Genomic DNA, 56,504 nt, shown 5'->3' with positions numbered 1-56,504 from the left:
GCCACCGGTTGGATACCTCACCCGGTTGCGTTTGGCGCTGGCCTGGGATGCCCTGCAGAACACCAATTCTCCATTGGGGCAGATAGCCCGTGAGGTCGGGTATTCCTCCTCTTTTGCCCTGAGCGCTGCCATTCGTCGGGTCTATTCGGCAAGTCCCTCTGAAATTCGGATGCTCCGTAGGAACGGTTGAACCCTCCGCCGGCTCAACCGTTCCTCACGCTGCGCAACGTCAAGGTACGCCACTTGGCGGCGTGAACCACGGGCCAACGAACGTGGAGTTCCTTCCCGGTCGGACGGGTCTCACTTTAGGTAATAGGCCAGCGGCCGTAAAAGTTTTCGGGCCGGTAGCCAACTTCGTCTCAGAGCTTTCCTTGCCCTGGACTTGCGTGCTTCAGGGCGCGGACCCGCGTAGCACCAGAGCCCTAGACGTGGACGGGGCTTTGATACTTCCCCGACGCTAAAGTGTCCGTCGAGCTGACTAGCGTAGCTGTTGTTCGAACACGTATTCGAATAAGATTGAGTTAGTAGGGTTGAAGGAGTTGCACGTGGGCATTTTTACCGAGTCGATCCAGGTTTCCTGCGCCCCAAGCGGGGTGCCTTTGCGGGTTTCCTGGCAGGGTTGCGAGTATCGGCTGGTCGCCGAGCCGCAACGGTGGTTCGAACGCCGCAAATGGTGGGACGAAAACCTGCGCATACCCCGCGGAATTGGCGCTGGACTAGCGGATTACGAGATCTGGCGGCTGGAGATCACCCAAGCTGCGGGCCGCGGCCCCACGCGGAGCATTGACGTCAGTTTTGATCCGCAATCCACGCGCTGGCGGCTGATCCGGGTGAATCAGGAGTTGCCGATCAGCGCCTGACCGGGCATAAATGCACATCTTTCGAAACTTTGTTCTAATGGTATTCCTACGCTGTTTCGAAGGATCCGCCCATGAGCTTCACCCACCTGAACGTCACCTCCTCCTATAGCGCGCACTATGGCGTCTCCAGCCCGCCCCAGCTGGCGGCCGCCGCCCGCGCGCAGGGAGCCGAGGCGCTGGCGCTCACCGACCGAGACGGGCTCTTCGGCGCGGTCAAGCATGTCGGAGCCTGCCTCGCCGAGGGGCTGCGCCCGATCCTCGGAGTGAACCTCGCGGTACTTGACAGCCAGGGAAAACCCGACGGACGCATTATCCTGCTCGCCCGCGGAAACACCCAAGGACGCGGATACGCCGCACTGTGCCGCGCGGTCTCCGCGGCGCACCAGAACCCGCGCGGAATCATCGGGCTGAGCCAAGCCGACCTGGCGCAGCGGCTGGCCGGCGGGCAACTGATGCTGCTGCTCGGTGCCGAATCCGACGTGTCGCGGGCCATCGAGCGCGGCAAGTACTCTCAGGCCCGAGCGCTGATGGCCCACTGGAAGAAGCTGGCCGGCGGGCAGCTGCGCGCAGAAATCACCACCCACCTCTCCGCACCCGGCAAGCGCTACAGCCTGGGCTTCGCCAGCAAGCTGCTGCGCTTCGCCGCGGAGCTTGGCATCGCCCCGGTGCTCAGCAACGCGGTGCGCTATGCCGACGCCGACGGGGCGGTCACCGCCGACATCCTCGACTCGGCCCGGGTGCTGGGCAGGCTCAGCGCGCTGGAAGAGCTGCAGCCCACCGGGCAGGGATGGCTGAAAACCCCGGCCCAGATGCATCAGCTAGCCCAAGACCTCTCCCGGGTGACCGAACGTGCCTGGGCCTATAGGCTCCTGCGCAATACCGAGCAGCTCGCTAACTGGGCGGCGCTGGATGCGCATACGGATCTTGGCTGGAAGCGGCCGGTGATCCCCGAAGCGACAATCATCGGCTTGCACCGTCCGGCCCAGCAGGAACTGACCGAACGAGTCTTCGCCGCCGCGCCGCGTCTGCTGCCGAACACCAAGCGCAGCGAGATCGAAAAGCAGCTGGGCCTGGAGCTGGGGGTGATCGAAAGGCTGGACTTCGCCGGCTACTTCCTCACCGTCGCCGAAACCGTCAACCTGATCACCGGCATGGGCGTGCGGGTGGCTGCCCGCGGCTCCGGCGCCTCCTCCCTGGTCAACTACCTGCTGGGAATCAGCCAGGTCAACCCGCTGCAGCACGACCTGGTCTTCGAACGCTTCCTCTCCGATACCCGCACCACCTTGCCGGATATCGACATCGACGTGGAATCCGCGCGCCGCCACGAGATCTATCACAAGATCTTCGACACCTATGGGGAGGAGCGCGTGAGCCTGATGAGCATGCAGAACGCCTACCGGGCACGCGGCGCCGTACGCGACGCCGGAGCCGCCCTCGGCCTGGAGCAGGAACAGGTCGACGAGATCGCCAAGCAGCTCTGGCGCTTCTCCGCCTCCTCCTTCCGCGAGGCGCTGGAGGAAAAGCCGGAACTCGCCCCCTTGGCCAAGCGCATCACCTCCGACGGGCAACTGGACATCCTCATCGACGCGACCGAACGCCTGGACCGGCTGCCGCGGCATATCTCCATGCACCCCTGCGGGGTGATCCTCTCCGACGCGAGCCTGCTGGACCGCACCCCGGTCCAGCCCTCCGGGATGGGGCTGCCCATGAGCCAGTACGACAAGCACGATATGGACCTGATGGGGCTGATCAAGCTCGACGTGCTCGGAGTGCGCATGCAATCGGCGATCGCCTACACGCTGGAGGAGATCAAGCGCCTGCATCCCTCGAAGCAGGCGGTCGCCCGCGCCGGGGGACACCGGCAGCCGGAGTACATCGAAGCGGACGGGCAGATCGACTTCGCCCGCGTTCCGCTCGATGACCCGATCACCTACGAGCTGATCCGCTCCACCCACACCCTGGGCTGCTTCCAAATCGAATCCCCGGGCCAACGCGAACTGATCGGCAAGCTCGCCCCCACCGAATTCAACGACCTCATCATCGACATCTCGCTCTTCCGCCCCGGACCCATGCAATCGAATATGGTCAAGCCCTACCTGGAGCACCGCCACGGTTTCGCTCCCGAGCAGTTCCTGCACCCGGATCTGAAGCCCGCGCTCGCCGAAACCCATGGGGTCACCGTCTTCCACGAACAGGTGCTGCGCATGCTCCATGTGATGACCGGCTGCACCCTGGGGATGGCAGACGTCTACCGCCGGCATCTGGGCAACCCGGCCCAGGAACCCGCGGTCGAAAAATTCTTCCGCACCAGCGCTGCGCAAAAGGGCTACGCGCCGGAGATCATCGACAAGGTCTGGAAGGTGCTCGCAGGCTTCGGCTCCTTCGGCTTCTGCAAGGCCCACGGGGCGGCCTTCGCCGTACCCACCTACCATTCGGCCTGGCTGAAGGCGCACCACCCCGAGGCGTTCCTCGCCGGCATCTGGGAGCACGACCCGGGCATGTACCCCAAACGCCTGCTGGTCTCCGAGGCACGCCGGATGAACATTCCCATCCTCCCGCTGGACGTCAACCGCTCCACCGGCCATTACCGAGTCGAACGCGTCTTCGAACATGCCGTGCACGGCACCCCGATCGTCCCGCGCGCCGCCGGAACCATCCGCCCCGGCCAATACGGCATCCGCCTGGCCTTCCGCGACATCCACCAGCTGAGCGAACGCGAGGTCACCCGGCTGGTCGCCGGGCAACCCTATGACAGCCTCGCGGACGTCCGCCAACGCGCCGGCCTGTCCCGGCGCAGCTACCAGAACCTCGCGGCGCTCGGCGTCTTCGATTCGCTCCTTGCCGACACCAGCAGGGCGGACACCATCGCCCACACCCAGTCCATGGCGCACGCCAGCATCCCGGTCAAATACCGGCCCGGCCCCGGACAGCTCGCCCTGCCGCTGGGCGCCATTGAGCACATCAAGGCCACCGGCAAGCAGCTGAGCACCGAAGAGGTAGTGCGCACCGAACTGGACCTGCTGCACCTGGACGTGAGCGAACACCTGATCACCTCCTACCGCACACGCCTGGCCCACCTGCCCATCACCCAGGCGGTGGAACTGCTGCACCTGCGCAACGGCGCCGAAGTGCTGGTCGCCGGGGTGCGCATCGCCACGCAGACCCCGCCGATGCGCGGAGGCAAGCGGGTGGTGTTCATATCCGTGGATGACGGGACCGGCTGCGTGGACGCCACCTTCTTCGATGACACCCAGCAGCGCACCGGCCCGCTGCTCTTCTCCACGCGCATGCTGCTGATCCACGGCATCACCCGGCGCACCGGCCCGCGTGGCATCTCCCTGCAGGCGCTGAACGCCTGGGACCTGCACGCCCCGGACACGCTGCCGGGCGCCGGGTACCTTGACTCGGCGGCCCGCCCGCAACCCAGCTACCGGCCCAAACTCGGCCAAGGCGCCACCGGAGGGCAGAGCGTAGGCGAACTGGCCAAGCGCATGAACGCCGAGGGGCTGGACCAGCGCGGGGCTTAGGATCATTGCATGAGCACCAGTCCAGACAACCGGCCGCGGCGCCTGCGAACGGAAATTCCCAAACCGCTGGATCCGGCCCTGGTGGCAAGCCTGAGCGCGGCGGACCTCGGGCTGCGCCGCGGAGCCGTTGCCCTGGCTGCGCCGTCGCCGCGCTGGACCGAGGTCTTCGCCGGTGTGGCGAACGTCTTGAACGCGACCCGACCCGCAGGTATCGGGGCCATCGAGCATATCGGCTCGACCGCCGTTCCCGGGCTCGCCGCCAAGCCGATCCTCGACCTCGCCATCGGGTTCGAGGCGGAGGCAGATCTGGACCGCATTCATCCGTGGTTGCTGAGCCTGGGCTTTCTCTGCCTCGGTGAAAAGGACGCCTGCCGCCCGGATTTGATGTATGGATTCGAAATCGAACCGGGAATCCGGCTGGTCAACGCCCACGTCATCGAGCACGGGGCGGCGGAGTGGAGTAGCTACCTGGCCTTTCGGAACTACCTGCGAACGCACGCAACCGAACGCGAAGCCTATGGCGCGCTCAAGCGGCGCGTGGCGTTGCAGAACCCCGGGGACCGCATCGGCTACCTCGCCGGCAAAGCGGAGTTCATCCATGCGCGGCGCTCGCACTGAAGAAGACTGGCCACCAAGCAAGCCGCAGCCGCTATACCGACGTCACATGCCCGTCTGCACCAATGACGAACGACGGATTATGCACAAAATCCCAGCGGAACCCGTCCGGATCGGCTACGCAGGCACTCATCCCGCCCCACGGCTGCACCGTCGGCTCGGACACCGAGCTGGCCCCGGCATCCAGCGCTCGCCGGTAGTGATGTTCGACCTCGGTATCGGAGCGCACATTGTGGCCCAGGGACACCGGGGGAGCCTTCTCGCCGTGGCCGATGTTGCCGTATTCGCTGGGCATCTGCGAGACATCCCACAGCGCGAGCATCAGTCCGTGTCCGGCGCGGACGAACGCGATCTCCGGGTGGGCCGGCTGGACCAGCTCGAACCCCAGTCCCTCGGTATAGAACCTTGTTGAAGCACCGACATCGCGCACGCCGAGGGTGATTGCGCTGATGGTCGGTGGGGCCGACTTGTTCATGGCTCAAGCCTAGGACTCGCGTCCGGCTTTCGGAAGAGTTGGGAACCTCTCCACCAAGCCCTTGTGGCTTCGATGCCCATGTCCGTGCGTGACTTCAGAGTTGCGATAGTGCATCGCGAATCGGCCTTCACACTATAGGAGCCTGAGTCGCAAAGTCACCACTTGGAGAACGGCATGAACCGTGGCTTATTGGTGCTGTGGATAAACGAGTTCATTGCGCTATTTTGGTCGTACGATACGCGTATGGACGAATTTGCCAGCTCCCTGCCAAATTGGGCCAAGCTCCTAGTAGTCATAGCTCCAGCGGCCACACTAGTGATCGCAGCGCTCGTGGCAGTAGCTGCCTTCGGGACCTTGTGGCTACGGCTACGCGTCGATCACTCGGACCAATGGTGGAAACGGGTCGAGTATGCAGTGAACCTTGCAAATAAACGGGATGCCCCGCTGGCCGGGGAAGCCCATGCGCTACTTCAGTTGCAAGTGGCACCAGAATCTCCCGGGGTGGCAGGTGGGCCAGGGGAGGTGATTGTTCATTGGGTCAAAGCCCGAGGGTTCTGGAAGGTTCCGTCCAAGGAGAAGAAATATGTTCGACGGTTGATGGAAAGATTCCTGGACCTCGAAATGGAGATCCACATCGAGGATTCGCCCGATGAAAATACAGGCCCGCCGAGTACAATCAGTTCAACTGACAGTATGAATTTTGTGGAAGGGGACGAGACCAGATGAAGGTACCGGCCAACGACGCACGACGATTTCGGGTCAGGGGCTCAAGAAGCGAACGTGCCGAGGCAATGGCTGAGAATGAGGCATCGCTGGTTCCCGTCGGCGAGGGCCTCTATGTCCTCAAAAATGCACAGGGCAAGGTATTGAGTCGTCCGCTTCCGGAAAACCGCTTCCATATCCTCGCTGATCGCGCACGCGATATTGCAACTCTGAATGAATCCCTGGGCGATGGAAACAATGAGCGAACCGCTGCCTTACTCAACTACAAAGTGGTGTCTTCCGGCAAAGCCAGTTAGCAGCGGAGGCTCCAGCGGCACAAGCCGCGACGGATCGCATATCGCTTCGGCTAAGTGCCAGCTCTTCGCTGTCTACCGAGGGCGCCTGCTGGAAAGCGAATGAGTTAATAAGCCCATGCTTTCCTGAATCCGCTAGCCCGAGAACTATGCTGTGGTGCATTTGAATATTGTTCGCGCCGAGAAGACGGCTATTGACCACCGGCGCACCTCGCCCATATGCGGGTTTGAACACCGTTGCCTCCTCCTGGGATCCCAGAGCGTGCTGGCGCGGGACCGCTTTACATCGCCGTACCCGAATTTTCCCGGCTCTCAACGGAACGGCCGGGCGGCGTGGGATAAATTGCGCGAGCTTCTCTACAGGTAATTCCACTGCTCGGTCGGCGGCAGCGGGCGATGGGTGGTGTGCGGCTGCTGGCCGTAGGGATCGGGGAAACGTCCATGGTGTGTGCGGGCCAGTGCTTTGCCGCCACGCGATGCACCGGTGCGGTGGGACCCGTCGCCGGCGTTGGCGTCCGCCGGCGCCTCGGCGCTGCGCTCCTGCTTATCCGGGGTGGTTGCCAGTTGGACTTCATTCCACTGCCCGGTGCCGGGGATGCCGCGAATCAGCGGGGAGCACCACGCGCCCAGTGCGGCGAGCATCACCAGCGAGCCGAAGAAGATCAGCGTGGGTCCCATGCCCAGCCACTGGATGCCGATACCGGCGCACAATGGCGCCAGCGGCAGGGCCGAGAGTGCCATGAAGGTCACCAGCGCGCTGGCCCGTCCGGCCATCTCTGCCGGGATCACCGCCATGAAGTACCCTCCGGATCCGGCATTCAGCGCCGGCACGCTGAGGAAGGACAGCGCCAGCATCGCTCCCATCCACCACAGGCTGGAGCCGAACCCCAGGAGCAGGCTGCCCAGCCCCAGCGTTGTGAGGCAGAAGCAGGTCAAGGGGCCGGTGCGGAAACGGTCGATCAGCCCGGTGGCTAGCAGCGAGCCGAGCAGCATGCCCACGCCCATGCACGTGGCGACCAGCCCAATCACCCACGGAGCCTCGCCGCGCTGCTGCAAGCCATAAATCAGCGTGGTGGCAACGCCGTTGGTGCCCAGGTTGACCACGACGATCAATAAGAGCAGGGTCCGCAGCTGGGGCCGGGCGAAGCACCAGCGCATCCCCGGCAGCACTCCGCCGGCGATGCGCTCGGCGGGCTGCTTCGAGGCACCGGGCCTGCTGCGGGCGCTGCGCAGCGGGGCGGCGAGCATCCGCCCGGCCACCGCCGAGATGAGCTGCAGGACGCTGACCAGAAGCAAGGTGAGGCCCGCGCCGAAGCTCAGGAGCATCCCGGCCAGCGGCGCCGAGGCCAGGGCCAGCGTCGCATCGCGGCCCTGGTTTGCCGCCATTGCGCGGCCTAATTGCCCGGGGTGCACCGCATCCTTCAACGCGGCGTTGCTGGCGCTCGAGAAGTATCCCGAGCGCAGCTCCATCAGCACATGAGCCACGCAGAGGAGCGATGCTCCGAGAGTTCCGGTCCAGGCCGCCACCGCTAACGCCCCGGAGAGCGCCGCGCCGGTCAATCCGCCGAGCACGATCATCCGCGTCCGCTCGGCCCGGTCCGCCATCGCTCCGCCGGCCATGGTCAGGCTCGTGCGGGCGAGCAGCCCCAGCGCCGCCAATGCGCCGGCTTGGGCGGGGGAGCCGGTGGCCGCGAGCAGCAGCAGGGGGAGGGCGAATTGGTAGATGCCGCCGGCCAGCAGGGCCGAGGTGTCCGCGGCCCACCAGCGCCGGTAGGCAGGTTGGGAGGAAAGCCGGGGAAGCCGAGTGGCCTCGGGTGCAACGGCGGGTAGATCCGGAGCTGGGGTGAGCGTCATGAATCAACCATAAGTCCGCAAATAATATTGCGCAATAGAACTTGCGCAATTTAAATTGGGGAATTGCTATGCTGTGCTCATGAGCCACAACGAGCCGCCGGTCACATTCACTACACCCATGCTCAAAGCCATCGCCAACCCCCTGCGGCGGCAGATTCTCGACACGCTTTCTGCCATGGAAACTGCTCGTGCGGCAGATCTGGCGCTCACCCTGGGGATTCCGGCAAATAAGGTCAGCTTCCACCTGCGCGAGCTGGCCAAAGCCGAGATGATCGTCGAAGTCCCCGAGCTGGCTCGCGACAAGCGGGATCGCGTGTGGAAGCCCGCGGCGCGCGGGTACACCACCGGCGAGGTAGGGGAGCGGCCGGAAGATCAAACCGGAACCGCCATGGATGCATATCTGGGGCAGGTCATCCACGATGAGCAGCGGCGCCTCCAGGCTGCCTTGCGCCATGCCGAACAGCACTATCGGGGGCAGGGACCCGGGCCGGTCAAGGCGCAGATGCAAACGAGCAATCTCATGCTCACCCAGGATGAAATGCAAGAGCTCATCCACCGGATGGAAGAGGTGGTCCCGGCCTTCCGCGAGGATTTGAAGAGCGGCAAGATCGCCAGCTCCCAGCCGGTGGAATCACGCCAGGTGTGGCATGTCATGAGCCTGTTCACCGAGGAGTCCTTGTTGAATGAGTCATATGGCGAGGATCAAACGCCGTAAAACCTGTAGTGAAAGCACGCTATGTCGGCGACCTGAACTAAACTGGATGATGGCTGGCTGTGGCCAAGGTATGCCACAAGCTATGAAGCCATCACAGATTGAAAGGCAGAACCCGATCTCATGAGCGAGCAGCGCACTCTCACCATCGATGGCGAGCAGGTCCAGGTGGACGCGGGAACAACCGGTTTGCAGTTCTACGCCAAGGATAAAGACGTGGTTGTCATGCACGTCGACGGCGTATTGCGCGACCTGGCCCGCGAGCTTGAAGCAGGCACCACCGTCACCCGTGTCACCATCAGCGATCCGGAAGGGTTGGAGGTGCTGCGCCACTCGACCGCTCACGTCATGGCCCAGGCCGTGCAGCAGCTGCGCCCGGACTCCAAGCTCGGCATCGGCCCCTACATCACCGACGGCTTCTACTTCGACTTCGATGTCGAAGAGCCGTTCACCCCAGAAGATTTGAAGCAGCTGGAAAAGATGATGCAGAAGATCATCAACCAGAACCAGCTCTTCGCCCGCCGCGAGGTCACCCCGGATGAGGCCAAGGCCGAAATGGCCGACGAGCCCTACAAGTGCGAGCTGCTGGCCAAGGCGGACTCCGATGATACCTCCGGTGAGGGCGTCAACGTCGAGGTCGGCGCCGGCGAAACCACCATCTATGACAATGTCGACCGCAAGAGCGGGGAGACCGTCTGGAAGGACCTGTGCCGCGGCCCGCACCTGCCGAACACCAAGCTGATCAAGAACGCCTTCGCGCTGACCCGTTCGGCCGCCGCCTACTGGCTGGGCAGCGAGAAGAACAAGCAGCTGCAGCGCATCTACGGCACCGCCTGGCCAACCAAGGAAGACCTCAAGGCCTACCAGGAGCGCCTGGCCGAGGCCGAACGCCGCGACCACCGCAAGCTCGGCGCGGAACTTGACCTGTTTTCCTTCCCGGACGAGCTGGGTTCGGGTCTGCCGGTGTTCCATCCCAAGGGCGGCATCATCAAGCGCGAGATGGAAGACTACGTGCGCGATCGCCACGTCGAAGAGGGCTTCCAGTACGTGGGCACCCCGCACATTTCCAAGGATGGGCTCTTCCACACCTCCGGGCACCTGCCGTACTACGCGGACACCATGTTCCCGGCGCTGCACATCGATGAGGAGCGCGACGAGGACGGCAACATCACCAAGCAGGGCCAGGAATACCGGCTGAAGGCAATGAACTGCCCGATGCACAACCTGATCTTCCGTGGCCGTGGCCGCTCCTACCGCGAGCTGCCGCTGCGCCTCTTCGAATTCGGGCATGTGTACCGCTACGAGAAGTCCGGCGTGGTCCACGGACTGACCCGTGTGCGCGGCTTCTCCCAGGATGACAGCCACTCCTATGTCACCAAGGAGCAGGCACCGGCCGAGGTTGAGCACCTGCTGAACTTCATGCTCTCGCTGCTGCGCGACTTCGGTATGGACGACTTCTACCTAGAGCTATCCACCCGCGATCCGGAATCCGATAAGTTCATCGGCACCGCAGAGCAGTGGGAGGAAGCCACCGAGGTGCTAGAGCGCGTGGCCACCGAATCCGGCGTCGAGCTCGTCGCCGATCCGGGCGGCGCGGCCTTCTACGGCCCGAAGATCTCGGTGCAGGCCAAGGACGCCATCGGCCGCACCTGGCAGATGGGCACCGTGCAGTACGACTTCAACCAGCCGGCCCGCTTCGGCCTGGAGTACCAGGCGGCCGACGGTTCCCGTCAGGAGCCGGTGATGATCCACGCGGCGAAGTTCGGTTCCATCGAACGCTTCCTGGGTGTGCTCACCGAGCACTACGCCGGTGCCTTCCCGGCCTGGCTCTCCCCGGTCCAGGTTCGTGCCATTCCGGTGGCCGAGGCATTCAACGACTACCTCGGCGAGGTTGTTGCGAAGCTGAAGGCCCAGGGCGTGCGCGTGGAGCTTGATGACTCCTCGGATCGCTTCCCGAAGAAGATCCGCAACGCTTCCAAGGACAAGATCCCGTTTGTGCTCATCGCCGGTGGAGAGGATGCCGACGCGAATGCGGTCTCCTTCCGCTTCCGCGATGGCAGCCAGGAGAATCAGGTTCCGGTCGATGACGCGGTAGCCCGCATCGTCGAGGCCATCAAGAGCCGCGACAACAGCAACTAGTACGGGCAAGGGAGTCCATGGGTATGCAACACCACGCAGATCGGTCCGTCACCGACGATTTTGAACTCGCCGGCGTGCCGGATTCGTTCCAGCGCCTGTGGACTCCCTACCGCATGGCCTACATCAAGGGCGGGCAGGACCAGGTCAAGGACGAGGCCAGCTGCCCGTTCTGCGCCGGTCCGAAGCGCACCGATGAAGAAGCGCTGATCGTGCACCGCGGGAAAACCTGCTACGTGATCCTGAACCTGTTCCCGTACAACCCGGGGCACCTGCTGGTCTGCCCCTACCGCCACGTGCCGAACTATACGGACATCACGCTGGCGGAGACCGCGGAGATGGCGGCCCTGGCCCAGCAGTCGATGCGCGTGCTGCGCCAGGTCTCCAACCCAGCCGGCTTCAACCTGGGCATGAACCAGGGCGAAGCCGGAGGCGCGGGGATCGCCGCGCACCTGCACCAGCACATCGTGCCGCGCTGGAGCGGGGACGGAAATTTCTTCCCGATCATCGCGCAGACCAAGGCCATCCCGCAGACCCTCTCCGAGGTCCGCGAGGCCATTGCCGGCGCATGGGAAAGTGAAAATCCAGCCTAGGATTCGCCACTGCTTGAGCCGGGGCGGCAAGAACGTTGAATCGTTCTTGCCGCCCCGAGTCTTTTAATGCCGTTCTGCCCCGCCTTATCTGGTGATTTGCTGGATCAAATCCGCAGCTACGTAGCTAGACTGAGGCTGTCCGCTCAAGATCCACCCGCAGCGCCGGAGGCAATCCATGAACCCTAGTGCCGGCGCTGCGTCCCAGCCGCTGCCAAGTGCCGCAGAGCCACGCGAAATGCCGGAGGCGTCCTGCGGGCCAAGAATGGTCAAGCACGAAGTGGCAAACCTCGCGGCCCTGTCCTGGGGCGATAACGCCGGATCCGCCAAGCATCGTGGCGACTTCCCGCCCGGGTGCGCGCCATGACACCGACCGGAACCCTTGAGGAGCTGCGTGCCTGGATCATCGGCGGGACAGAGCATGAAATGCGTTTCGCGGTCCAAGGCGCCGCGCGGTATTCCATCGGCACCCTGATCGAGTTGCTCGAAGAGCTGCAATTTGACTACGACGAGGCGTGCGACAAGTTCCTGCGCGGCTGGCTGGAAACACTCAGCCCGCTGGAGCGCCTAGCGGCCGCGGTGCGCACCCGGCACTTCTACCAGCTGGGTCTGTGCGCGATCCCGCAGGCGGCGGATCGCGCACTGCTGCAGGTACTGGACTCAGTGGAGCCAGCCGTCGAGGAGCTGGCCGAAAACTTCGAATCGACCCATCGCCGCGCCAGCGATCCGGATCCCTCTTTCACCAAGCGCTACACCTCGCGCCTTCTGGCCTACGCAGGGCAACTGCGTTCGGTGGCAGCGGATATTGGCAACGATGCGCCGCTGCTGCGACATATCTCCGCTGAGGTGGCGCGCCTGGAGCGGGCAAATCCTGAAGGGAGCGGACAGCCGGAAAAATACCGGGTTGCGGACGCCCTGGACGCCGAGCCTAAAGTCCCATTCAAAAAACGTGTTGACTAGTGCTTAAACGTGGAATCTCAATGTTACGCACTAACCGATAATTAGGGGATGAATCTACCTGTAGTCGTTTGTGACGCAACACGGGAGGTAATAAAGCAAAGCGCTCCTACGATTACTGGCATAGCACCATTGTGCAATCACGTGTTCGAAAGGAATTTCCCGAAAATGTCATCAGCAGATCAGCGTCGCGATACCGTCGTCGGCTCCCAGCGCGTCAAGCGCGGCATGGCCGAAATGCTTAAGGGCGGCGTCATCATGGACGTTGTCACCCCGGAACAAGCACGCATCGCCGAAGATGCCGGTGCGGTGGCAGTGATGGCACTTGAACGCGTTCCTGCCGACATTCGCGCCCAGGGCGGCGTCTCGCGGATGAGCGACCCGGACATGATCGACTCGATCATCGCCGAGGTCTCCATCCCGGTGATGGCCAAGGCCCGCATCGGCCACTTCGTCGAGGCGCAGATCCTGCAGTCCCTCGGCGTGGACTACATCGATGAGTCCGAGGTCCTTTCCCCGGCGGACTTCGAGCACCACATCGACAAGTGGCCATTCACCGTGCCGTTCGTCTGCGGCGCCACCAACTTGGGCGAGGCCCTGCGCCGCATCAACGAGGGTGCGGCAATGATCCGTTCCAAGGGCGAAGCAGGCACCGGCGACGTTTCGAACGCCACCGGGCACATGCGCAAGATCCGCGCCGAAATCGCCAAGCTGGCGGCCCTGCCCGAGGACGAGCTCTACGTGGCGGCCAAGGAACTGCAGGCCCCGTACGAATTGGTCAAGGAAATCGCGCACACCGGCAAGCTTCCCGTGGTGCTGTTCACCGCCGGTGGCATCGCCACCCCGGCCGACGCTGCGATGATGATGCAGCTGGGCGCCGACGGCGTATTCGTCGGCTCGGGCATCTTCAAGTCAGGCAACCCGGAGCAGCGCGCCGCTGCCGTCGTGAAGGCCACCACCTTCTACGACAACCCGGATGAGCTGGCCAAGATCTCCCGCGGTCTGGGCGAAGCGATGGTCGGCATCAACGTCAACGAGCTGCCAGAGCCGCACCGCCTCTCCGAGCGCGGCTGGTAATAGCTGCCAACTGACACTCTCCGGGGTCACGCTGCCTGTAATTGGTGGCGTGGCCCCGGTTCGTTATGCCCGTCGCTGCAGGGAGATGCGTCGATCAACGGATAATTGCGGTTGGCAGATGGTGAACTTCCGACGAGCACGAGACGCAATATGAATCTGCACTGGAGGCGGGCACAGCTTGGCACGACCCGCCCGCACAGTGGCGAGTCCACGTAGTTCATTCGAAAAAAGGGGCTACTTCGTTTCATTCGGGTGGCTCGTGTCAACCTGTTCCAGGAAGACCGTGCGCTCGTGGACATAGAACCAGATGCGGGCCGCGCCCTTCGCTGTCCGCTTATGTTGCCACCGCTCGTGCGACGTCTCCCCGCGGGAGATCATGCCGAGCTCGTCCTTGAGCCCATAGTTCAACCGCCAAGGCATTTTCGTCACGCGAGTGGTCGAGCGCGAGGACTAACCCGACGTTGCGCTGGCCCGGTGCGTTCTGCGGATTCCCGTAGTGCCCAATGAGTCGATCAATCTGTTCCTCGACGGATAGCCACGGCTTCATGTACACCGCCATGGGCCTGCCAACAAAGAAAATCAGCCCGCGCCTTGCGGCAACGGGCTGATCATGATGACTAGAAGTCTAGCGCAATGAGCTTGAGCACCTGCCTCTTCTGGAGGCGAATGCGCCGTTGCCAATGCGAACGACGATCAGTTCTTGCCAGTCGACAGCCGGCAACCGCCGAGGGTTTTCGGCCTTCGCGAAGAGTTCCGTGCAGGCGCCGGTGCCGAGCTTGCAGTAGCTCCGAAAAATGGCAGACTGAGCCCATGACACAGATCATTTTCGACGCGGCCGTCACCCTGAATGGCTTCTTGGCCGATGAGAACCACAGCCTGCAATGGCTCTTCGACGTGCCCGGTGCCGGCGAACCCGATCCGGGACTGCTGCCGCAGAACGTGGGCGTGCACGTGGAGGGCGCCAACACCTACCTATGGGTGCTGGAACACGAAAATCTGCTGGCCGAACCGGCCAAGTGGCAAAAGCTCTACGGGGACAAGCCCACCTACGTCTTCACCCATCGGCAGCTGCCGATCCCCGAGGGGGCGAACGTGAAACTAGTCAGCGGCTCGGCCTCCGAGCAGCTGCCGGAGCTCCGCCGCGCGGCGGGCGAAGCTGATATCTGGGTGCTCGGCGGAGGGGAACTGCTCGGCCAGTTCCTCGATATCGATGCGCTCGATCGACTCGCGCTGACCATTGCTCCGGCGACGGTGGCCGGGGGAGCGGCCCTGCTGCCGCGCAGCATCGGCAGCGAGCGGCTGGAGCTGGCCGAGGCGCGCCAGGCTGGCCCCTTTGCCCGGCTGGTCTACCGGGTCAAAACCCTGGCCTAGGGCAAACAGGAGTTAAACGGCTGTGGCGGGACCCGGTGAAAACCGGTGTCCCGCCACAGCCGCAAGCCGCAATCTAGTTCCAGGAACGCAGAATCATATGCCTTCCGCGGCCGAGCAGACGCAACCCATTGGAGCTGAAGAATTCGGCACTGCCCGGGGTGCACGCGGCCAGCAGCTCCTGGGTTTTTTCCTCATCGGGCGGATCCAGCGGGTTGATCAGCGAACGCGACAGCCCGTGCAAGAGCGCGGTCCCCACGCCCTGGCGCCGATAGCCGGTGCCCACCGCCAGGGAATGCACCATCAGCTGCCCGCCCAGACCCTGCTGCACGAATCCGCGTCCGACGATATCCCCCTCCTCGGTGCGCGCCACCGCGTGCTCCACGCGGCGCAGCGCCGGGTGGCCGCTGGAGAGCTGTGTGGAGGTCTCGCGCCACAGATTCGTCACCTTCAGCTCGGCGGCATCCGGGCCGGTGGCCTCGGGAACGTTGTTGCCCAAACGGATTTTTCCCTCCCAGCGATTCATCGGGATCGCCAGCCGTCCGGCATGCCAAGCGATCTGCGCGCTGTCGGTGAAGCCGGCTTCCTTCAGCCCCTTGGCATCGGACCCGGAGTTCACCCAGGCCTCCACCCGTTGGGCACCCAGCCGCATTCCCTCGGCCAGCGCCGGACGCAGGCCCGCGGGCTCGGCCTGCTCGGGGAAGAGCAGCACCAGGCGCTTGCGCACCGGCTGCCAGGCCCAAGAACAGCCGTGGGTGGTAAAGATCTTGCCGCCGGTGGCTACCGCGAGGGCCTGCTGCCAATGGCTGAGAGCTTCCTGCGCGGAGGCAATTGTCGTCATTATTCTGCGTTCACCAATCCTCGACGGCGCAACAGCGGTTCGACCCGTGCGCTGCGGCCGCGGAACATTTCGTAAGACTCAAGTGGATCGCGCGTATTTCCACGCGCGAGCAATTCCTCACGGAACCGCATTCCATTTTCGCGCATTAAGCCCCCGTTTTCCTCGAACCACTGCACAGTGTCGGCATCCAGTACTTCGGACCAGATGTAGGAGTAGTACCCGGCCGAGTAGCCGTTGGCGAATATATGCTGGAAATACGCGGTCCGATAGCGTGGCGGGATCAGTTCTGGGGTGAACCCGAAGTTGGTTAATGTCTCACGCTCGAATTCTTCCGGGTCGGTGATGCGCGTGCCGGGCTCCAAGGTATGCCAGGCCCAGTCGAGCACGCTGGCCGCCAGGTATTCGGTGGTCGCGAACCCCTGGCCCCACAGCTCGGCCGCGCGGATCTTCTCAATCAGCTCATCCGCCAGCGCCTCGCCGCTCTCATGGTGCCGCGCATAGCCGCCGACTACCTCGGGATGCAGCACCCACATCTCGTTGACCTGCGAGGGGAATTCGACGAAGTCCCGCGGCACCGAGGTCCCCGAGAGCGTCGCATACTTCCCGTCGGAAAGCAGACCGTGCAGGGCATGGCCGAACTCGTGGAAGAGCGTATTGGTCTCATCCAGGGTCAGCAGGATCGGCTGCCCGGGCCCCGGGGCCGGGATATTGAGCGTATTGGTGACGATAGGGCGTTCGTGAAGATCCGCGGCGGCGTCGCGGATCGAGGTCATCCAGGCCCCGCCCTTCTTCGTTTCGCGTGCCAAGAAGTCTCCGCTGTACAGGCCCAGCGGGCTCCCGTCGGCATCGAATACCTCCCACACCCGCACCTGCGGATGGTAGGTCGGCAAATCGAAGCGTTCGCTGAAGCTGAGCCCATAGAGTTTTCCGGCGGTGGCGAACACGCCCTGGTGCAGCACCGAGTCCAGCTCGAAGTAGGGGCGCAGGGCCGCCGAATCCACCGCATAGCGCTCGCGCAACACCTGATTGGAATAGTAGGACCAGTCCCAGGCGTTCAGCTGACCGCCGGCCAATTCGCGCAGCGTTTCCGCTTCTGCATCCGCGTTCCGCACCGCGGCCAGGGTCAGCTCCTTCAGGCGCGTGGCCACCGCCTGCGTGGAGGGTGCCGTCGCGTCGGCCAGCACGGTTTCGGCATGGTTGGCATAGCCAAGCAGTGCCGCCCGATCGGCCCGCAGCGCGGCCATCTCCGCGGCCAGTGGCAGCGTTGAATTTTCGCTCAAGCCGCGGCTGAGCGACGCTTCGAATACCTTGCGCCGGGACTCCGACCGAGCCAAGGATGCCAGCACTGGCTGCCCGGTGGGGGAAACCAGCGGCAAGAGGCATCCGGACTCGTGCCCGGCGGCTGCGGCCGCGGCGCGGGCGGAGTCCAGCTGGGCCGGTTCCAGGCCTTCAAGCTCTTGGGCATCGGCAAAGTAGACCGCGTGGGCGTTCTGGTTTTCCAGCGCCTTGCTGGAGAACTCGGTGGACAGTTGGGAAAGCCGCGCATTCAGCGACTTGAGCTCTTCCTTGGCTTGCGCGTCCAATCGGGCGCCAGCAAGCTCGAAAGATTTGAGCGTCTCTCCGGCCAGCCGGGCATCTTCGCCCTGCAGTGTTTCCAGGTCTACACCGCGCAGCCGCGCATAGAGATCCGGGTTCAGCTGGATCTCGTCGCGCTGTGCGGTCAGGATGCCGTTGAGTTCGGACTGGATCTCGCGCAGCTCTTCGGTGCCGTGCGCCGAAAGCACGCTGAAATAGGCCATGAGCGTGCGGCGCAGCAACTGCCCGCTGCGTTCCAGCGCGAGGAAGGTGTTCTCGAAGCTCGCCGGGGCAGAGTCGGCCACGATGGCCGCTATCTGTCCAAGGTGCTCCTCGGCACCGGCATGGGCGGCCTGCAGGTAATCTTCGGCAGTGATATTCGCGAAATCTGGCCACTGGTAGGGCAGCTGGCTGGGGTTCAGAAGCGGGTTTGGCATAGTGCCAGATAACCACAGGACACGTGATTTAGCTTGCATTAACACGGTCGCCCAGCCGCTAGGCTGGAGCCCATGAAGCAACGCGCGCTCCCGGTGTTCCTCGCATTCCTCCTGCTCACGAGCTGTTCTGCGAACACCTCCGGTGAGCCGACGCCGACGGCCAACGCACCGCAAAGCAAGCCAGCGCCCGTCCCAAGCACCCCCAGCCCTCCTCCCGAACCGCAGGAGCTCTCGCTGATGGCCACCGGGGATGTGCTGCTGCACCCGCAGCTGCTTGCCGAGGCGGAAACGGGCGATGGCCATGATTTCGCTCCGCTGCTGGCCGGGCTGGAGCCCTATGTGCAGGACGCGGACGTAGCCTTGTGCAACCTGGAGACGCCGATCGGCACCGCGCCGTACTCCGGCTACCCGATGTTCAGCGTCCCGGCGCAGATCGTCACGGACCTGGCCAAGCTCGGCTACGACGGCTGCACCACCGCCACCAACCACACCGTGGACAAGGGCACCGCCGGGGTCAACCGCACCCTGGACACCCTGGAGCAACAGGACCTGTTCGCCACCGGCTCCTACCGCACCGCCAAGGAGGCCGCGGAGCCGCCGATCATGACGGTGGATGGGGTGAAGTTCGGGATCATCGCCAGCACCTATTCGCTGAACGGGATGCGCGCGGACGCCGACTGGCAAGTGGATACCGGGGTGGGCGCGGCCAAACTCATCCAGCGGGCCAAGCAAGCGGCCAAAGATGGGGCCGAAATCGTTGTCGCCGCGATCCACGACGGCGCCGAATACAGCAGCAAACCCACCGAGGCGCAACGCCGGCTCGGGCGCGCCCTGGCCGAATCCGGCGCCTTCGACTTCATCTACATGCACCACACCCATTCGGTGCTGCCCATCGAGAAGCACGCCGGGACGTGGATCGTCTACGGCCTGGGCAACTCGGTGGCCAAGCATGCCACCCCCACGATCCTGAACCGCGAGGGGATCAGCATCAAGGCCACCTTCACCCGCGACCCGAAGGAGGACTGGGGGCTCAGTGAGCTGGCCTGGGTCCCGCATCAATTGAGCGAGTCCCCGGTGCGCTGGTGCCAGGTCGCCACCGCCGATGACTGCCTGCCGGCCGCCGACGCCAAGGCTTCGCTTGCGCGCACCACACAAACCGTGAACGCCTTTGATGCATTCGACGACGGACTGGTGCCATGGGAAGTCGACTAGCCAGTTGCCCCGCGCCCAGATCTACGGTGGCCTCCAAGGCCGTGGGCCTTGGAGGCGCCCAGGTCATCGCAACAGCTGTCCGAGGCGTACTGCGGTTACTCTTGCAATTTTTTGGCAGCCTCAACTTATAGGATCAAATCATGGCCGAAGACCGCATCGCGAAATTGGAAGAAGAAATCTCGGAACTGCGAGATCTGCTGACTTCTCTCACGCTCAGCGTGCAGTACCGGGAAGATATGGCATTCGAGGCCGCGCTTGCCTATAACCAAGTCGCCGGGCAAACACGAGCCGCCTTGATTCTGGTGTTGGGCTCCATCCAGAGTCGCGCGCTAGGAGAAGCACCGCGGCAGGTCAGCCAGCCATCGATGCTGGAGCCGTTCCCTGTTCTCGCCGAAGCCCAGGAGCCCGGGAGCATTGACTTGGCCGAAGCGATCCGGCTGGTTGCCCGGCTCGTCGGAAACCAGGAGCAGGCCTTCAACGTGTTCAAAGCGCATCAGGCCAGCGGCTTCGGAGCCGAGGCGTACAGGCGCCTGGGCTTGGGACTGCGCTGATTGAAGGCGATGGGCCAACCCTGCTTATCCAGGAGTCCCTGGGTCGCAATCCGCAGTCGAAGACCGTCTTTTAATGAAGTCCACCGCCTTTTGATGCGGGACTAGTGCCCGAAGCTGTCCGAGTCCATCTTCGGGCCGTCCCCGGAATCCAGCGCATCAATCGCGCGCATTTGCGCATCCGTCAGCTCGAAATCGAAGATGTCCAGATTCTCCGCCTGCCGCCGCGGATCCGCCGACTTCGGCGCGGCCCCGCGACCGGACTGCACATGCCAGCGCAAGGTGATCTGCGCCGGGGTTTTCCCGTAGTGCGCCGCCGGGGCGCTAATCGCCTCGGCCTGCAGGAATGCACCCATCCGGCCCAGCGGGGTATAGGCCACCGTGCGCACCCCGTGCGCGTCATTGGCAGCCAGCGTCTCGGCGTTCAGGTGCTCGGGGTCGATCATGATCTGGTTCACCGCCGGCAGCAGCCCGGCCTCGCGTACCGCCTGCAGATGCGCCGGCTTGAAGTTCGAGACGCCGGCCGCGCGGATCTTTCCCTGTTCGCGCAATTCGATGAGCCCGGCCAGCGCGTCGGTGAAGGTGCCCTGGTCCGGGTTCGGCCAGTGGATCAGAAACAGGTCCAGGTAGTCCACACCCAGGCGCTGCGCGGAATTCTCGAACGCCTGGCCCACCCCGGAGAACGAATGCCAGCGCTTGTTGAATTTGCTGGTCAAGAACACCTGATCGCGCGGCAGCCCGCTGGCGCGCAGCCCGGCGCCCACCGCCTCTTCATTCTCATAGTTTTCGGCGGTGTCTACATGCCTGTAGCCCAGGCGCAGGGCGCTGGCGACGGCGTCCCGCGCTTCGTTCCCGCGCATCGGCCAGGTGCCTAGGGCCAGCGCGGGCATATCCACTCCGCCTGGCAGTTCCAGGGTTTGGTACCGGTCGTCCATCGGGTATCTCCTTGGCGAATCGGGTGCGTTAACGGCCAGCGGATTTCGCGCCGGACCTCAAAAGCAAGCTACCAACATTGCCCGCCGGCGGCCAACGTGTCCACGACACACCGGGAAACATGCGCCGCGTCACGTGCCACCAGGCACTACCGTTGATCCGTCGCTGAATTTCCGGCGCCACTTCAGCCCAGCAATATTCGAAGGTAGATTCATGACGGTTATCGGCGTGCTCGCGCTCCAAGGCGACTTCCGCGAACATCTCAACGCCCTGTCCGGGCTCGGGGTCAAGGCCAGCGCGGTGCGTACCGTCGAGGAGCTGGCGGCGGTCGATGCGCTGATCATCCCGGGCGGTGAATCCTCGGTGATCGACCGGCTGACGCGCAGCTACGGGCTGGCCGAACCGATCAAGGCGCGCCTGGCCGCCGGAATGCCGGCCTATGGCTCTTGCGCGGGCATGATCATGCTCGCGGACCGGCTGGACAACCCGGCGGTTTCAAGCATCGGCTTGCAGCAGCAGACCCTGGGCGGGATCGACATGCTGGTGCGCCGCAACGCCTTCGGCCGGCAGGTCGACTCCTTCGAATACCCGCTGGAATTCGCCGGGCATAGCCTCGAGGCGGTGTTCATCCGCGCACCCGAAGCCCTCGAAGTCGGGCCCGACGTGCAGGTGCTCAGCACGGTTCCGGCCCCCGAAAGCCGCGCACAAGGTAGAATCGTTGCAGTACGCCAGGGGAATTTGTTGGCCACCAGCTTCCATCCGGAAGTTACCGGTAGCCGCGCTATCCACGAATTTTTCATTAATATCACGCGAGGAGACGCTTAAAGCATGTCAGGCCACTCCAAATGGGCAACCACTAAGCATAAGAAGGCCGCGATCGACGCCAAGCGCGCCAAGGCCTTCGCTAAGTACATCAAGGGCATCGAAGTCGCCGCTCGTGTCGGCGGCGCCGATATGGCCGGCAACCCGGCCCTGGAACTTGCGGTCAGCAAGGCGAAGAAGAATTCGGTCCCGATCAACAACATCGACCGTGCCGTCAAGCGCGGCGCCGGGCTGACCGGCGAGGTCGTCGACTACACCGAGATCATCTATGAGGCACGCGGCCCGCAGGGCTCGGCGCTGCTGATCGAGTGCCTGACCGACAACAAGAACCGTGCGGCCTCCGAGGTCCGCGTGGGCATCAACCGCAACGGCGGCTCCGTGGCCGACCCCGGCTCGGTTTCCTACCTGTTCGCCCGCAAGGGCGTCGTCCGCCTGCCCAAGGGCGAGCTGACCGAGGATGACCTGCTGATGGTGGTGCTCGATGCCGGCGCCGACGAGATCCTGGACGAAGAGGAGAACTTCGCCATCGTCTGCGATCCCTCGGATCTGCGTGCCGTGGCCGCGGCTTTGGACGAAGCCGAGATCGCCTACGAAACCGACGAGATGGAATTCATCCCGTCGATGAAGGTGGACCTGGACGTCGAAGGGGCGCGCAAGTTCCTGCACCTGTACGACGCGCTGGAAGAACTCGATGACGTGCAGAGCGTCTACACCAACGCCGACCTCTCCGACGAGGTCCGCGCGGCCCTCGACGAAGAGAACTAAGCACCGGCTTGGCCCTGCGCATCGTAGGCGTCGACCCCGGCCTGACCCGTTGCGGGCTGGCCGCGGTCGACGTCGCCGCCAATCGGCAGGTTGAACTGGTTGGCTTCACCGTGGCCGGCACCCCGACGGGCACTCCGCTGGACGCGCGCCTGCTGGCCATCGCCGAGGCGATCGACGCCTGGCTCGAACTGCACCAGCCCGACGTGCTCGCCTTGGAACGCGTCTTCGCTTCGGCGAACGTGTCCACGGTGATAGGCACCGCCCAGGTGACCGGCATCGTGATTCTCGCCGCGGCTCGCCGCGGCATTCCCGTGGCTCTGCACACTCCGACCGAGGTGAAGGCCGCGGTCACCGGCAGCGGCCAGGCCACCAAGGTTGCCATCGGCAAGATGGTCGCAAAGATCTGCCGGCTCGACGAGCCGCCCAAGCCCGCCGATGCCGCCGATGCGGTGGCCCTGGCCATCGCCCACGGGTGGCGCGGTGCGGCGGTCGGGTCCAACGCCTCGGCCTCGGCCTCGGCCACCGCCGGGCGGGTCGGTTCGAACCAGCTCACCGCCGCCCAGCAGGCGTGGATCGCCGCCGAAGCCTCGTCGAAGCGCCGGGCAACCCGCCGCTAATCGCCATTCGTAGGTATCTTCGATAAGCTGGGATCGTTCGAACATATTTTTGAGGAGTGGCATGATCAGCTCACTGACCGGCACGGTCCAGGCGGCAACCCTGAATTCCGCGGTTATCAACGTCAACGGCTTCGGCATGCTCGTGCACGCCACCCCCGCCACGCTGTCCACCCTGCACCTGGGCCGCGAGGCCACCGTGCACACCTCGATGGTGGTGCGCGAAGACTCGATGACCCTTTTCGGTTTTGCCACGCCCGATGAACGCGAGGTCTTCGAGGTGCTCATCGGCATCTCGGGCATTGGCCCGCGCACCGGATTGGCGATCCTGGCGGTGCACACCCCCGAAGAGGTCCGCATCGCGGCGAACACCAAGGACACCGCCGCCTTCACCAAGGTCTCCGGCATCGGACCGAAGGGCGCCAGCCGCATCGTGCTGGAGCTGAACGGAAAACTCGTACCTACCGGAGTGGATACCGCAACAGGCCGCCCGGGCACCGCCTCGGTGTGGGAGCCGCAGGTTATCGAGGCACTCACCGGCTTGGGCTGGACCGAAAAGGATGCCCAGTCCACGCTCACGGCGCTGGGCAAGGCGAATCCAGAGGTTGTCGAAACCGGCAACGTCTCCGAAATACTGCGTGCGGCCCTGCGCAGCATGTCCACCGGCGCCCGCGCCCGATAGGATGACCCCGTGAATGAGTCCACGCAGCTGACAAACGCCGGAAGCGAACCGGAAGAACGGGTGATCGAGGCCGCCCTGCGCCCGCGGAACCTGGATGACTTCGTCGGCCAGGGGCGGGTGCGCCAGCAGCTTTCGCTGGTGTTGGAAGCGGCAAAAATCCGCGAGCGAACCGCCGACCACGTGCTGCTCTCCGGACCTCCGGGGCTGGGCAAGACCACGCTGTCGATGATCATCGCCGCCGAAATGAACGCCCCGCTGCGCATTTCCTCCGGCCCTGCCATCCAGCACGCCGGCGACCTCGCCGCGATCCTCTCCTCGCTCACCGAGGGGGAGGTGCTCTTCCTGGATGAAATCCACCGCATGTCCCGTCCGGCCGAAGAGATGCTCTACATGGCGATGGAAGATTTCCGTGTGGACATCATTGTCGGCAAGGGGGCCGGAGCCACCGCGATCCCGCTGGAAATTCCACCGTTCACCCTCGTGGGTGCGACCACGCGCGCCGGGCTGCTGCCCGGGCCGTTGCGTGACCGCTTCGGCTTCACCGGGCATCTGGAATTCTATGCGGTCGAAGAATTGGAACTGGTGCTGCGCCGCTCGGCGATGATGCTCGACCTGCGCGTGACCTCCTCCGCATTCAGCGAGATCGCTAGCCGTTCGCGAGGCACCCCGCGTATTGCCAACCGCCTGCTGCGCCGCGTGCGCGACTGGGCGCTGGTCAACAAGCTCGAGCAGATCGATGCCAGCGCCGCAGCCGCTGCCCTTGAAATGTATGAGGTCGACCCGAGGGGGCTGGACCGGCTGGACCGTTCGGTGCTCGAAGCGCTGTGCAAGAAGTTCGGCGGCGGCCCGGTGGGGCTATCCACCTTGGCGATCGCCGTCGGAGAAGAAAGCGAGACGGTGGAAACCGTCGCCGAGCCCTTCCTGGTCCGCGAAGGCTTGATGGGGCGCACCCCGCGTGGCCGTATCGCGATGCCCGCGGCGTGGGAGCATCTGGGCCTAGTGATGCCCAAGGACGCGATTTTTGCCGGAGCCCAAAACTATGAAACCGATGTGGATTAGGTGAATAACTCTACTCTGCCCGCGTAAATGGCTAGGCGATTTGCTTTCAGCCATTAGACTGGAGACGCCCGACACATGCCCCGATTTTGGCATGCCCGGGCGTCTTAATTCTTTTAACGAATCGTTAGCAGGTATTACACGTGAATTCCCTCGTCCTTGCCCAGGCAGCCGGTGGCGGCTTCAACCCATCCATAATCCTGATGGTGGCGCTGTTCGCAGTGCTGATCATCATGATGATCCGCGGCCGCAAGAAGGTCTCCAAGCAGCAGGAAGCCCTGAAGACCAAGTCGGTTCCGGGCGCCAAGGTGATGACCAACTCGGGGATCTTCGGCACCATCATCAGCATCGATGAGCAGGATCGCGTGCTCGTCGAGGTCGCCAACGGCGTCGTGCTCACCTTGCACCGCCAGGCCATCTCCACCTTCCTGGACGCCGATGCGCCCGCCGCCCCGGCCGAAGACGCCGAGCAGGCTCCTGCCGTCGCCGAATCCCCAGAGGAAAGCCTGCGTCGTTTGAACGGCGAAGGCAAGGACGACCGCAACGCCTAAGGCAGGCACCATCGCGGTGGTAAACCATCACGCCACCAGTTCAAGAAAGCACAATAGATGTCATCAATTGGACCTGTAAAACAGGCACGCAAGGCGTTGCTGTGGTTACTGGTCGTCTTCATCATCGCAACCGGAGTCCTAGTTGCTGGTGTATCGACGGGCCAGACCAGCGCCGCCCCGAAGCTTGCGCTAGACCTTGAAGGCGGCACCCAGATGATCCTGGCCCCGCGGGTCAAGGGGGATGAAAGCATCGGCCAGGAGCAGCTGGACCAGGCGGTGGAGATCATCCGCCAGCGTGTAGCCGGCTCGGGTGTCTCCGAAACGGAAATCACCACCCAGTCCGGGCGCAACGTCGTCGTTTCGATGCCCGGTACCCCGGACGCCGAAACCCGCGAGCTGATCCAGGCTTCGGCCAATATGGAATTCCGCCCGGTGTTGATCACCGGTTCCTTCGAGGCTACGCCCGAGGAGCAGCGCACCGCCGAGGCGGACGTGCCAGAACCAAATGGCGAGCCGGAGAACCCTTCGGACACCAACTGGATCAGCAAAGAGATCTACCAAGAGTTCGAAGCCTATGACTGCCCCACGGTGCTCGCGGAGCGTGAAACCACCGAGCAGGATCCTACTAAGCCCACGATCTCCTGCGACCCGCGCCAGGGTGTGAAGTACATCCTCGGCCCGCAGGAAATTCCGGGTGACCAGATTTCCGATGCCTACGCCAATCTGGCGCGCGGCGTGCAGGGTGCGGTCACCGGCGAATGGGTCGTGGTCATCGAGTTCAACAAGCAGGGTGCCGAAACCTTCGCGGAAACCACCCAGCGCCTGATTGCCTTGCAGGGTTCGCAGAACCAGTTCGCGATCGTGCTCGATGGAACGGTGATCTCCGCTCCGACCACCAACGCGGTGATCTCCGATGGCCGCCCGCAGATTTCCGGCGGCTTCACCGAAGAATCCTCCCAGGCGCTGGCCCAGCAGCTGAAGTACGGCGCACTGCCGATCAGCTTCGAGATCCAGTCCGAGCAGCAGGTTTCCGCCACCCTCGGTAGCGACCAGCTCAAGGCCGGCCTCATCGCCGGCGTCATCGGCCTGGTCCTGGTGTTCATCTACTCGCTCTTCCAATACCGCGCACTGGGCCTGGTGACGATCTTGTCGCTGCTGGTTTCCGGCGTGCTCACCTATCTGGCGATCGTGCTGCTTGGCTGGGCGATGAATTATCGCCTGTCGCTGGCCGGTGTGGCGGGTCTGATCGTCGCGATCGGCTTGATCGCGGACTCCTTCATCGTGTACTTCGAACGCGTGCGTGATGAGTTGCGCGATGGCCGTTCGCTGGCCAGCGCCGTGGACGTGGGCTGGTCCCGCGCCAAGCAGACCATCCTGGCCTCCAAGGCGGTCAACGTGCTGGCCGCCGTCGTGCTCTACGTGGTGGCGGTGGGCAACGTGCGAGGCTTCGCCTTCACCCTGGGCCTGACCGCAATCATCGACCTCGTCGTCGTTTACGGTTTGACCCACCCGACGCTGATGCTGCTGGCGCGCACGAAGTTCTTCGCCGATGGACACCGCCTCTCCGGGCTGGATCCATCCTTGCTCGGCGTGGTGCCGCTGTACCGCGGCGCGGGCCAGGTCCGCCGCTTCAACGAGAACGTTGAGACGAACCGGGGCAAGAAGAACTCCAAGGCGAGCGGCGAGGCTGCCAAGCGCATGACCATCGCCGAACGCCGCCGCGCCGAAGCAAACCGGGAGGAGAACAATGAATAAGCTCGCAGAGTGGGGCAACCAGCTCTACACCGGGAAAACGTCCTACCCGTTCACGCAGAAGCACCGCCTGTGGTTCCTGATCGCAGCGATCCTGGTGATCGCCTCGATCCTGGTCCCGGTGGTCAAGGGCGGCTTCAACCTGGGCATCGATTTCCGCGGTGGCTCGGAATTCATGGTTTCCGGAGTGCAGAATACCGACATCAGCCTCGGCGAGGACGTGGTGAAAACCGCCGCCTCCGGCGCCGAAGCCACCGTCACGAATATCGCCCCGGGCACCATGCGCGTGCAGACCGAACGGCTCAGCGACGACCAGACCATCACGGTGGCCGGCGAGCTGGCCGAAACCTATGGGGTGGACTCCAGCGAGGTGACCAGCAACTTCATCGGCCCGACCTGGGGACAGGACGTCTCACGCCAGGCGATGCTGGGCCTGCTGGCTTTCGTGGTGCTCGTCGGGTTGCTGATGGCCGCGTACTTCCGCACCTGGAAGATGTCGGTCGCCGCCATCGGGGGCCTGTTCGTGGTCATCATCATCACCGCCGGAATCTATTCGCTCTCCGGTTTTGAGATCACCCCGAGTGCGATCATCGGCTTCTTGACGATTCTGAGCTATTCGCTCTACGACACCGTGGTGGTGTTCGACAAGGTCCGCGAGAACACCAAGGACTATGAACAGCAGCAGAAGCGCACCTTCCAGCAGCTGGTGAACCTCGCGGTGAACCAGACGCTGGTGCGTTCGATCAACACCTCGGTGGTGGCGGTGCTGCCGGTCGCGTCGATTCTGTTCATCGGCTCCTACCTGTTGGGCGCCGGTACGCTCAAGGACCTGTCCTTGGCGCTGTTCATCGGCATCATCATCTCCAACCTGTCCACGTTGTTCGTGCAGGCGCCGCTGTACAGCTGGCTGCGCCACCGCGACGAGGACGTGCGCAAGCACACCCAGAAGCTCGAAGCGCTCGACGCCTAGGCATCCGGTCGCTTCCACCGCAGATTCCGTGCGGAGAAGCTGAACGACTAGTGCCTCGGATCCACCGATCCGAGGCACTTTCTCGTCTCGGAAAAGTTCGCGTAATTAGTTGTCACCGCGCGAACGTGCTATAACGAATGAACTAAAACAATGCATGGAGCCGGCCTCACGAGCTTGGCACCTAGCACCGTTATGACCGGCGACGGTGGGAAGGAGCGAGGCATGGCAAACACGCCGAACCTGAACAATTCGAAGCGGCGCTCGATCTCACGCCTAGTACGTTTTGCGGGCCGAGGAAGCACACCGAGCACCTCGCCGACCTTGGAGCCGCTGCTGCGCACGGTGAAGTCCAAGCATCCCAAGGCGGACCTGGACCTGCTGATCCACGCCTACGAAGTGGCCGAGAAGCACCACGAGGGGCAAAAGCGCAAGAGCGGGGACCCCTACATCACCCACCCGGTGGCCGTAGCGACGATCCTCGCCGAAATGGGGATGACCGGTTCGATCCTCGCCGCCGCGCTGCTGCACGACACCGTGGAAGACACCGACTATTCGCTGGAATCGGTCACCAAGGAATTCTCCGAAGAGATCGCGATGCTCGTGGACGGCGTCACCAAGCTCGACAAGGTCACCTACGGGGACGCGGCCCCGGCCGAAACCGTCCGCAAAATGGTGGTCGCGATGTCCCGCGACATCCGCGTGCTGCTGATCAAGCTCGCCGACCGGCTGCACAACGCGCGCACCTGGCGCTACGTGTCCCCGGAGTCCAGCTCCCGCAAGGCGAAGGAAACCCTGGAGATCTTCGCGCCGCTGGCCCATCGGTTGGGCATGAACGCGGTCAAATGGGAGCTGGAAGACCTCTCCTTCGCCGCCTTACACCCCAAGGTGTACCAGGAGATCGTGCGCATGGTGGGGGACCGCACCCCGGAACGCGAAAAATACCTGGCCAGCCTCCGCGAACGGCTGAACAGCAAACTCGGCGAGCTGAACGTGCACGCCGCGGTGACCGGGCGCCCGAAGCACTACTACTCGATCTACCAGAAGATGATCGTGCGCGGCAAGGATTTCGACGACATCCACGACCTGATGGGCGTGCGCATCACCGTCGACTCGGTGAAGGACTGCTACGGCGCGCTGGGCGTGGTGCACGCCGAATGGAATCCGCTGCCCGGACGGTTCAAGGACTACATCGCGCTGCCGAAGCTGAACCTCTACCAGTCGCTGCACACCACGGTGATGGGTCCCGAAGGCAAGCCGGTGGAGATCCAGATCCGCACCCACGAGATGCATCTGCACGCCGAGAACGGGGTGGCCGCGCACTTCCAGTACAAGCACGGCGAACGCGGCGATTCGATGCTCTCCGCGGAGAAGAACATGGAATGGCTGCGCTCGTTGATGGAGTGGCAGGAAGACACCACCGACTCCGAGGAATTCCTCGACGGGTTGCGCTACACCATCAACTCCGCCGAGGTGTACGTGTTCACCCCGAAGGGCGACATCATGTCGCTGCCGGTCGGGGCCACGCCGATCGACTTCGCCTACTCCATCCACACCGATGTAGGCCACCGCACCATCGGCTCACGGGTCAATGGCAAGCTCGTTCCGCTGCACACCGAATTGAAGCAGGGCGACGTGGTGGAGGTCTTCACCTCCAAGGCCGAGGATGCCGGTCCTTCACAGGACTGGCAGAACTTCGTCAAATCCCCGCGCGCCAAGGCGAAGATCCGCGCCTACTTCAGCAAGGAGCGCCGCGAAGAAGCGATCGAAAAGGGCAAGGAGCTGCTCACCAAGGAGCTGCGCCGCAATCAGCTGCCGCTGCAGCGGCTGATGACCCACGAGCTGCTGACCACGGTGGCCACGAACCTGCACCACGTGGACATTTCGGCGCTTTACCAGTCCGTGGGCGACGGGCATACCAGTGCGCAGAACGTCATCGAGCATCTGGTGGCGCTCACCGGCCCGCCAGCGGGCGAACAGGTCGACGAGGAAGCCACGGTCACTCCGAGCCTCGCCAAGCCCACCACGGGCAACGACGCGGGCGTCATCGTCCAGGGCGTGGGCGATGTGCTGGTCAAGCTGGCCCGCTGCTGCACCCCGGTGCCCCCGGATGACATCGAAGGCTTCGTCACCCGAGGTGCCGGCGTCTCGGTGCACCGCACCGACTGCCTGAACCTGGCTCAGCTGTCCCAGCAGCCGGACCGGCTGGTCTCGGTCGCCTGGGCGGAGAAGCACCACGGGGTGTTCGTGGTCGAAATCCAGGTGGAGGCGCTGGACCGCAAGCAGCTGCTGTCAGATGTCACCCGGATCCTGTCCGAAAGCCACCTGAACATCCTCTCGGCCAGCGTGCAGACCAGCCGCGAACGCGTGGCGATCTCGCGCTTCTCCTTCGAGATGGGCGATCCGAAGTTCCTGAGCCACGTGCTCAACCAGGTCCGCCGCATCGATGGCGTGTACGACGTCTACCGCACCACCGCCGGCAGCCGCCGGTAGGCAGCATTGAGCCGAACCCCGCCACCGCGACCCGAGGTCAGCGGTGGCGGGGTTCGCTTTATGCCGCGCGCGCCTGGTAGGACTGCACCAGCCGCAGCGCGCGTTCCACCGGGGGAGCGGAATCGAGTCCCGCGAGCCGTTCGCCCACGGCGGCCAGGTTCAGGAACGGATCCTGGAGCCGCTGGATCTGGTTGAGCACGCTCGTCGCGATCGGCAACGGGTCGAAGCAGGCCACATCGCACACGGTGCGCAGCAATCCGGTGAGCTTCACCCGCTTGCGGTTCACCAGATCCGCCTCCTCGATCGGCAACTGCACAAATTCGAAGCTCAGCGAATTTCCGGGGCGGTAGGGCCGATGGTAGGCATTCGAAGAGATGCAGATCGTATTCACATGGGGCAGCAATCCGTGGATCCAGGCCGCGGTTTGCTGGCAGAACACGTCGTTTCTGCCCAGCTGGCGCCCGGCGAGGAACGCGGCGATGCCGGCGCGGGCGCTCGAGTCATAACGGAACCTGGTCTCCACAAAGCACCCGCCAATGGATTCGCGCAGCAGCCCATGGGTTTCCATGGCTCCGAGCTCATTGCGGGTGAAGGGTTCGCCGACGAGGAACAGGTCTTCGGGGATACGCAACGCGGCGACGCGCTGTCTTGTAACTTTCTCCATGAAGCTACTGAACCAGCAAGCGCCGCCGCGTAGGGGGTGTTCTGCCGAACTGTGGATTCTACTCCAGGTCGGCTGCCGACTTTTCCAGGGTGTTCAACCACATCTGGCGGGCGTCCAAGGCCTCCTGGGCCTTGGCGATCCGCTTGGCGTTGCCCTGCTTCTTCGCCGCGTCAAGATCCGCTTCGAGAGCCGCGATGGTCTCCTGCAGCTGGGTGAGCATCGAATTCGAGCGGGCCTTGGTCTCCGGGTTGGAACGGCGCCACTGCTCGTCTTCGGCGCCCTTGACACCCTCTTCGACCTGGCGCAGCGCCGATTCGACACGCTGCAGGTCCGCGCGCGGAACCTTGCCTGCCTCTTCCCAGCGGCCGCGGATGACATCGAGCTTCTGCTTGGTGATGGTCAGATCCTTCACCGGCAGCAGCGCGCGGGCCTCTTCGAGCAGGGCCTCCTTCACCACGAGGTTCTGCGCGTATTCGGCATCGACCTTCGCGTTTTCGGCGGCGCGGGCCTGGAAGAACACATCTTGTGCCGCGCGGAAACGGCCCCAGAGCGCGTCGTCGTCCTTGCGCGAGGCGCGGCGGGACTTCTTCCACTCGTCCATCAGCTTGCGGTACTCGGCGGCGGTCCCCGCCCAGTCGGTGGAGCTCGCCAGCGCCTCGGCGCGCGCGATCAGCTCTTCCTTGACCGTTTTGGCCTGCGCGTTGGTCGCGTCCAGCTGGGAGAAGTAGGCGCGGCGGTGCCGGTCGAAGGTGGTGCGGGCGGCGCGGAAGCGCTTCCACAGGGCATCTTCGGTGGCACGTGGCAACCGCACGGAGGAACGCTGGGTTTCCTTCCACGTGTCGAACAGCTCGTTCATCTCAGAGGACGCGGTCTTCCACTGGATCTGCTCGGGACGCTTCCCGGCCAGTGCCTCCGCCTGCTCGACCAGTCCTTCGCGGACCTTGAGCTGCTCGGCGCGAGCGGCCTCATTCGCCTGGCGCTGTGCGGCGGACAGGGTGCTCACCGCGCCGCGCAAGGACTCGATGCGGGCCTCGATGGCGCGGATGTCGCCGACCAGGTGGCGTTCGGCCACGGTCGCTGCGAGGGTGTCGAGGGTTTTGGGCATGTCGCCGCTGGGCGCCTTGGCCGCGACCCGCTGTTCGAGCAGCATCAGCTGCGAGACGACGTCATCGTACTTGCGCACGAAGTAGGCCAGGGCCTCTTCTTCGCTGGCGTCCGGGTACTGCCCGACCGGATGCTCGGTGCCGTCGATGATGACAAACACGTGCCCATCGTCGGTCACACGGGCAAATTTGGCCGCTTCTTCGAGGGGAGTGCTGTGGTCGACGGGCTGAGCCACTACCGGCTTCGCCACTGGCTTATGGGCCTGTGGCAAGGGGATGTTCGGGCTGTCGTCGGATTTCTGACTGGTGGTCACCGCTGAAACTCTTTCGCTTTACTGTTCGCTTGCTAGAGGTAACTCTACCTGTGACCTCCGTTTCTTAGTAAGCCGACGTGCACAGTAATCCAATGTGTTGCGTCGTAGGATAGATGGGCAACCAATTTGTACTAAGGAGTTTCATGGCACGCAAGGCCTCACTATCAGGTTTCCCCGAATGGCTTCCGGCCGAGCGGGCCGTCGAACAGCATGTGCTGGACACCTTGCGTCGCACCTTCGAACTCCATGGCTTCGCCAATATCGAAACGCGCGCGGTGGAAACCCGCGGGCAGCTGCTGCGCAAGGGCGAAATCGACAAGGAAGTCTACGGGCTCTCCCGGCTGGCCGCCGAAGCTGAGGACAAGAACGACCCCAACGCGCTGGCGCTGCACTTCGATCTGACCGTGCCCTTCGCCCGCTACGTGGTGGAAAACGCCGGACACCTGGCCTTCCCGTTCCGCCGCTACCAGATGCAGAAGGTCTGGCGTGGCGAGCGCCCGCAGGACGGGCGCTTCCGCGAATTCACCCAGGCGGATATCGACGTCGTCGGCGAGGGCAGCTTGCCCTTCAGCTACGACGTGGAGCTCGCGCTGACCATCGCGGATGCGCTCTCCGCCCTGCCCATCGGCGACTTCCGGCTGCGCGTGAACAACCGCAAGCTGGCCGAGGGCTTCTACCGCGGGCTGGGCCTGGAAGACCCGGACGCGGTGCTGCGCGCCATCGACAAGCTGGAGAAGATCGGCGAAGACGGCGTCGCCAAGATCCTGGTCACCGAGCTCGGGGCCAGCGAAGAGCAGGCCCGTGCCGCGCTGGCGCTCGCGGCGATCCGCACCCTGGACACCGGTTTCGTCGCCCAGGTGCGCGCCCTGGGCGTGGAGCACGAATTGCTGGACACCGGGCTCGACGAGCTCGCCCAGGTCATCGACGCCGCCTCGAAGCGTGCCCCGGGCAAGGTGATGGCGGATCTGTCCATCGCCCGCGGGCTGGATTACTACACCGGCACCGTCTATGAGACGGTGCTCGTCGGACACGAGTCCCTCGGTTCGATCTGCTCCGGCGGACGCTACGAATCGCTGGCCTCGAAGGGCAAGAAGAACTACCCGGGGGTGGGCCTGTCCATCGGTGTCACCCGGCTGATCTCGCGCATCCTCGCCGAGGAGCTGGCCAGCGCCGCGCGCGCCGTGCCCTCGGTGGTATATGTCACCTTGGCCAACGCCGATTCCTGGCACCAGGCCCAAGACGTCGCCTCCGCGCTGCGTGCCCGCGGCATCGCCTGCGAGGTGGCCTCGAGCGCCGAGAAGTTCGGCAAGCAGATCAAGTACGCTGACCGCCGCGGGATTCCGTTCGTCTGGTTCACCCAGGAGGACGGCACTCACGAGGTGAAGGACATCCGCTCCGGCGAGCAGCTGGCCGCGGATGCCGCCAGCTGGACGCCGCCGGCCGAAGATCTGCACAACACCGTCAACTAGCTGCGGTGCACTAAACTCGTCATCGAGAAGAACTGAAGAGATTTCACGTCTCAACCGACCGAAAGGATCGTAGTGCTACGCACTCATCAGCTGGGCGAACTCCGCGCCGAGCACATTGGACAGCAGGTCACCCTCACCGGTTGGGTCGCGCGTCGACGCGACCACGGTGGTGTGGCGTTCCTCGATTTGCGCGACGCCTCCGGCTTCGCCCAGATTGTGGTGCGCGACGAAGAGGACTTCCACCCGCTGCGCAATGAATTCGTGCTGCAGATCAAGGGCACCGTTGAGCGTCGCCCGGAAGGCAACGAGAACCCGAACCTGCCAACCGGTGAGATCGAGGTGATCGCCGATGAGGTGATCGTGCTGAACACCGCCGCGGCGCTGCCTTTCCAGATCGATGAGCACGTCGAGGTCGGCGAGGAGGCGCGGCTGCGCCACCGCTACCTGGATTTGCGCCGGCCGACCCCGGCCCGCAACCTGCGTCTGCGCTCCGAGGTCAACCGTGCCGCGCGCAACCTGCTGCACGACGAGGGCTTCGTCGAGATCGAAACCCCGACGCTGACCCGTTCCACTCCGGAAGGCGCCCGCGACTTCGTCGTGCCCGCCCGACTGAGCCCGGGCGCCTGGTACGCGCTGCCGCAGTCCCCGCAGCTGTTCAAGCAGCTCTTGCAGGTCGGCGGCTTCGAGAAGTACTACCAGATCGCGCGCTGCTACCGCGATGAGGACTTCCGTGCGGACCGCCAGCCGGAATTCACCCAGCTGGATATCGAAGCTTCCTTCGTCGAGGAAGATGACATCATCGAGCTCGGCGAGAAGCTGGTCAAGGAAATCTGGTCGTTGATCGACGTTGAGATCCCGACCCCGATCCGCCGCATGACCTACGCCGACGCGATGTCCAGCTACGGTTCGGACAAGCCGGATCTGCGCTTCGGCCTGGAACTGACCGAGATGACCGAGTACTTCGCGAACACTTCCTTCAAGGTCTTCCAGTCCGCCTATGTCGGCTCCGTGGTCATGCCAGGTGGCGCCGCGCAGCCGCGCCGCACCCTGGATGCCTGGCAGGAATTCGCCAAGCAGCGCGGCGCGAAGGGACTTGCCTACGTGCTGCTGAAGGAAGACGGCGAGCTGGCCGGCCCGGTGGCGAAGAACCTCTCCGATGAGGAGAAGGCCGGGTTGGCGCAGGCCACCGGCGCGAAGCCCGGTGACTGCATCTTCTTCTCCGCCGGCGACAAGGCCGAATCCCGGGCATTGCTCGGTGCGGTGCGCGTGGAGATCGGGCACCGCACCGGGTTGATCAAGGACGGCGACTGGGCGTTCGTGTGGATCGTTGATGCGCCGATGTTCGAGCCAGCCTCCGCGGCCGTCGCTTCCGGCGACGTGGCGGTGGGCGCCGGCGCCTGGACCGCAGTGCACCACGCCTTCACCAGCCCGAAGCCAGAGTTCATGGACACCTTCGACACGGATCCGGGCTCGGCCCTGTCCTACGCCTACGACATCGTCTGCAACGGCAACGAAATCGGTGGCGGTTCGATCCGTATCCACCAGCGCGACGTGCAGGAACGTGTCTTCAAGCTGATGGGCGTGTCCGACGAGCAGGCGCAGACCCAGTTCGGCTTCCTGCTGGAGGGCTTCAAATTCGGCGCTCCGCCGCATGGCGGCATCGCCCTGGGCTGGGACCGCGTGCTGCAGCTGCTCACCGGTTCCGAGTCGATCCGCGACGTCATCGCCTTCCCGAAGACCGGTGGCGGATTCGATCCGCTGACTGCCGCTCCTGCGCCGATCACCCCGGCGCAGCGCAAGGAAGCGGGCATCGATTTCAAGCCCGAGAAGAAGAAGGCCGAGGCCCCGGTGGCCGAAGCCGCCAAGTAGGTTCATAGTTCAGCTTCGCGGACTACAGCCGCAAGGAGCAGGTTGAAACGATTATTCGTTTCAACCTGCTCCTTTTTTGTTTTCGAACAGCTGCGGTGTCGTTGGACACGGGATAATTTTTGAACTAGGTTGAATTTTGACCTAGTTATCTGAAGGCAGTTCGGAGCAGCCAATGTCCCCGGAATCTCCCAGCGGAATCATCGAAGAGTACCCAGAAGCAGACCGCGCATGGGCCCAAACTTTCCTGGTTTCCATCGCTTGGAACGACCTCTCCAACGAGCAATGCCGCAACGAGCTGCGCAATCAGCTTGCTGCCGTGCACGATAGCGGTACCGGTGCCGACGAACTGTTTGGCGATCCGTGGAAATACGGCGTGCAACGTGCCCAAGCAACGCTTACGCCCCAGCAGCGGGCCAACGCAGAGCTCACGGTGCAGACCGGTACCGCGCTGCTCGCCGTCGTTGGCATGCTGGCCGGGCTGATCTGCGTGGGCTTCGGCCTATGGATTGGCTTCCGCGACGGATGGGCGAATTATTCATGGCACTACTGGCAGCTGGCGGCCCTGGCCGGAGGGGTTGGCATTGCCGCTTCGGCCCACCTTTGGTGGTTCTACCGCTTGAAGGGGCGTTTCGAAGCTTCCTGGCTGATCGGTATTTCCGGGTGCCTGGCAAGCATCGCCGCGGCTATTGGGATCGCCGTCCTTGGCGGCGAAGGCCACCTGCCGGTGCCAAATTGGCTGGCGCCGCTCCTTGGGGCGGCGGCAGCGCTCGGCTCCTGGTTCCTGCCCTTCACCAGGGCCGAGGAAAAACCCTCAGCCAGCACGGCGGCAGCCCTTGATCCGAGCGGCTGGTTCGACGAGGTAGCGCGATTGCTGCGTGGCCGCTACGGAATGAACGCGAAGGAAGCCCGGGAGGCACTGGCTGCGGCACGCCAGCATGGTTCTGATCTCGGTGCGGCAGGCAGCAGCGTGGACATGCTCGAGGAATTCGGGTCACCCAGCACCTTTGCCATCGGGCTGGCGGTGAATACCGAAAGTGCGCTCAAGCGGCGCTGGCTGCTCCGTCGCCTGCTGCCGCTGGCCGTCGCATGCGTCTATGGCATGAGCCTCATTCCGGAGCTGCTGGAACCAGGGATCAGCGGTTGGAAGATTTTCATCGCGATAGCATTCATGGTGTTCATCGGCATCTCGCTCTACCAGCTGCGCCGCGCCGATCGGGCGGACTACGTCCAAGCCAAGCTTGCCGAACGCCGGGCGCATGCCCAGGCGGTGCAGGAAGGCCGCGATGAGTAGCGAATTTCCCGGCTCCTGGCAGCGCGCGATGCTGCCGATGCTATTGCTTGCCGAGCTGTCCGGCGGTCAAGCCCATGGCTATGCGCTGTCCAAATCCTTGCAGGAACGCGGATTCGGGCCGATCAAGGGCGCGACGCTCTATCCCGCACTGGCCAAGCTGGAAGCTTCCGGACTGCTCGGAACACGGTGGGAGGAAGGCCAAGGCGGACCGGGGCGAAAAGTCTACGAGCTCTCCGCCGCCGGCCGCTCCGAACTGCAGGCGCAGCGCGCCAGCTTCGACCGGCTCGTGCACCTGGTCCGGGCCACGGGCCGCTAGGCCAGCTCTGCGGAATCCACGATTACCGTGAATGGGCCGGAATTTGTGAGGTTGACCTCCATCATCGCGCCGAACACCCCGGTCTCCACGCTGGCGCCGAGGTCGCGCAGGTAGTCCACGAAGTATTCGTAGAGCGGTTCGCTGTGCGCGCCGGGCGCCGCCGCCGACCAGGAGGGGCGCCGGCCCTTGCGCACCGCGGCGTAGAGCGTGAATTGGCTGACCACCAGCAGCGGCGCGCCAAGCGATTCGCAGCTTGCCTCATCCTCCAAGATGCGCAGCCCGTAGATCTTCTGCGCCACCTTGCGGGCGGTAGCCTCGTCATCCTCGTGCGTGATGCCTAGAAGCACCACGAGCCCCGGGCCCGGTAGCTGCCCGACGATCGAACCCTCGACTTCGACGCTGGCCCGGCTGGCTCGTTGTAATACTGCGCGCATGTGATCCTTTCTTCGCAGCTACCAGAGTATCGGTAGGCTGGGGGAGTGAACGATTTGCTGGATGCCCTGGACGACGGTTCGATCAAGCGCCCGCGCCCGCCGCTGGCGGTGCGCATGCGCCCCAAGACGCTCGATGAGCTGGTCGGCCAGCAGCACCTGCTGGGCCCCGGTTCCCCGCTGCGCCAGCTCGCCGAGCACCCGGAAACCGGGTTGGCCGGCCCGGCCAGCGTGATTCTCTACGGCCCGCCGGGCATCGGCAAGACCACCATCGCGCATGTGATCGCCCGCGCCACGGACCGCAAGTTCGTCGAGCTCTCGGCGATCACCGCCGGGGTGAAGGATGTGCGCCGGGTGATCGACCAGGCCAAGGACGACCGCGACCTGCGCGGGATGACCACGGTGCTGTTCCTCGACGAGATCCACCGCTTCAACAAGGCCCAGCAGGATGCGCTGCTGCCCGGGGTGGAGAACCGGGTGGTGGTGCTCGTCGCGGCCACCACCGAAAACCCGTCCTTCTCGGTGATCTCGCCGCTGCTCTCGCGCTCGCTGCTGCTGACCCTGCGCCCGCTGACCGACGCGGATGTGGCCGCGCTGCTGGAGCGGGCGGTTGACGATGAGCGCGGCTTCGATGCGCAGGTGATCCTGCCGGCCGAGCAGCGCGACGCGATCGTGCGCCTGGCCCAGGGCGATGCCCGCCGTTCGCTCACCGTGCTGGAAGCCGCCGGCGCGGTGGCCTGGAATGCCGCCGGAACCGCGGGGCAGCCGCCGATCGAGATCGGCGACGAGCATGTGCAGCTGGCCATGGACCAGGCGGTGCAGCGCTACGACAAGGACGGGGACCAGCACTACGACATCATCTCCGCGTTCATCAAGTCGATCCGCGGCTCGGATGTGGATGCGGCCCTGCACTATCTGGCGCGCATGCTTTCGGCCGGGGAGGACCCGCGGTTCATCGCCCGCCGGCTGATGATCAGCGCCTCGGAGGATATCGGCATGGCCGATCCCGCCGCCCTGCCGCTGGCGGTGGCCGCCGCGCAGTCGGTGGCGCTGACCGGGATGCCGGAGGCCCGGATCATGCTCGGGCACGCCACCGTGCACCTGGCCACCGCGCCGAAGTCCAACGCCGCCTACAACGCGATCAACGAGGCGCTGGCCGACGTGGCCGCCGGCAAGGGCGCGCTGGTCCCGGACCATCTGCGCGACGCGCACTACCCGGGGGCCAAGGCGCTGGGCCACGGGGTGGGCTACATCTACTCCCACGATGCCCCGCATTCGATCGCCAGCCAGCAGTACCTGCCCGATGACCTGATCGGCACCGACTACTACCGCCCCAACGCCAACGGGACCGAACGCTCGCTGGGCGATCGGCTGGCGCGGCTGCGCGAGATCATTCGGCGCAAGGACAAGAAGAAACGTTAGCGAGCTTCGTTACAGCTCACCTGCTGGCCGGGGTGCATCGTGTAGACTTGATCCTTGGCTGGCAAGCCATGCCACCCGCGCGAGTCATCGTTCGGGAGGCAAGGTTGCAGTGGTCGAGGGCCGCGACGCCCCAACACTCTCCGTCCCGGAGGCCAGTAGATCCCGTCGCTAAAACGAAAAGGACACACATATGGCTAACGCCCGTGCCCGCCGTACCGTGCGCCTCTCGCGCGCACTCGGCCTTGCCCTGACTCCAAAAGCTGAAAAGTACATGGAGCGTCGTCCCTACGGTCCCGGCCAGCATGGCCGTGCCCGCAAGAAGCAGGACAGCGATTACGCGGTTCGTCTGCGCGAAAAGCAGCGTTTGCGTGCCCAGTACGGCATCCGCGAAGTTCAGATGCTGAACGCATTCAAGGAAGCCAAGCGCCTCGGCGGCCAGACCGGTGACAACCTGTTGGCACTGCTCGAGTCCCGCCTGGATGCCCTGGTGCTGCGTGCAGGCTTCGCCCGCACCATCCAGCAGGCCCGTCAGCTGGTTGTGCACCGCCACATCCTGGTTAACGGCCAGCGCGTGGACCGCCCATCGTTCAAGGTGCAGCCGGGTCAGCTGATCCACGTGCACGAACGCAGCGAGAAGATGGTTCCATTCCAGATGGCAGCAGCAGGTGAGCACTCACAGGTGCTGCCAGCAGCTCCTGCCTACCTGGACGTGAAGCTGGAAGCCTTGCAGGCTACCTACCTGCGCGCTCCTGAGCGTGCAGAGATCCCAGTGACCTGCGAAGAGAACCTCGTGGTCGAGTACTACGCACGCTAAATCTAGCGCGTGTTCAATGGCCCGCAACCGACTCGGTTGCGGGCCATTGGCTTAACTACCTATATCAGCTCGCGGTTCGCTAAGCTGGACTGGCAGCAAACACCCAAAGCAGAAGAGGAAGCACATGTCGGGTTCGGATATTGCAGGGCTCATCGCAGCCGGCGTCTTTGCCATTCTGGTGGCATTGTTGGCGGTGCCGATCATCAAGTTGGGCAGGGTGTTTGATGAGCTTCGCAACTCGATCAAGGACCTCTCGGACGGGACGACCCCGCTGATTGGCGAAGTTGCCAATACCGTCGCCACGACCAACGACCAGCTCAAGAAGGTCGACGCGATCACCTCGAACGTCTCCGATGCGAGCGCCAACGTCTCCGCGCTGTCCTCCTTGGTGGCAGCCACCGTGGGCAAGCCACTGATCAAGATCGCCGCATTCACCTCGGGTGTGCAGGCAGCGATCAATGCGAACACCAGCGGCAAGGGCCGCCGCAGCCGTTAGGGGAGACTAGAATGAAAAAGCTTTTGTGGGTTGTTATCGGCGTGGGCGTCGGAGTCCTCGCCACCAAGAAATACACCGAAGTATCCTCCGGGGCGGCCCTGAACCGTCAGGTCGGCAAGTACGCCGACCGCATCTCGGAGGTAGTGGGGGCATTCCGCGAAGGAATGAACTCCCGCGAAGTAGAATTACGTTCCGCCTTGGGCGTGGACACCGCTAAGTGAAGGGATCATCCGTAACACGATGAAAACGCAGGAAATTGCACGCCGCTGGGTCGACTTCTTCGTCGCGAAGGGGCACACAGCGGTACCCAGCGCCTCGCTGGTCTCATCTGACCCGTCGCTGTTGTTCACGGTGGCCGGCATGGTCCCATTCATCCCTTACCTGACCGCCCAGGAGGAGGCGCCGTACGCGCGCGCCACCTCGGTGCAGAAGTGCATCCGCACCGGAGACATCGAAGAGGTCGGCAAGACCGTACGCCACGGCACGTTCTTCCAGATGTGCGGCAACTTCTCCTTCGGCGATTACTTCAAGAAGGAAGCGATCCACTTCGCCTGGGAGCTGCTGACCGGTTCGCTCGCGGACGGCGGCTACGGCCTGGATCCCGAGCGCCTCTGGGTCACCGTCTACGAAGACGGCGCGGAGAAGGACGAGGAAGCCCGGCGCATCTGGGAAGAGCAGATCGGCATCCCGCGCGAACGCGTGGTGGGCACCGGCAAGGAAGACAACTACTGGAACACCGGCCAGCCCGGCCCCGGCGGTCCCTGCTCGGAGATCTACTACGACCGCGGCGCCGAGTACGGCCTGGACGGGGGACCGGCGGTCGACGAAACCCGTTTCATCGAAATCTGGAACCTGGTCTTCATGCAGTACCGGCTCTCCGCGGTGCGTTCCAAAACCGACTTCGACGTCGCCGGCGAACTGCCCAAGCGCAATATCGACACCGGCCTGGGACTCGAACGCCTGGCGATGATCCTGCAGGGCGTGGAGAACATGTACGAGACCGACCAGCTGCGGCCGGTGCTCGACAAGGCCGCCGAGCTGTCCGCGGTCAGCTACACCTCCACCGAGGACCCGGAAGATCCGAACCACGCCAACGACGTGCGCCTGCGCATGATCGCGGACCACATCCGCTCCTCGCTGATGCTCATCTCCGATGGCGTCACCCCCGGCAACGAGGGCCGCGGCTACGTGCTGCGCCGGCTGATCCGCCGCGCGGTGCGCGCCATGCGCCTGATGGGCGTGGACTCCGAGGTGCTCCCGGAGCTGCTGCCGGTCTCGCGTGACGCGATGAAGGGCGTCTACCCGATCGTCGAAGAAGACTTCGCCCGCATCGGACGCATCGCCTACGCCGAGGAGCGCGCCTTCCGCCGCACCATCGCCTCGGGCACCACCCGGCTGGACGACGCGCTGAAGCAGGCAAAAACCGCGGGCCGCGAGCTGACCGGCGACGACGCCTTCGCGCTGCACGACACCTTCGGCTTCCCGATCGACCTGACCCTGGAGATCGCCGCCGAGGCGGGCCTGGCGGTGGACGAGAAGCGCTTCCGCGAACTGATGACCGAACAGCGCACCCGGGCGCAGAAGGACGCGAAGTCCAAGAAGGCCGGGCACGCGGACCTGTCGGTATTCACCAAGCTCGCCGAGGCGGGCAAGGTGGAGTTCACCGGCTACGACACGCTGGTGGGCGAATCGAAGATCCGCGGCATCGTCTCCGGCGGCCAGGTGGTGAACTTCGCCGAACAGGGCCAGGAAATCGAGCTGGTGCTCGACGAGACCCCGTTCTACGCCGAGGCCGGCGGCCAGGCCGGCGACATCGGCCTGATCACCGGCGACGGCTTCGTCCTGGAGGTCACCGACGTGCAGGCCCCGATCAAGGGGCTGAACGTGCACAAGGTGATCGTGCGCGAGGGTGAACTGCCTGCCGAGGCGCTGGTGCGCACCGAGGTGGACGCGGCGCGCCGCCACTCCGGGGAGCAGGCCCACTCGGCCACGCACCTGGTGCACGCGGCCCTGCGCGAGCTGCTCGGGGACACCGCCACCCAGGCCGGTTCCTTCAACAAGGCCGGATACCTGCGCTTTGACTTCTCCTGGGCCGAGGCGCTTTCCGCGGCGGCCCGCACCGAGGTCGAAGAGGTGGTGAACCTGGCGATCGCCTCGAACCACCAGGTGATCACCAACGAGATGGCCATGGCCGAGGCGCAGAAGCTGGGCGCGATGAGCCTCTTCGGCGAAAAGTACGGCAACGCCGTGCGCGTGGTGGAGATGAACGGGGCCTGGTCGCGCGAGCTGTGCGGTGGCACCCACGTGCCGTCCACCTCCCGCATCGGGCAGCTGACCCTGCTCTCCGAGGCATCGGTGGGTTCGGGCAACCGCCGCGTCGAAGCGCTGGTGGGCATGGAGGCGTTCCGCCACGGAGCCGCCGAGCGTGCGCTGGTTTCCGAGCTGTCGGGCCTGTTCCGCGTGCCCTCCAACCAGGTGTCCGAGCGCGTGAACGACACGGTGGCGAAGCTGAAGGCCGCCGAAAAGCAGATCGCGGAGCTCAAGAGCGCCGCGATGCTCGCCCAGTCGGCCAGCCTGCTGGAGCAGGTGCAGAGCATCGGGAACACCCGGCTGCTGGCGCACAACGCCGGACAGATCGATTCGGCCGACGCGCTGCGCACCATGGCCCTTGACCTGCGCGGCAAGCTCGGCGCGCAGGCCGCGGTGATCGTGCTGATCGGCGTGTCGAACTCCCGTCCGCTGGTGCTCGCGGTGACCAACGACGAGGCGCGCGCCAACGGCTTCAAGGCAGGCGCGCTGGTGCGCACCGCAACCGGGGTACTCGGCGGCGGCGGCGGCGGCAAGGACGATATGGCCCAAGGCGGCGGAGCGGACGAATCGAAGATCGACGACGCGCTCGCGGCGATCCGGGCGGCCCTTGCCAATGGCTAAGCTAGCGTTCGGCGTCGACGTGGGCCTGGCCCGCGTCGGCGTCGCCGTCTCCGATCCGTCGGGAATCCTCGCGACCCCGGTGATGACCCTGCGCCGCGATGCGAAGAAGAACTCCGATCGCCGCCTGCTCTTGCGCATGATCGTTGACCGTGAGGTCTCCGAGGTGTTCATCGGGGAACCGAAATCACTGGCCGGGAATTCCACGGAATCCACGAAAATGGCTCGTGACTACGCGATCGCCTTGGCCGAGGAGGCAAATGCGGCTAGCATCGAGGTTGAGATTTTCTTGGTTGACGAACGGTTGAGCACGGTCAGCGCGCACCGCTCGTTGCACGCCTCGGGGCGCCGCATGCAAGACCATCGCCAGGTCGTTGACCAGGCGGCCGCCATTGAAATCCTGCAACAGGTGCTTGAAATGCGACGTAATGGTGTGCGCGTTCAAGCCAGCCGCATCGTGCTGAAGTAACCGCGCGCCGCGAGAATCCACAGGGAGAATTGATGCGAGAAGAAGCCCGCCGCGAACGGCAGCGTGAAACCTTTTCCGAGCTTTACGCGCGTTTTGCAGCTGGCGAGCCGCAAGGCCTCGCAACACCAACTACCCCGGAACTGACCGGTGAGCAGCTCTACGGCGGTGCAGATTCGGCCGCGGCCGAGCTGCACCGCGAGCCGGAACCGGCCATGGCAGACGCCGAGCCGCAGCCGGCGCCCGAATCCTTGCTCGGCACGGTGCCCGCCAGCGGCGCGGCGAAGGCGCGCAAGAAGCGCAGCAAACGCCGCCGCAACCTGGTGATGCTCGCAACCTTCTTGATCTTCGCCGTCGTGGTCGCCGGGTCCTTCTATTTCATCCGTTCGCTGGTCAAGCAGTTCAACCCGGATGACTACCCGGGCCCGGGCGGCCAAGCGGTCGAATTCACCGTGGAGGACGGCTGGGGTCCGGCGCTGATCTCGCGCAAGCTCGAGGAACTCGACGTGGTGGCCAGCGACAAGCTGTTCATGGACGCGCTGGAGGACTCGAAGGCGGACAATGTGGTCATTCACCCCGGAACCTATCCGCTGAAGCTGCAGATGCCCGCCGCGGACGCGACCGAGGTGCTGGTCGATAATCGTCCGGACAAGGTCTTCTACATCGGGTTGAAGGCGAATCTGCGGCTGCAGGCCTCGCTGGCCGAAATCGCCAAGGGCTCCGGGCTCGACGAGAAGAAATTGGGCGAGCTGGCGAACCAGCCCGAGAAGTTCGGGCTGCCCGAGTCGGTGAAGAACCTCGAAGGCTGGCTGCACCCGGGCGAATACCGTTTTGCCCTGGATACCAGCGCCGAGAAGGTGCTCACCGAATTGGTGGATTCGACCAAGACCGCCTTGCAAGATGCCGGAGTCAATGACCTGGGCGAAGGCTACCGGGCGTTGAAGGTCGCCTCGATTCTGCAGGCCGAAGCCACCCCGAAGGACTATGCCACGGTGGCCGGAGCCATCGAAAACCGGTTGAACCCGAACAACGTGGAGACCCATGGCCTGCTGCAGACCGACTCCACGGTGATCTACGGGCTTGACCGGTACTCCTTGCAGTTCACCGCGACCGAGAAAAGGGACGCAGGCAACCAGTACAACACCTATGTGCACACCGGGCTGCCGCCGACCCCGATCGGCTCCCCGGCAACCTCCGCGATCGATGCGGCGGTCAACCCGGCGGATAACGGCTTCTACTACTGGGTGACGGTCAATACGCAGAGCGGCGAGACGAAATTCGCCTCGAACTATGCCGAGCACCAGGTGAACCAGAACGAATTCCGCGCCTGGTGCGCGGCGAATGCGGAGGTCTGCAAGTAATGCGCGCCGCCGTCTTGGGCCAACCCATCAAGCATTCCAAATCCCCGGTGCTGCATCGAGCGGCCTATGAGCTGCTCGGCGCCGACATCGACTATCGGGCCATCGAGCTGGACCCGTCCCAGGCCCCGGAGCAGGCGGCCAAAATGCGTGCCGGCGGGTGGGCCGGATGTTCGGTGACCATGCCGTTGAAGGATGTCTTCGTTCCGCTGATGGATGAGGTTTCACCGCGCGTGGCGCGCCTGGGCGCGCTGAACACCATCGTGGTGCGCCCCGACGGCGCCCTCTATGGGCAGAATACCGACGTGGACGGGATCGTGCTGGCGCTGGCCGACGCGCGGCTGCGCCAAGCATCGAGGGGCACCGTGCTGGGCGCCGGCAATACGGCCTTGGCGGCCATCGAAGCGGCCGCGGAACTTGGCGTCAAGGAACTCAAGCTGGTGGTGCGCGACGCCACCCGTGCGCAGCGGGCCACCGCACTGGCCGGCCAGCTGGGCCTGCGCGTGCAGCTGGTGCAGGTGCAGGATCTGGGTGCCGGCGGCATCGCCGCTGACCACCTGGTGATCAGCACGCTGCCGCCGCGCGCCGCCGACAGCTGGGTGCCGCATCTGGGCCGCGGCCAGGGGCTGCTGCTGGATGTCGCCTATGACCCGTGGCCGAGCAAACTGGCCGAGTCCTGGGCCGGCACGGTGATCTCCGGGCTTCATATGCTGGTGCACCAGGCGGTGGAGCAAGCCCGTTATTTCAGCGCCGCAGACTTCGACACGCACACCCGCGAAAACGTCACAAATGCGATGTATCGCTCACTGGGGCTTCATCGACGCGGTTAATGAGGCCATGTCATGGCAAAATAGAATCCATGTTGCGTTGGTTGACGGCGGGCGAATCACACGGCCCGGCACTAGTTGGAATTCTTGAAGGCCTACCCGCCGGAGTCTCGGTGGACAGCGAAGCGGTGCGCGATGCACTGGCTCGGCGGCGCCTGGGCTACGGCCGAGGCGCGCGCATGAAGTTTGAAAAGGACCAGGTCACCTTCCTCGGTGGCGTGCGCCACGGAAAGACCCAGGGCGGACCGGTAGCCATCGAAATCGGGAACACCGAATGGCCCAAATGGGAACGCGTGATGAACTCGGACCCGGTTGACCTGGACGAACTGGCCTCGATGGCGCGCAACGCGCCGCTGACCCGCCCGCGTCCGGGGCACGCGGACTTCACCGGCATGCAGAAGTACGGTTTCGACGATGCCCGTCCGGTGCTCGAGCGCGCCAGCGCCCGCGAAACCGCGGCCCGCGTGGCCCTCGGCTCGGTAGCCCAGGCCTTTCTGGCCGATCTGGGCATCGAACTCGTCTCGCACACCACCGCCATCGGCGCCGTCGCGGCGCCCCTCGACGCACCGCTGCCCACCCTGGGGGACGTTGCGGCGTTGGACGCGGATCCATTGCGCTGCTTCCACGGGGAAACCTCGGCCGCCATGGTCGCCGAGGTCGATGACGCGCACAAGGCGGGGGAGACCCTGGGCGGCGTCGTGGAGGTGCTGGCCTACAACCTGCCTCCGGGCATCGGCTCCTACGTGCATTGGGACCGCCGGCTGGACTCCCGGCTGGCCGGCGCGCTGATGGGCATTCAGGCCATCAAGGGTGTTGAGGTCGGCGACGGCTTCCTCACCGCCGCCCGACGCGGTTCGGCCGCCCACGACGCGATCGTGCCGGCCACCGCGGGCGGAATCAAGCGCGAAACCAATCGAGCCGGCGGCATCGAGGGCGGCATGAGCATCGGCGAGGTGCTGCGCGTGCGTGCGGCGATGAAACCGATCGCCACCGTGCCGCGCGCCCTGGCCACCATCGACACGGCCACCGGCGAGGAAACCACCGCCCACCACCAGCGTTCGGATGTGTGCGCGGTGCCCGCCGCCGGCGTTGTCGCCGAGGCGATGGTCGCGCTGGTCCTGGCCCAGTCGCTGCTGGAGAAGTTCGGCGGAGACTCGGTCACCGAAACCAAGCGCAATATCCAAAGCTACCTGGCCAGCATTCCCGCCAATCTAGGGTCGACCGGAGTCTAACCGGCAGATGATTTACCTCATTGGGCCGATGGCCAGCGGCAAGTCAACTGTGGGCAAGGCGCTGGCCAAGGCGCTGGGCACCGATTTCGCCGATTCCGACGCGCACATCGTCGCCGCCCATGGTTCGATTCCGCAGATCTTTGCCGAACACGACGAAGCCTACTTCCGTGATCTGGAGGTCGCCGCACTGGCCGAACTGCGGGCCGGGGTGATCGCCACCGGCGGCGGGGCCGTGCTGCGCGAAGAAAACCAGGCGGTGCTGCGCGGCGGGACCGTGATCTACTTGGCGATGACCCTCGCCACGGCCAAACGCCGGCTGGCCGGGGATACGAACCGCCCGCTGCTGGCCGGTGACCAAAGCCTCACCACCTGGACCAGGCTCTACGAAGCCCGCCACGATATCTATGAAACCCTTGCTGATCTGACCTTACAGGTAGACAATCTGAGCGTTGCCCAGCTTGTCGAAGCCATCGAGAGCCATGTGATTCACAGCACGAGATAGCGAATCCCAGTACGCTCCCGCGTAGGCTTTACAGATCAGCACCATCAGGAGGATCTTCTCGGATGCCACTAGCACCCACCACACTTCAAGTCACCGGAACCACCCCCGCGGAGTCGTACCCGGTTCTGGTCGGCAACGGACTATTGGGACACCTGCCCGAACTTCTGGGCTCGGCGGTTAAGAAGGTCCTGGTGATCCACCCGCGGGCCTTGCGCGCCACCGGCGACGTGGTCCGCGACGATCTGGAAAAGGCCGGTTTCACCTCGCTGACCGCGGAAATCCCGGATGCCGAAGAGGGCAAGCACATCCAGGTTGCCGGGTTCTGCTGGGAAGTTCTGGGCAAGAACGACTTCACCCGCACCGACGCCGTGGTTGCCGTGGGCGGCGGAGCGGTCACCGACGTGGCGGGCTTCGTGGCGGCCACCTGGCTGCGCGGGGTCAAGGTCATCCACATTCCCACCTCGCTGCTGGGCATGGTCGACGCGGCCGTGGGCGGCAAGACCGGCATCAACACCGCCGAGGGCAAGAACCTGGTCGGCGCCTTCCACCCACCGGCCGGCGTGCTCGCGGATCTCGACGCTTTGGCAACGCTGCCGAAGAACGAACTGGTCACCGGGCTGGCCGAAGCAGTCAAGTGCGGGTTCATCGCCGACGAGCGCATTCTGGAGCTGATCGAAGAGGATCCAGAAGACGCCATCCGCCCGGACAGCGCGCGACTGCGCGAAATCATCGAACGCACCATCGCGGTGAAGGTCGAGGTGGTCTCCAAGGACCTGAAGGAATCCGGTCCGCGCGAATTCTTGAACTACGGCCACACCCTGGGCCACGCCATCGAGCTCTCCGAGCGCTATGCAATGCGCCACGGGGCCGCGGTCTCCATCGGGCTGTGCTTTGCCGCGGAACTAGGCCGTTCGGTGGGCTACACCTCCGATGCGGTGACCGATCGCCACTTCAGCATCCTGAAGTCCCTGGGCCTGCCCACCAGCTACCGCAACGACAAGTGGATGGCGCTGCTGGACGGCATGAAGCGCGATAAGAAAACCCGCGGCGACCAGCTGCGCTTCGTGGTACTCGAAGCCATCGGCAAGCCGCGCATCTACGAGGTGCCGGATAACTCGCTGTTATTCGCCGCCTACCAAGAGATCGGAGAGTAAGCATGAGCGAATTCACCGCATACGCCATCGACGTCGCATCGGTGAACCACGAAGGCGTGGGCACCTCCATCGACGGAGTATTGATCGACCCGAGCAACCTGCGGCCATTCATCACCGATGAACAAGCCGCGGACCGTTCGATGCGCTCTGGCACCCCGACCGACCAGGTGGTCATCCACATGGCCCGCGGGGAACTGGCCCAGGCCGGCAACCTGATCGCCGAGTCGCGGTTAAGCGACCCGACCAACGCGCACCTGCGCGTGCTGGATACCGAATTGACCCGCCTGCAAGGTGATTTCGATCGCGCGATCAATCGCCTGCGCAAGCTGGTGGACGAATTCTCCGGCACCTACTACGAGCCGCTGATGCAGCACCACCTGGCGATGTCCTTCTTCGAAAAGGGCGACTACAAGGCCGCGGCTACCCGCTTCCGTGCGGCCCTGGAGCAGCGCCAGCAGATGGGTTCGGCCGAGCACCTGGTCAACGCGTCGGCCGCATGCCTGGCGCTTGCCGAGGAACGCGCGCGAAATTAGCTCTCACCGCGGTTTGCTATAGTAATAAATGGATTTTTGATAATGCCAGTGCACGCTGGCGAAAATAGAGGATTTGAGGACCCGTGGCGGATACAACTGACATCAAGAATGGTCAGGTCATTAAGATCGATGGCCAACTGTGGACCATCATCGACTTCCAGCACGTCAAGCCGGGCAAGGGCGGCGCATTCGTGCGCACCAAGATGCGCAATGTGCTCTCGGGCAAGGTTCTGGACAAGACCTACAATGCCGGCACCAAGATCGAGCTGGCCAACGTTGACCGCCGCGACTACCAGTACCTCTACCAGGACGGCGAAGACTACGTCTTCATGAACCTGGAAGACTACGACCAGATCACCGTTCCCGGCCAGACCGTGGGCGACTCGGCCGGATTCCTGTTGGAAAATCAGGAACTGACCATTGCCATGTATGACGGCAGCCCACTGTACCTGGAGCTTCCGGCCTCGGTCATCCTGGAAATCACCTACACCGAACCGGGCCTTCAGGGCGACCGCTCCTCGGCAGGCACCAAGTCGGCAACCCTGGAAACCGGCAAGGAAATCCAGGTTCCGCTGTTCGTCGATCAGAACACCAAGGTGAAGGTTGATACCCGCACCGGCGATTACCTGGGACGTGTCTCCTAGTGAGGGCCCGCGCCAAGGCGCGTCGTCGTGCACTTGAGTTTCTTTTCGAAGCCGAGGCCCGCGACGTCGATGCGCTCAGCGTAGCCATCGCGCGCCGCGAAAATTCTGACATCGTGCTCAACGAGTATTCGTTGACGATCCTCGAGGGCGTCACCGCCCACCTGGACCGCATCGACGAGGTGCTCGAAAGCTATGTCAAGGGCTGGACCATCGAGCGGATGCCCGCCGTGGACCGCATGGCGCTGCGCATCGGGGTGTGGGAGCTGCTGTACAACGACGAGGTTCCGGACGCGGTTGCCGTGGCCGAAGCCGTCGTGAATGTGCGCGAGCTGTCCACCGACGAGTCTCCAGAGTTCGTCAACGGCGTGCTCGGACGCATTCAAAGCGTCAAGGACACCCTGGTCGACTAATCCTCGATTCTCCTGAACTACCGCAAGCCGGAACCTGCTGGGTTCCGGCTTGCGGTATTTAACCCGCAGGGTCCCGAACCCGCGCGTTGCCCCGGAGGCAGCACCCGCCCAAGCCTAGGCGATTCTGCGCCGCGAGGGGTTGCCACGTGAAAAACTCAACATTATTTCATCGAAGTTTCCGACGACCCGCTGTGGCGAAGCCAACATTCCAGGCCCCTCGAACCTCGGGCGCTGCGGTACTTTCCCGCCAATAGCGGGGCTGGCCGCGCGAGCCCGCATGGCGCCGTGAGGGAGATCACCGCCCATTCAGTGTCATGCATAGCTTTCCGCTAGGGAATGGCGGCCGGATCGTGATAATTTGAACTAGCAATATTCCTTTAAATCCCGTCCCGTGAGGCGGAGAAGGGAGAGGTGCACAGGATGAATGAAAATTCACAGCCCGATGTGGCTCGCACGGTATTGACCGGCGAGGATATCGAACGTGTACTGACCCGTGTGGCCTTCGAGATTATCGAAGCCAACAAGGGCACCGAAGATCTGGTGCTATTAGGCATTCCAAGCCGCGGATATCCGCTGGCCCAACGCCTCGCACGGCGCATCGCCGCTTCCGCGCCGACCCAGCTTGACCCCGCGTCGCTGGTCGGACAGCTGGACATCACCATGTACCGCGACGACCTGCGGCACACCACCACCCGCACCCCGGCGCCAACCCGCCTGCCGGCCGGCGGCATCGACGGCAAGGTCGTCGTGCTGGTGGACGACGTGCTCTACTCCGGACGAACCATCCGCGCAGCCTTGGATGCACTCTCCGATTGGGGACGCCCGCGCATCGTGCGGCTGGCGGTCCTGGTGGACCGCGGCCACCGCGAACTTCCCATCCGCGCGGACCACGTGGGCAAGAACCTGCCCACGGCGAAAAGCGAAAAGGTGCGCGTGCACCTGGCCGAAGTCGATTCAAGCAATGAAGTAGTCATCGAGGCCAGCGCATGAAGCACCTGCTCTCCACCGCGGATCTAAGCCGCGCCGAAGCCATTGCCATCCTCGATATCGCCGAGGAAATGCGCGAAACCGGCACCCGTGAGGTCAAGAAGCTTCCGGCCTTGCGCGGACGCACCGTGGTGAACCTGTTCTTCGAGGACTCCACCCGCACGCGCATCTCCTTCGAGGCCGCCGCCAAGCGGCTGAGCGCGGACGTGATCAACTTCTCCGCCAAGGGCTCGAGCGTGTCCAAGGGCGAATCGCTGAAGGACACCGCCCAGACGCTGCTGGCCATCGGCGCCGACGCGGTAGTCATCCGCCACCCGGACTCCGGGGCGCCGGCCCGGCTGGCGGCCACCGACTGGATCGGGCTGCCGATCGTGAACGCCGGAGACGGCACCCACGAGCACCCCACCCAGGCGCTGCTCGACGCCTTCACCCTGCGCCGCCAGCTGGCCCTGCGCGAGGGAGTCAGCCCGGCCGGCCGCGGACTGGACGGATTGAAGGTCGCGATCGTGGGAGACGTCCTGCATAGCCGCGTGGCCCGTTCGAACCTCTGGCTGCTGAACACCCTGGGCGCCTCGGTGACCATGGTCGCCCCGCCGACCCTGCTGCCGGTGGGCGCGAGCGCCTGGCCGTGCACCATCAGCTACAACCTCGACGAGGTCATCGCCTCCGGGGTGGACGCGGTGATGATGCTGCGCGTGCAGGGCGAACGCATGCGAGACGCCTTCTTCCCGAACCCGCGCGAATACTCGCGCTACTGGGGACTGGACGACACCCGGCTGAAGGCCCTGGAAGCCAACGGGGACGAAACCCTCATCCTGCACCCGGGCCCGATGAACCGCGGCCTGGAAATTTCTTCGGCTGCCGCCGACTCGCCGCGTTCGATGGTCCTGGAACAGGTCACCAACGGCGTCGCGGTGCGCATGGCAAGCCTGTATATGCTCCTCTCCGGCGACCTGATCTAAGGAACTGATTATGACGTATTTGATTCGACAGGCCTCCGTGCTCGGTGGCGAACGCGCCGACGTGCTGATCAGTGACGGCAAGATCGCCGAGATCGGCACCATCACCGCGGCCGAGGGCGCCACGGTGATCGACGCCGCCGGCATGGTGCTGCTGCCGGGCCTCGTGGACCCGCACACCCACCTGCGCGAACCGGGCCGCGAAGACGCCGAAACGGTGGAGACCGGGTCGAAGGCCGCCGCCAAGGGCGGCTACACCGCGGTGCACGCGATGGCCAACTCCACCCCGGTGGCCGATACCGCCGGCGTCGTGGAGCAGGTCTACGAACTGGGCCGCAAGGCCGGCTGGGTGGACGTCCGCCCGGTGGGTGCGGTCACCGTGGGCCTCGGCGGCGCGCAGCTGAGCGAAATCGGCGCGATGGCCGACTCGCGCGCCAAGGTACGCATGTTCTCCGATGACGGCATCTGCGTCTCGGACCCGCTGCTGATGCGCCGCGCGCTGGAATATGTGAAGGCCTTCGACGGGGTGATCGCCCAGCACGCCCAGGAGCCACGGCTCACCGAGGGTGCGCAGATGAACGAGGGAGAGGTCTCCGCGGTGCTCGGCATGGCCGGCTGGCCGGCGGTGGCCGAAGAGTCGATCATCGCCCGCGACGTGCTGCTGGCCGAGCATGTCGGCGCGCGCCTGCACGTGTGCCACGTCTCCACCGCCGGCTCGGTGGAGATCATCCGCTGGGCCAAGGCCCGCGGCATCCAGGTCACCGCCGAGGTCACCCCGCACCACCTGTTGCTGACCGATGAGTTGGTCAAGACCTTCGACCCGGTGTTCAAGGTCAACCCGCCGCTGCGCCGCGAAGAGGACGTGCTGGCGCTGCGCGCCGGCGTCGCCGACGGCACCATCGACGTGATCGGCACCGACCACGCACCGCACCCCTCCGAGGCCAAGGACTGCGAATGGGGAGCGGCCGCGATGGGCATGACGGGGCTGGAGACCGCCCTGTCGATCGTGCAGCACACCTTGGTGGAGACCGGACTGCTTTCCTGGGCCGACGTCGCCCGGATCACCTCGCAGACCCCGGCGGAGATCGGCAGCCTGAGCGATCAGGGCCGGCCCATCGCCGTGGGGGAGCCGGCCAACCTGACCCTGGTCGATCCGGCAGCGCGCTGGATCGTCGACCCGGCCGCCATGGCCACCAAGGGGCGCAACTCGCCGTTCGCCGGCATGGAGCTGCCCGGAGCGGTGCATGCCACCTTCTACCACGGCCACGCCACGGTGCTCGATGGCGCGCTGGCCAGCCCGCGGGTAGCCAATGACTAGCGGCGAACTCACCTCGGCGCTGGTCACCATCGGGATCGTCGTACTGTTCTGTGCGCTGATCCTGATCGGCTGGCGCAATATGAAACGCCGGCAGTCCGGCATCCCGGCACCCTACGCCGGGTTCGCGGACCGGCGAGAGCACAGCTTCGAGGGCATGTACGTGGCCACCACCCGGTTCGAGGACTGGCTTGACCGGATCGCCGTGCATCAGCTCGGGGTCCGGGCCAATGCCAGCCTGGAGCTCGGCGAGGCCGGCATCCACCTGATGCGCCCGGGCACCAGCGATGTGCACATTCCCTGGACCGCCTACGTGAAGGTGGCCCGCTCCTCGGGCATGGTCGGAAAGTTCGTCGAAAAAGACGGGCTGATCGTGATCACCTGGGTGAAGGATGATTTCACCTTCGACACCGGATTCCGTCCTCGCTACCACGAGGACACCGCCAAGATTTATCAGTTGCTGGCGTCGCACCAAGCCGACGCGGCCGAGCAGGAGACAAACTAAGTGAATTCCCTGAGCAACCTACCAGCAGTGTTGGTACTCGAAGATGGCCGCATCTTCCGTGGACGCAGCTACGGCGCCGTGGGCACGACCCTCGGCGAAGCAGTGTTCACCACCGGTATGACCGGGTACCAGGAAACCCTGACCGACCCGTCCTACGCGCACCAGATCGTCGTCCAGACCTTCCCGCACGTAGGCAACACCGGCGTGAACAGCGAAGACCCGGAGTCCAAGCGCATGTGGCCCTCGGGCTATGTGGTCCGCGACGCGGCCCGCCGTCCTAGCAACTGGCGCAGCGAGCGCACCCTGGACGAGGACCTGGTCGGCTACGGCATCGTGGGCATCCGCAATGTGGACACCCGGGCGCTGACCCGCCACCTGCGCGACGCGGGCGCCATGAAGTCCGGCATCTTCTCCGGCGAGGAGGCCAACCGCTCCGAGGCGGAGCTCGTCGCGCTGGTCAAGGCGCAGCCCGCGATGGCCGGACGGAACATCTCCGCCGAGGTCTCCGTGGACAAGGCCTACACCGTTGAACCGGCCGAGCACGGCTACACCGGCGAACCGCTGCACACCGTCGCCGCCGTGGACCTGGGCATGAAGTCGATGACCCCGCGCCGCCTGGCCGAGCGCGGACTGCGCGTGCACGTGCTGCCGCACGATGCAACCCTGGAGGATATCAAGGCCACCGGCGCCACCGGCGTGTTCTTCTCCAACGGCCCCGGCGACCCGGCCACCGCCACCCGGCAGGTGGAATTGGTCCGCTCCGTGCTGGATGCCGGCATGCCGTACTTCGGCATCTGCTTCGGCAACCAGATCCTGGGCCGCGCGCTGGGCTTCGACACCTACAAGCTGCGCTTCGGGCACCGCGGGATCAACCAGCCGGTGATGGACAAGTCCACCGGGCGGGTGGAGATCACCAGCCAGAACCACGGCTTCGCCGTCGACGCGCCGCTGGAGGGAGCCGTCACCGCACCGGTGGCCCGCTTCGGCCAGGTGGAGGTCTCGCACTTCTCGCTGAACGACCGCGTGGTCGAGGGCCTGTCCTGCCTGGACATCCCGGCGTTCTCCGTGCAGTACCACCCGGAGGCAGCATCCGGCCCCCACGATGCCGCCTACCTATTCGACCGTTTCGTTTCCGCGATGAATTCCGCCGCAGATAAGGACAGCAAGTAATGCCTAAGCGCACCGATCTCAACTCAGTACTCGTCATCGGTTCGGGTCCGATCGTCATCGGCCAGGCGGCCGAATTCGACTACTCCGGCACCCAGGCCCTGCGCGTGCTCAAGGAGGAGGGCCTGCGGGTCATCCTGGTCAACTCCAACCCGGCCACCATCATGACCGACCCGGAATTCGCCGACGCCACCTACGTCGAGCCGATCACCCCGGAGGTTGTGGAGAAGATCATCGCCAAGGAACGCCCGGATGCGATCCTTCCCACCCTGGGCGGCCAGACCGCGCTGAACACCGCCATCGCGCTGGACAAGTCCGGCGCCCTGGAAAAGTACAACGTCGAGCTGATCGGCGCGAATATCGAAGCCATCGAGCTGGGTGAGGACCGCGAGAAGTTCAAGGGCGTTGTCGAGCGCTGCGGCGCCGAGTCCGCCAAGTCGGTCATCGTGCACACCCTGGAGGAGGCCTTCGCCGCCGTCGAGATCCTGAACTACCCGGTGGTCGTGCGTCCTTCGTTCACCATGGGCGGGCTGGGCTCGGGCATGGCCTACAACGCCGAAGACCTGCGCCGCATCGCCGGCGCCGGGCTGCAGTACTCGCCGACCACCGAGGTGCTCCTGGAGGAGTCCATCCTGGGCTGGAAGGAATACGAGCTGGAGATGATGCGCGACAAGAACGACAACGTCGTGGTCGTCTGCTCCATCGAGAACTTCGATCCGGTCGGCGTGCACACCGGCGACTCGATCACCGTCGCCCCGGCGATGACGCTGACCGACCGTGAATACCAGAACCTGCGCGACATCTCCATCGCGGTCATCCGCGAAGTCGGCGTGGACACCGGCGGCTGCAACATCCAGTTCGCCATCGAGCCGGACACCGGCCGCGTCGTGGTC

56 protein-coding genes (2 of these 56 cut by a window edge) are annotated in these 56,504 nt (G+C 64.7%); 47 read left to right on the top strand and 9 right to left on the bottom strand.

Annotation, left to right across the window (positions count from 1 at the left end):
- The 4 genes from ACT3UA_RS05365 to ACT3UA_RS05350 form a co-directional block, all read left to right on the top strand.
- On the top strand, positions 1-190 hold the final stretch of the coding sequence (locus tag ACT3UA_RS05365) for a helix-turn-helix transcriptional regulator (protein WP_176484121.1). 737 nt of this gene lie to the left of the window's left edge; 190 of the gene's 927 nt are visible here — the last part of the coding sequence; the start codon falls outside the window, past its left edge; it ends in the stop codon at positions 188-190.
- Between the two features lie 355 nt (positions 191-545).
- Positions 546-860, top strand: coding sequence for a DUF6504 family protein (locus tag ACT3UA_RS05360; RefSeq protein WP_096284878.1), 315 nt, complete (start codon positions 546-548; stop codon positions 858-860).
- A 71-nt stretch (positions 861-931) separates the two neighbouring features.
- Complete coding sequence (locus tag ACT3UA_RS05355) at positions 932-4,387, top strand: DNA polymerase III subunit alpha (RefSeq protein ID WP_444615664.1); 3,456 nt, start codon at positions 932-934, stop codon at positions 4,385-4,387.
- A 9-nt stretch (positions 4,388-4,396) separates the two neighbouring features.
- Positions 4,397-5,005: a GrpB family protein gene (locus ACT3UA_RS05350; RefSeq protein WP_444615663.1), complete on the top strand. Its 609-nt coding sequence runs from the start codon at positions 4,397-4,399 to the stop codon at positions 5,003-5,005.
- 31 nt (positions 5,006-5,036) lie between these two features.
- Here the strand turns inward: ACT3UA_RS05350 and ACT3UA_RS05345 are convergent, their stop codons facing one another.
- Positions 5,037-5,477, bottom strand: coding sequence for a VOC family protein (locus ACT3UA_RS05345; RefSeq protein ID WP_096284872.1), 441 nt, complete (start codon positions 5,475-5,477; stop codon positions 5,037-5,039).
- A 162-nt stretch (positions 5,478-5,639) separates the two neighbouring features.
- Between ACT3UA_RS05345 and ACT3UA_RS05340 the strand changes: the two genes are divergently transcribed.
- Together ACT3UA_RS05340 and ACT3UA_RS05335 are read left to right on the top strand one after the other, a co-directional pair.
- A complete protein-coding gene (locus ACT3UA_RS05340; protein WP_444615662.1) occupies positions 5,640-6,203 on the top strand; it encodes a hypothetical protein in 564 nt (187 codons plus the stop codon).
- Between the two features lie 65 nt (positions 6,204-6,268).
- Complete coding sequence (locus ACT3UA_RS05335) at positions 6,269-6,496, top strand: hypothetical protein (protein ID WP_096284868.1); 228 nt, start codon at positions 6,269-6,271, stop codon at positions 6,494-6,496.
- Positions 6,497-6,850: 354 nt separating this feature from the next.
- Here the strand turns inward: ACT3UA_RS05335 and ACT3UA_RS05330 are convergent, their stop codons facing one another.
- Positions 6,851-8,347, bottom strand: a complete 1,497-nt coding sequence (locus ACT3UA_RS05330) for an MFS transporter (RefSeq protein ID WP_444615661.1) — start codon at positions 8,345-8,347, stop codon at positions 6,851-6,853.
- Positions 8,348-8,426: 79 nt separating this feature from the next.
- On the opposite strand from ACT3UA_RS05330, the gene ACT3UA_RS05325 reads away from it, so the two are divergent.
- From ACT3UA_RS05325 to pdxS, 5 genes are all read left to right on the top strand, one after another.
- On the top strand, positions 8,427-9,062 hold the full coding sequence (locus ACT3UA_RS05325; protein WP_444615660.1) for a helix-turn-helix domain-containing protein: 636 nt from the start codon (positions 8,427-8,429) through the stop codon (positions 9,060-9,062).
- A 120-nt stretch (positions 9,063-9,182) separates the two neighbouring features.
- Positions 9,183-11,198 (top strand): threonine--tRNA ligase, encoded by a 2,016-nt coding sequence (thrS, locus tag ACT3UA_RS05320; protein WP_096284862.1) that lies wholly within the window; start codon positions 9,183-9,185, stop codon positions 11,196-11,198.
- Between the two features lie 23 nt (positions 11,199-11,221).
- On the top strand, positions 11,222-11,788 hold the full coding sequence (locus ACT3UA_RS05315) for an HIT family protein (protein ID WP_176484120.1): 567 nt from the start codon (positions 11,222-11,224) through the stop codon (positions 11,786-11,788).
- A 360-nt stretch (positions 11,789-12,148) separates the two neighbouring features.
- Entirely contained in the window at positions 12,149-12,745 is a 597-nt protein-coding gene (locus ACT3UA_RS05310) for a hypothetical protein (RefSeq protein ID WP_096284858.1), read from the top strand.
- A 165-nt stretch (positions 12,746-12,910) separates the two neighbouring features.
- On the top strand, positions 12,911-13,819 hold the full coding sequence (pdxS, locus tag ACT3UA_RS05305; protein WP_096284856.1) for a pyridoxal 5'-phosphate synthase lyase subunit PdxS: 909 nt from the start codon (positions 12,911-12,913) through the stop codon (positions 13,817-13,819).
- A 234-nt stretch (positions 13,820-14,053) separates the two neighbouring features.
- Here pdxS and ACT3UA_RS05300 read toward each other — a convergent pair whose 3' ends face one another.
- A complete protein-coding gene (locus ACT3UA_RS05300; protein ID WP_141393501.1) occupies positions 14,054-14,248 on the bottom strand; it encodes a hypothetical protein in 195 nt (64 codons plus the stop codon).
- A gap of 381 nt (positions 14,249-14,629) precedes the next feature.
- Here ACT3UA_RS05300 and ACT3UA_RS05295 point away from each other — a divergent pair, with 381 nt between their 5' ends.
- Positions 14,630-15,190: a dihydrofolate reductase family protein gene (locus tag ACT3UA_RS05295; protein ID WP_096284852.1), complete on the top strand. Its 561-nt coding sequence runs from the start codon at positions 14,630-14,632 to the stop codon at positions 15,188-15,190.
- A 73-nt stretch (positions 15,191-15,263) separates the two neighbouring features.
- Here ACT3UA_RS05295 and ACT3UA_RS05290 read toward each other — a convergent pair whose 3' ends face one another.
- Positions 15,264-16,028, bottom strand: coding sequence for a GNAT family N-acetyltransferase (locus ACT3UA_RS05290; protein ID WP_096284850.1), 765 nt, complete (start codon positions 16,026-16,028; stop codon positions 15,264-15,266).
- Positions 16,028-18,040: a M3 family metallopeptidase gene (locus tag ACT3UA_RS05285; protein WP_096284848.1), complete on the bottom strand. Its 2,013-nt coding sequence runs from the start codon at positions 18,038-18,040 to the stop codon at positions 16,028-16,030. The genes ACT3UA_RS05290 and ACT3UA_RS05285 overlap by 1 nt, the downstream gene beginning before the upstream one ends.
- Before the next feature lie 72 nt (positions 18,041-18,112).
- Between ACT3UA_RS05285 and ACT3UA_RS05280 the strand changes: the two genes are divergently transcribed.
- A complete protein-coding gene (locus ACT3UA_RS05280; RefSeq protein WP_096284846.1) occupies positions 18,113-19,252 on the top strand; it encodes a CapA family protein in 1,140 nt (379 codons plus the stop codon).
- 140 nt (positions 19,253-19,392) lie between these two features.
- The gene (locus ACT3UA_RS05275; protein WP_096284844.1) at positions 19,393-19,803 is read left to right on the top strand and encodes a hypothetical protein; all 411 of its coding nucleotides are present in this window, start codon (positions 19,393-19,395) and stop codon (positions 19,801-19,803) included.
- A gap of 101 nt (positions 19,804-19,904) precedes the next feature.
- Here the strand turns inward: ACT3UA_RS05275 and ACT3UA_RS05270 are convergent, their stop codons facing one another.
- Positions 19,905-20,735 carry an aldo/keto reductase gene (locus tag ACT3UA_RS05270; RefSeq protein ID WP_096284842.1) on the bottom strand — a complete coding sequence of 277 codons (831 nt, stop codon included), beginning with the start codon at positions 20,733-20,735 and terminating at the stop codon, positions 19,905-19,907.
- A gap of 211 nt (positions 20,736-20,946) precedes the next feature.
- Between ACT3UA_RS05270 and pdxT the strand changes: the two genes are divergently transcribed.
- The 9 genes from pdxT to ACT3UA_RS05225 all read left to right on the top strand — a co-directional run bounded on the left by pdxT (position 20,947) and on the right by ACT3UA_RS05225 (position 30,435).
- Positions 20,947-21,558 carry a pyridoxal 5'-phosphate synthase glutaminase subunit PdxT gene (gene pdxT / locus ACT3UA_RS05265; protein WP_096284840.1) on the top strand — a complete coding sequence of 204 codons (612 nt, stop codon included), beginning with the start codon at positions 20,947-20,949 and terminating at the stop codon, positions 21,556-21,558.
- Positions 21,559-21,561: 3 nt separating this feature from the next.
- Complete coding sequence (locus ACT3UA_RS05260) at positions 21,562-22,320, top strand: YebC/PmpR family DNA-binding transcriptional regulator (protein WP_096284838.1); 759 nt, start codon at positions 21,562-21,564, stop codon at positions 22,318-22,320.
- Positions 22,321-22,328: 8 nt separating this feature from the next.
- On the top strand, positions 22,329-22,937 hold the full coding sequence (locus tag ACT3UA_RS05255; RefSeq protein ID WP_096284836.1) for a crossover junction endodeoxyribonuclease RuvC: 609 nt from the start codon (positions 22,329-22,331) through the stop codon (positions 22,935-22,937).
- A gap of 61 nt (positions 22,938-22,998) precedes the next feature.
- Positions 22,999-23,616, top strand: coding sequence for a Holliday junction branch migration protein RuvA (ruvA, locus tag ACT3UA_RS05250; protein ID WP_096284834.1), 618 nt, complete (start codon positions 22,999-23,001; stop codon positions 23,614-23,616).
- Between the two features lie 9 nt (positions 23,617-23,625).
- A complete protein-coding gene (ruvB, locus tag ACT3UA_RS05245; RefSeq protein WP_096284832.1) occupies positions 23,626-24,675 on the top strand; it encodes a Holliday junction branch migration DNA helicase RuvB in 1,050 nt (349 codons plus the stop codon).
- A 140-nt stretch (positions 24,676-24,815) separates the two neighbouring features.
- The gene (gene yajC / locus ACT3UA_RS05240; RefSeq protein ID WP_096284830.1) at positions 24,816-25,223 is read left to right on the top strand and encodes a preprotein translocase subunit YajC; all 408 of its coding nucleotides are present in this window, start codon (positions 24,816-24,818) and stop codon (positions 25,221-25,223) included.
- 57 nt (positions 25,224-25,280) lie between these two features.
- Positions 25,281-26,978 carry a protein translocase subunit SecD gene (gene secD, locus ACT3UA_RS05235; RefSeq protein WP_096284828.1) on the top strand — a complete coding sequence of 566 codons (1,698 nt, stop codon included), beginning with the start codon at positions 25,281-25,283 and terminating at the stop codon, positions 26,976-26,978.
- Positions 26,971-27,945, top strand: coding sequence for a protein translocase subunit SecF (gene secF / locus ACT3UA_RS05230; protein ID WP_096284826.1), 975 nt, complete (start codon positions 26,971-26,973; stop codon positions 27,943-27,945). Before secD ends, secF begins: the two co-directional genes overlap by 8 nt.
- A gap of 222 nt (positions 27,946-28,167) precedes the next feature.
- Positions 28,168-30,435, top strand: a complete 2,268-nt coding sequence (locus ACT3UA_RS05225) for a RelA/SpoT family protein (protein WP_444615659.1) — start codon at positions 28,168-28,170, stop codon at positions 30,433-30,435.
- A 58-nt stretch (positions 30,436-30,493) separates the two neighbouring features.
- Here the strand turns inward: ACT3UA_RS05225 and ACT3UA_RS05220 are convergent, their stop codons facing one another.
- Positions 30,494-31,099, bottom strand: coding sequence for a hypothetical protein (locus tag ACT3UA_RS05220; RefSeq protein WP_141393500.1), 606 nt, complete (start codon positions 31,097-31,099; stop codon positions 30,494-30,496).
- A 58-nt stretch (positions 31,100-31,157) separates the two neighbouring features.
- Positions 31,158-32,516, bottom strand: coding sequence for a DUF349 domain-containing protein (locus tag ACT3UA_RS05215; protein ID WP_096284822.1), 1,359 nt, complete (start codon positions 32,514-32,516; stop codon positions 31,158-31,160).
- A gap of 143 nt (positions 32,517-32,659) precedes the next feature.
- On the opposite strand from ACT3UA_RS05215, the gene hisS reads away from it, so the two are divergent.
- The 4 genes from hisS to ACT3UA_RS05195 all read left to right on the top strand — a co-directional run bounded on the left by hisS (position 32,660) and on the right by ACT3UA_RS05195 (position 37,461).
- Entirely contained in the window at positions 32,660-33,985 is a 1,326-nt protein-coding gene (gene hisS / locus ACT3UA_RS05210) for a histidine--tRNA ligase (protein ID WP_444615658.1), read from the top strand.
- A gap of 72 nt (positions 33,986-34,057) precedes the next feature.
- Positions 34,058-35,854, top strand: coding sequence for an aspartate--tRNA ligase (gene aspS, locus ACT3UA_RS05205; protein WP_096284818.1), 1,797 nt, complete (start codon positions 34,058-34,060; stop codon positions 35,852-35,854).
- A gap of 172 nt (positions 35,855-36,026) precedes the next feature.
- Positions 36,027-37,145: a hypothetical protein gene (locus ACT3UA_RS05200; protein ID WP_096284816.1), complete on the top strand. Its 1,119-nt coding sequence runs from the start codon at positions 36,027-36,029 to the stop codon at positions 37,143-37,145.
- Positions 37,138-37,461, top strand: a complete 324-nt coding sequence (locus tag ACT3UA_RS05195) for a PadR family transcriptional regulator (RefSeq protein ID WP_096284814.1) — start codon at positions 37,138-37,140, stop codon at positions 37,459-37,461. Before ACT3UA_RS05200 ends, ACT3UA_RS05195 begins: the two co-directional genes overlap by 8 nt.
- On the opposite strand, the gene dtd is transcribed toward ACT3UA_RS05195, so the two are convergent.
- Positions 37,458-37,895, bottom strand: a complete 438-nt coding sequence (gene dtd, locus ACT3UA_RS05190; protein WP_096284812.1) for a D-aminoacyl-tRNA deacylase — start codon at positions 37,893-37,895, stop codon at positions 37,458-37,460. The genes ACT3UA_RS05195 and dtd overlap by 4 nt on opposite strands.
- 45 nt (positions 37,896-37,940) lie before the next feature.
- Between dtd and ACT3UA_RS05185 the strand changes: the two genes are divergently transcribed.
- The 20 genes from ACT3UA_RS05185 to carB all read left to right on the top strand — a co-directional run.
- Entirely contained in the window at positions 37,941-39,314 is a 1,374-nt protein-coding gene (locus tag ACT3UA_RS05185) for a replication-associated recombination protein A (protein ID WP_255248383.1), read from the top strand.
- A gap of 190 nt (positions 39,315-39,504) precedes the next feature.
- On the top strand, positions 39,505-40,128 hold the full coding sequence (rpsD, locus tag ACT3UA_RS05180; RefSeq protein WP_096284810.1) for a 30S ribosomal protein S4: 624 nt from the start codon (positions 39,505-39,507) through the stop codon (positions 40,126-40,128).
- A gap of 124 nt (positions 40,129-40,252) precedes the next feature.
- Positions 40,253-40,624 (top strand): DUF948 domain-containing protein, encoded by a 372-nt coding sequence (locus ACT3UA_RS05175; RefSeq protein WP_096284808.1) that lies wholly within the window; start codon positions 40,253-40,255, stop codon positions 40,622-40,624.
- Positions 40,625-40,635: 11 nt separating this feature from the next.
- The gene (locus ACT3UA_RS05170; protein WP_096257770.1) at positions 40,636-40,845 is read left to right on the top strand and encodes a hypothetical protein; all 210 of its coding nucleotides are present in this window, start codon (positions 40,636-40,638) and stop codon (positions 40,843-40,845) included.
- Between the two features lie 19 nt (positions 40,846-40,864).
- Positions 40,865-43,555 (top strand): alanine--tRNA ligase, encoded by a 2,691-nt coding sequence (gene alaS / locus ACT3UA_RS05165; RefSeq protein ID WP_096284806.1) that lies wholly within the window; start codon positions 40,865-40,867, stop codon positions 43,553-43,555.
- A complete protein-coding gene (gene ruvX / locus ACT3UA_RS05160; RefSeq protein WP_096284804.1) occupies positions 43,548-44,021 on the top strand; it encodes a Holliday junction resolvase RuvX in 474 nt (157 codons plus the stop codon). The genes alaS and ruvX overlap by 8 nt, the downstream gene beginning before the upstream one ends.
- Before the next feature lie 32 nt (positions 44,022-44,053).
- On the top strand, positions 44,054-45,379 hold the full coding sequence (gene mltG / locus ACT3UA_RS05155) for an endolytic transglycosylase MltG (RefSeq protein WP_096284802.1): 1,326 nt from the start codon (positions 44,054-44,056) through the stop codon (positions 45,377-45,379).
- Positions 45,379-46,206: a shikimate dehydrogenase family protein gene (locus tag ACT3UA_RS05150; RefSeq protein WP_096284800.1), complete on the top strand. Its 828-nt coding sequence runs from the start codon at positions 45,379-45,381 to the stop codon at positions 46,204-46,206. The genes mltG and ACT3UA_RS05150 overlap by 1 nt, the downstream gene beginning before the upstream one ends.
- Positions 46,207-46,235: 29 nt before the next feature.
- Entirely contained in the window at positions 46,236-47,435 is a 1,200-nt protein-coding gene (gene aroC / locus ACT3UA_RS05145; RefSeq protein ID WP_096284798.1) for a chorismate synthase, read from the top strand.
- 7 nt (positions 47,436-47,442) lie between these two features.
- Entirely contained in the window at positions 47,443-47,937 is a 495-nt protein-coding gene (locus ACT3UA_RS05140; protein ID WP_096284796.1) for a shikimate kinase, read from the top strand.
- A gap of 62 nt (positions 47,938-47,999) precedes the next feature.
- Positions 48,000-49,091, top strand: coding sequence for a 3-dehydroquinate synthase (gene aroB / locus ACT3UA_RS05135; protein WP_096284794.1), 1,092 nt, complete (start codon positions 48,000-48,002; stop codon positions 49,089-49,091).
- A 2-nt stretch (positions 49,092-49,093) separates the two neighbouring features.
- On the top strand, positions 49,094-49,624 hold the full coding sequence (locus ACT3UA_RS05130) for a tetratricopeptide repeat protein (RefSeq protein ID WP_444615657.1): 531 nt from the start codon (positions 49,094-49,096) through the stop codon (positions 49,622-49,624).
- Positions 49,625-49,707: 83 nt separating this feature from the next.
- Complete coding sequence (gene efp / locus ACT3UA_RS05125; RefSeq protein WP_105552158.1) at positions 49,708-50,268, top strand: elongation factor P; 561 nt, start codon at positions 49,708-49,710, stop codon at positions 50,266-50,268.
- Entirely contained in the window at positions 50,268-50,678 is a 411-nt protein-coding gene (nusB, locus tag ACT3UA_RS05120) for a transcription antitermination factor NusB (RefSeq protein WP_096284788.1), read from the top strand. The genes efp and nusB overlap by 1 nt, the downstream gene beginning before the upstream one ends.
- 420 nt (positions 50,679-51,098) lie before the next feature.
- Positions 51,099-51,668 carry a bifunctional pyr operon transcriptional regulator/uracil phosphoribosyltransferase PyrR gene (pyrR, locus tag ACT3UA_RS05115; protein ID WP_105552157.1) on the top strand — a complete coding sequence of 190 codons (570 nt, stop codon included), beginning with the start codon at positions 51,099-51,101 and terminating at the stop codon, positions 51,666-51,668.
- Positions 51,665-52,627, top strand: a complete 963-nt coding sequence (locus ACT3UA_RS05110) for an aspartate carbamoyltransferase catalytic subunit (protein ID WP_105552156.1) — start codon at positions 51,665-51,667, stop codon at positions 52,625-52,627. Before pyrR ends, ACT3UA_RS05110 begins: the two co-directional genes overlap by 4 nt.
- A gap of 10 nt (positions 52,628-52,637) precedes the next feature.
- Complete coding sequence (locus ACT3UA_RS05105; RefSeq protein WP_444615656.1) at positions 52,638-53,942, top strand: dihydroorotase; 1,305 nt, start codon at positions 52,638-52,640, stop codon at positions 53,940-53,942.
- Positions 53,935-54,444 carry a PH-like domain-containing protein gene (locus ACT3UA_RS05100; protein ID WP_096284780.1) on the top strand — a complete coding sequence of 170 codons (510 nt, stop codon included), beginning with the start codon at positions 53,935-53,937 and terminating at the stop codon, positions 54,442-54,444. The genes ACT3UA_RS05105 and ACT3UA_RS05100 overlap by 8 nt, the downstream gene beginning before the upstream one ends.
- On the top strand, positions 54,445-55,614 hold the full coding sequence (carA, locus tag ACT3UA_RS05095; protein WP_096284778.1) for a glutamine-hydrolyzing carbamoyl-phosphate synthase small subunit: 1,170 nt from the start codon (positions 54,445-54,447) through the stop codon (positions 55,612-55,614).
- Positions 55,614-56,504, top strand: partial view of a carbamoyl-phosphate synthase large subunit gene (carB, locus tag ACT3UA_RS05090; RefSeq protein WP_096284776.1) — the start only. It continues 2,388 nt past the right edge of the window; 891 of the gene's 3,279 nt are visible here — the first part of the coding sequence; the start codon lies at positions 55,614-55,616; the stop codon falls past the right edge of the window. The genes carA and carB overlap by 1 nt, the downstream gene beginning before the upstream one ends.

The organism is Glutamicibacter sp. 363, from assembly GCF_052379505.1.
Lineage (GTDB): Bacteria > Actinomycetota > Actinomycetes > Actinomycetales > Micrococcaceae > Glutamicibacter.
This window is presented reverse-complemented; position numbering and strand designations above follow the sequence as displayed.

Bases quoted from the DNA above. Each gene is read 5' to 3' on its own strand.
- ACT3UA_RS05355 (WP_444615664.1), top strand. From the start codon at position 932: ATGAGCTTCACCCACCTGAACGTCACCTCCTCCTATAGCGCGCACTAT.
- ACT3UA_RS05350 (WP_444615663.1), top strand. From the start codon at position 4,397: ATGAGCACCAGTCCAGACAACCGGCCGCGGCGCCTGCGAACGGAAATT.
- ACT3UA_RS05345 (WP_096284872.1), bottom strand. From the start codon at position 5,477: ATGAACAAGTCGGCCCCACCGACCATCAGCGCAATCACCCTCGGCGTG.
- ACT3UA_RS05335 (WP_096284868.1), top strand. From the start codon at position 6,269: ATGGCTGAGAATGAGGCATCGCTGGTTCCCGTCGGCGAGGGCCTCTAT.
- ACT3UA_RS05330 (WP_444615661.1), bottom strand. From the start codon at position 8,347: ATGACGCTCACCCCAGCTCCGGATCTACCCGCCGTTGCACCCGAGGCC.
- ACT3UA_RS05325 (WP_444615660.1), top strand. From the start codon at position 8,427: ATGAGCCACAACGAGCCGCCGGTCACATTCACTACACCCATGCTCAAA.
- thrS (WP_096284862.1), top strand. From the start codon at position 9,183: ATGAGCGAGCAGCGCACTCTCACCATCGATGGCGAGCAGGTCCAGGTG.
- ACT3UA_RS05315 (WP_176484120.1), top strand. From the start codon at position 11,222: ATGCAACACCACGCAGATCGGTCCGTCACCGACGATTTTGAACTCGCC.
- ACT3UA_RS05310 (WP_096284858.1), top strand. From the start codon at position 12,149: ATGACACCGACCGGAACCCTTGAGGAGCTGCGTGCCTGGATCATCGGC.
- pdxS (WP_096284856.1), top strand. From the start codon at position 12,911: ATGTCATCAGCAGATCAGCGTCGCGATACCGTCGTCGGCTCCCAGCGC.
- ACT3UA_RS05295 (WP_096284852.1), top strand. From the start codon at position 14,630: ATGACACAGATCATTTTCGACGCGGCCGTCACCCTGAATGGCTTCTTG.
- ACT3UA_RS05290 (WP_096284850.1), bottom strand. From the start codon at position 16,028: ATGACGACAATTGCCTCCGCGCAGGAAGCTCTCAGCCATTGGCAGCAG.
- ACT3UA_RS05285 (WP_096284848.1), bottom strand. From the start codon at position 18,040: ATGCCAAACCCGCTTCTGAACCCCAGCCAGCTGCCCTACCAGTGGCCA.
- ACT3UA_RS05280 (WP_096284846.1), top strand. From the start codon at position 18,113: ATGAAGCAACGCGCGCTCCCGGTGTTCCTCGCATTCCTCCTGCTCACG.
- ACT3UA_RS05275 (WP_096284844.1), top strand. From the start codon at position 19,393: ATGGCCGAAGACCGCATCGCGAAATTGGAAGAAGAAATCTCGGAACTG.
- ACT3UA_RS05270 (WP_096284842.1), bottom strand. From the start codon at position 20,735: ATGGACGACCGGTACCAAACCCTGGAACTGCCAGGCGGAGTGGATATG.
- pdxT (WP_096284840.1), top strand. From the start codon at position 20,947: ATGACGGTTATCGGCGTGCTCGCGCTCCAAGGCGACTTCCGCGAACAT.
- ACT3UA_RS05260 (WP_096284838.1), top strand. From the start codon at position 21,562: ATGTCAGGCCACTCCAAATGGGCAACCACTAAGCATAAGAAGGCCGCG.
- ruvA (WP_096284834.1), top strand. From the start codon at position 22,999: ATGATCAGCTCACTGACCGGCACGGTCCAGGCGGCAACCCTGAATTCC.
- secD (WP_096284828.1), top strand. From the start codon at position 25,281: ATGTCATCAATTGGACCTGTAAAACAGGCACGCAAGGCGTTGCTGTGG.
- secF (WP_096284826.1), top strand. From the start codon at position 26,971: ATGAATAAGCTCGCAGAGTGGGGCAACCAGCTCTACACCGGGAAAACG.
- ACT3UA_RS05225 (WP_444615659.1), top strand. From the start codon at position 28,168: ATGGCAAACACGCCGAACCTGAACAATTCGAAGCGGCGCTCGATCTCA.
- ACT3UA_RS05220 (WP_141393500.1), bottom strand. From the start codon at position 31,099: ATGGAGAAAGTTACAAGACAGCGCGTCGCCGCGTTGCGTATCCCCGAA.
- hisS (WP_444615658.1), top strand. From the start codon at position 32,660: ATGGCACGCAAGGCCTCACTATCAGGTTTCCCCGAATGGCTTCCGGCC.
- ACT3UA_RS05200 (WP_096284816.1), top strand. From the start codon at position 36,027: ATGTCCCCGGAATCTCCCAGCGGAATCATCGAAGAGTACCCAGAAGCA.
- ACT3UA_RS05195 (WP_096284814.1), top strand. From the start codon at position 37,138: ATGAGTAGCGAATTTCCCGGCTCCTGGCAGCGCGCGATGCTGCCGATG.
- dtd (WP_096284812.1), bottom strand. From the start codon at position 37,895: ATGCGCGCAGTATTACAACGAGCCAGCCGGGCCAGCGTCGAAGTCGAG.
- rpsD (WP_096284810.1), top strand. From the start codon at position 39,505: ATGGCTAACGCCCGTGCCCGCCGTACCGTGCGCCTCTCGCGCGCACTC.
- ACT3UA_RS05175 (WP_096284808.1), top strand. From the start codon at position 40,253: ATGTCGGGTTCGGATATTGCAGGGCTCATCGCAGCCGGCGTCTTTGCC.
- ACT3UA_RS05170 (WP_096257770.1), top strand. From the start codon at position 40,636: ATGAAAAAGCTTTTGTGGGTTGTTATCGGCGTGGGCGTCGGAGTCCTC.
- alaS (WP_096284806.1), top strand. From the start codon at position 40,865: ATGAAAACGCAGGAAATTGCACGCCGCTGGGTCGACTTCTTCGTCGCG.
- ruvX (WP_096284804.1), top strand. From the start codon at position 43,548: ATGGCTAAGCTAGCGTTCGGCGTCGACGTGGGCCTGGCCCGCGTCGGC.
- mltG (WP_096284802.1), top strand. From the start codon at position 44,054: ATGCGAGAAGAAGCCCGCCGCGAACGGCAGCGTGAAACCTTTTCCGAG.
- ACT3UA_RS05150 (WP_096284800.1), top strand. From the start codon at position 45,379: ATGCGCGCCGCCGTCTTGGGCCAACCCATCAAGCATTCCAAATCCCCG.
- aroC (WP_096284798.1), top strand. From the start codon at position 46,236: ATGTTGCGTTGGTTGACGGCGGGCGAATCACACGGCCCGGCACTAGTT.
- ACT3UA_RS05140 (WP_096284796.1), top strand. From the start codon at position 47,443: ATGATTTACCTCATTGGGCCGATGGCCAGCGGCAAGTCAACTGTGGGC.
- aroB (WP_096284794.1), top strand. From the start codon at position 48,000: ATGCCACTAGCACCCACCACACTTCAAGTCACCGGAACCACCCCCGCG.
- ACT3UA_RS05130 (WP_444615657.1), top strand. From the start codon at position 49,094: ATGAGCGAATTCACCGCATACGCCATCGACGTCGCATCGGTGAACCAC.
- pyrR (WP_105552157.1), top strand. From the start codon at position 51,099: ATGAATGAAAATTCACAGCCCGATGTGGCTCGCACGGTATTGACCGGC.
- ACT3UA_RS05110 (WP_105552156.1), top strand. From the start codon at position 51,665: ATGAAGCACCTGCTCTCCACCGCGGATCTAAGCCGCGCCGAAGCCATT.
- ACT3UA_RS05105 (WP_444615656.1), top strand. From the start codon at position 52,638: ATGACGTATTTGATTCGACAGGCCTCCGTGCTCGGTGGCGAACGCGCC.
- ACT3UA_RS05100 (WP_096284780.1), top strand. From the start codon at position 53,935: ATGACTAGCGGCGAACTCACCTCGGCGCTGGTCACCATCGGGATCGTC.